Source organism: Clostridium bornimense (genome assembly GCF_000577895.1).
Taxonomy (GTDB): domain Bacteria; phylum Bacillota; class Clostridia; order Clostridiales; family Clostridiaceae; genus Clostridium_AN; species Clostridium_AN bornimense.
In genome coordinates this window covers 865,072-922,742 of record NZ_HG917868.1, presented here as the reverse complement: position 1 = coordinate 922,742, position 57,671 = coordinate 865,072, and the positions used below count along the sequence as shown (strand labels likewise).

General features: G+C 29.1%; 41 protein-coding genes (2 of these 41 only partly in view). 15 read left to right on the top strand and 26 right to left on the bottom strand.

Annotated elements, in window-relative coordinates:
- Positions 1-213, top strand: the end of a protein-coding gene (locus CM240_RS04085) for a hypothetical protein (RefSeq protein ID WP_044036743.1). 555 nt of this gene lie to the left of the window's left edge; 213 of the gene's 768 nt are visible here — the last part of the coding sequence; the start codon falls outside the window, past its left edge; the stop codon is at positions 211-213.
- A gap of 193 nt (positions 214-406) precedes the next feature.
- On the opposite strand, the gene CM240_RS04080 is transcribed toward CM240_RS04085, so the two are convergent.
- Positions 407-1,672, bottom strand: coding sequence for an MFS transporter (locus tag CM240_RS04080; protein ID WP_044036742.1), 1,266 nt, complete (start codon positions 1,670-1,672; stop codon positions 407-409).
- A gap of 219 nt (positions 1,673-1,891) precedes the next feature.
- Here CM240_RS04080 and CM240_RS04075 point away from each other — a divergent pair, with 219 nt between their 5' ends.
- Together CM240_RS04075 and CM240_RS04070 are read left to right on the top strand one after the other, a co-directional pair.
- Entirely contained in the window at positions 1,892-3,229 is a 1,338-nt protein-coding gene (locus CM240_RS04075) for a TldD/PmbA family protein (protein WP_044036741.1), read from the top strand.
- Between the two features lie 17 nt (positions 3,230-3,246).
- On the top strand, positions 3,247-4,461 hold the full coding sequence (locus CM240_RS04070) for a metallopeptidase TldD-related protein (RefSeq protein ID WP_044036739.1): 1,215 nt from the start codon (positions 3,247-3,249) through the stop codon (positions 4,459-4,461).
- A 235-nt stretch (positions 4,462-4,696) separates the two neighbouring features.
- On the opposite strand, the gene ndk is transcribed toward CM240_RS04070, so the two are convergent.
- Positions 4,697-5,098, bottom strand: coding sequence for a nucleoside-diphosphate kinase (gene ndk / locus CM240_RS04065; RefSeq protein ID WP_044036737.1), 402 nt, complete (start codon positions 5,096-5,098; stop codon positions 4,697-4,699).
- 142 nt (positions 5,099-5,240) lie between these two features.
- On the opposite strand from ndk, the gene rbr reads away from it, so the two are divergent.
- Positions 5,241-5,816 carry a rubrerythrin gene (gene rbr, locus CM240_RS04060; protein ID WP_044036735.1) on the top strand — a complete coding sequence of 192 codons (576 nt, stop codon included), beginning with the start codon at positions 5,241-5,243 and terminating at the stop codon, positions 5,814-5,816.
- A 54-nt stretch (positions 5,817-5,870) separates the two neighbouring features.
- On the opposite strand, the gene ftsH is transcribed toward rbr, so the two are convergent.
- Both ftsH and CM240_RS04050 read right to left on the bottom strand, forming a co-directional pair.
- Positions 5,871-7,694, bottom strand: a complete 1,824-nt coding sequence (ftsH, locus tag CM240_RS04055) for an ATP-dependent zinc metalloprotease FtsH (protein WP_044036727.1) — start codon at positions 7,692-7,694, stop codon at positions 5,871-5,873.
- Between the two features lie 100 nt (positions 7,695-7,794).
- On the bottom strand, positions 7,795-8,556 hold the full coding sequence (locus tag CM240_RS04050; RefSeq protein WP_044036725.1) for a hypothetical protein: 762 nt from the start codon (positions 8,554-8,556) through the stop codon (positions 7,795-7,797).
- Between the two features lie 250 nt (positions 8,557-8,806).
- On the opposite strand from CM240_RS04050, the gene CM240_RS04045 reads away from it, so the two are divergent.
- Positions 8,807-9,583: a GerMN domain-containing protein gene (locus tag CM240_RS04045; protein ID WP_044036723.1), complete on the top strand. Its 777-nt coding sequence runs from the start codon at positions 8,807-8,809 to the stop codon at positions 9,581-9,583.
- 199 nt (positions 9,584-9,782) lie between these two features.
- Here the strand turns inward: CM240_RS04045 and CM240_RS04040 are convergent, their stop codons facing one another.
- Together CM240_RS04040 and CM240_RS04035 are read right to left on the bottom strand one after the other, a co-directional pair.
- Positions 9,783-12,992: a DEAD/DEAH box helicase gene (locus CM240_RS04040; protein WP_044036722.1), complete on the bottom strand. Its 3,210-nt coding sequence runs from the start codon at positions 12,990-12,992 to the stop codon at positions 9,783-9,785.
- A gap of 97 nt (positions 12,993-13,089) precedes the next feature.
- Entirely contained in the window at positions 13,090-14,187 is a 1,098-nt protein-coding gene (locus CM240_RS04035) for a hypothetical protein (protein ID WP_044036705.1), read from the bottom strand.
- Positions 14,188-14,473: 286 nt separating this feature from the next.
- On the opposite strand from CM240_RS04035, the gene CM240_RS04030 reads away from it, so the two are divergent.
- Entirely contained in the window at positions 14,474-15,079 is a 606-nt protein-coding gene (locus CM240_RS04030) for a GerMN domain-containing protein (RefSeq protein ID WP_044036703.1), read from the top strand.
- Between the two features lie 150 nt (positions 15,080-15,229).
- On the opposite strand, the gene CM240_RS04025 is transcribed toward CM240_RS04030, so the two are convergent.
- Positions 15,230-15,427, bottom strand: coding sequence for a hypothetical protein (locus CM240_RS04025; RefSeq protein ID WP_044036701.1), 198 nt, complete (start codon positions 15,425-15,427; stop codon positions 15,230-15,232).
- Positions 15,428-15,447: 20 nt separating this feature from the next.
- The gene (locus tag CM240_RS04020) at positions 15,448-16,122 is read right to left on the bottom strand and encodes a tetratricopeptide repeat protein (RefSeq protein WP_044036691.1); all 675 of its coding nucleotides are present in this window, start codon (positions 16,120-16,122) and stop codon (positions 15,448-15,450) included.
- A gap of 322 nt (positions 16,123-16,444) precedes the next feature.
- On the opposite strand from CM240_RS04020, the gene CM240_RS04015 reads away from it, so the two are divergent.
- The gene (locus CM240_RS04015; RefSeq protein ID WP_044036690.1) at positions 16,445-17,641 is read left to right on the top strand and encodes a trans-sulfuration enzyme family protein; all 1,197 of its coding nucleotides are present in this window, start codon (positions 16,445-16,447) and stop codon (positions 17,639-17,641) included.
- Positions 17,642-17,821: 180 nt separating this feature from the next.
- Here CM240_RS04015 and srtB read toward each other — a convergent pair whose 3' ends face one another.
- Together srtB and CM240_RS04005 are read right to left on the bottom strand one after the other, a co-directional pair.
- Positions 17,822-18,556: a class B sortase gene (gene srtB / locus CM240_RS04010; protein WP_044036688.1), complete on the bottom strand. Its 735-nt coding sequence runs from the start codon at positions 18,554-18,556 to the stop codon at positions 17,822-17,824.
- A 168-nt stretch (positions 18,557-18,724) separates the two neighbouring features.
- Positions 18,725-20,122 carry a metallophosphoesterase family protein gene (locus CM240_RS04005; protein WP_044036676.1) on the bottom strand — a complete coding sequence of 466 codons (1,398 nt, stop codon included), beginning with the start codon at positions 20,120-20,122 and terminating at the stop codon, positions 18,725-18,727.
- Positions 20,123-20,235: 113 nt separating this feature from the next.
- Between CM240_RS04005 and CM240_RS04000 the strand changes: the two genes are divergently transcribed.
- Together CM240_RS04000 and nagA are read left to right on the top strand one after the other, a co-directional pair.
- On the top strand, positions 20,236-20,748 hold the full coding sequence (locus CM240_RS04000; protein WP_044036674.1) for a zinc ribbon domain-containing protein: 513 nt from the start codon (positions 20,236-20,238) through the stop codon (positions 20,746-20,748).
- A 66-nt stretch (positions 20,749-20,814) separates the two neighbouring features.
- On the top strand, positions 20,815-21,957 hold the full coding sequence (nagA, locus tag CM240_RS03995; RefSeq protein WP_044036672.1) for an N-acetylglucosamine-6-phosphate deacetylase: 1,143 nt from the start codon (positions 20,815-20,817) through the stop codon (positions 21,955-21,957).
- Positions 21,958-22,298: 341 nt separating this feature from the next.
- Here nagA and CM240_RS03990 read toward each other — a convergent pair whose 3' ends face one another.
- The 3 genes from CM240_RS03990 to CM240_RS03980 all read right to left on the bottom strand — a co-directional run bounded on the left by CM240_RS03990 (position 22,299) and on the right by CM240_RS03980 (position 26,862).
- Positions 22,299-23,258: a ribonuclease H family protein gene (locus tag CM240_RS03990; protein ID WP_044036670.1), complete on the bottom strand. Its 960-nt coding sequence runs from the start codon at positions 23,256-23,258 to the stop codon at positions 22,299-22,301.
- Positions 23,259-23,309: 51 nt separating this feature from the next.
- Positions 23,310-24,548 carry a sensor histidine kinase gene (locus tag CM240_RS16730; RefSeq protein WP_051483675.1) on the bottom strand — a complete coding sequence of 413 codons (1,239 nt, stop codon included), beginning with the start codon at positions 24,546-24,548 and terminating at the stop codon, positions 23,310-23,312.
- A 196-nt stretch (positions 24,549-24,744) separates the two neighbouring features.
- Positions 24,745-26,862 (bottom strand): methyl-accepting chemotaxis protein, encoded by a 2,118-nt coding sequence (locus tag CM240_RS03980; RefSeq protein ID WP_044036668.1) that lies wholly within the window; start codon positions 26,860-26,862, stop codon positions 24,745-24,747.
- 247 nt (positions 26,863-27,109) lie between these two features.
- Here CM240_RS03980 and CM240_RS03975 point away from each other — a divergent pair, with 247 nt between their 5' ends.
- The 3 genes from CM240_RS03975 (at position 27,110) to CM240_RS03965 (ending at position 29,103) form a co-directional block, all read left to right on the top strand.
- A complete protein-coding gene (locus CM240_RS03975) occupies positions 27,110-27,556 on the top strand; it encodes a YaiI/YqxD family protein (protein ID WP_044036666.1) in 447 nt (148 codons plus the stop codon).
- A 66-nt stretch (positions 27,557-27,622) separates the two neighbouring features.
- A complete protein-coding gene (gene ilvA, locus CM240_RS03970) occupies positions 27,623-28,822 on the top strand; it encodes a threonine ammonia-lyase (protein WP_044036664.1) in 1,200 nt (399 codons plus the stop codon).
- 26 nt (positions 28,823-28,848) lie between these two features.
- Entirely contained in the window at positions 28,849-29,103 is a 255-nt protein-coding gene (locus tag CM240_RS03965) for a GIY-YIG nuclease family protein (RefSeq protein ID WP_044036662.1), read from the top strand.
- Positions 29,104-29,213: 110 nt separating this feature from the next.
- Here CM240_RS03965 and CM240_RS03960 read toward each other — a convergent pair whose 3' ends face one another.
- From CM240_RS03960 to CM240_RS03930, 6 genes are all read right to left on the bottom strand, one after another.
- A complete protein-coding gene (locus CM240_RS03960; RefSeq protein ID WP_044036660.1) occupies positions 29,214-30,329 on the bottom strand; it encodes a ribose-phosphate pyrophosphokinase in 1,116 nt (371 codons plus the stop codon).
- Between the two features lie 188 nt (positions 30,330-30,517).
- Positions 30,518-31,588 (bottom strand): hypothetical protein, encoded by a 1,071-nt coding sequence (locus CM240_RS03955; RefSeq protein WP_044036658.1) that lies wholly within the window; start codon positions 31,586-31,588, stop codon positions 30,518-30,520.
- The gene (locus tag CM240_RS03950) at positions 31,581-32,279 is read right to left on the bottom strand and encodes a DUF1700 domain-containing protein (RefSeq protein ID WP_044036656.1); all 699 of its coding nucleotides are present in this window, start codon (positions 32,277-32,279) and stop codon (positions 31,581-31,583) included. The genes CM240_RS03955 and CM240_RS03950 overlap by 8 nt, the downstream gene beginning before the upstream one ends.
- Positions 32,272-32,604: a PadR family transcriptional regulator gene (locus tag CM240_RS03945; protein ID WP_044036655.1), complete on the bottom strand. Its 333-nt coding sequence runs from the start codon at positions 32,602-32,604 to the stop codon at positions 32,272-32,274. Before CM240_RS03945 ends, CM240_RS03950 begins: the two co-directional genes overlap by 8 nt.
- Positions 32,605-32,972: 368 nt before the next feature.
- On the bottom strand, positions 32,973-33,746 hold the full coding sequence (locus CM240_RS03940) for a response regulator (protein ID WP_044036653.1): 774 nt from the start codon (positions 33,744-33,746) through the stop codon (positions 32,973-32,975).
- Between the two features lie 254 nt (positions 33,747-34,000).
- Entirely contained in the window at positions 34,001-36,028 is a 2,028-nt protein-coding gene (locus CM240_RS03930; protein WP_044036649.1) for a sodium-translocating pyrophosphatase, read from the bottom strand.
- Between the two features lie 182 nt (positions 36,029-36,210).
- On the opposite strand from CM240_RS03930, the gene CM240_RS17200 reads away from it, so the two are divergent.
- Entirely contained in the window at positions 36,211-36,363 is a 153-nt protein-coding gene (locus CM240_RS17200; RefSeq protein ID WP_084485368.1) for an AgrD family cyclic lactone autoinducer peptide, read from the top strand.
- A gap of 82 nt (positions 36,364-36,445) precedes the next feature.
- A complete protein-coding gene (locus tag CM240_RS16725) occupies positions 36,446-37,057 on the top strand; it encodes an accessory gene regulator B family protein (protein WP_051483674.1) in 612 nt (203 codons plus the stop codon).
- A 37-nt stretch (positions 37,058-37,094) separates the two neighbouring features.
- Here CM240_RS16725 and recQ read toward each other — a convergent pair whose 3' ends face one another.
- The 7 genes from recQ to CM240_RS03890 all read right to left on the bottom strand — a co-directional run bounded on the left by recQ (position 37,095) and on the right by CM240_RS03890 (position 56,867).
- Positions 37,095-39,509, bottom strand: coding sequence for a DNA helicase RecQ (gene recQ, locus CM240_RS03920; protein WP_044036648.1), 2,415 nt, complete (start codon positions 39,507-39,509; stop codon positions 37,095-37,097).
- A 67-nt stretch (positions 39,510-39,576) separates the two neighbouring features.
- On the bottom strand, positions 39,577-40,230 hold the full coding sequence (locus tag CM240_RS03915; RefSeq protein ID WP_044036647.1) for an FMN-dependent NADH-azoreductase: 654 nt from the start codon (positions 40,228-40,230) through the stop codon (positions 39,577-39,579).
- Between the two features lie 155 nt (positions 40,231-40,385).
- Positions 40,386-44,633 (bottom strand): starch-binding protein, encoded by a 4,248-nt coding sequence (locus tag CM240_RS03910; RefSeq protein ID WP_051483673.1) that lies wholly within the window; start codon positions 44,631-44,633, stop codon positions 40,386-40,388.
- 234 nt (positions 44,634-44,867) lie between these two features.
- Entirely contained in the window at positions 44,868-45,281 is a 414-nt protein-coding gene (locus CM240_RS03905) for a hypothetical protein (RefSeq protein ID WP_044036645.1), read from the bottom strand.
- A 122-nt stretch (positions 45,282-45,403) separates the two neighbouring features.
- The gene (locus CM240_RS16720; protein ID WP_051483672.1) at positions 45,404-50,581 is read right to left on the bottom strand and encodes a starch-binding protein; all 5,178 of its coding nucleotides are present in this window, start codon (positions 50,579-50,581) and stop codon (positions 45,404-45,406) included.
- Between the two features lie 60 nt (positions 50,582-50,641).
- The gene (locus CM240_RS16715) at positions 50,642-55,168 is read right to left on the bottom strand and encodes an alpha-amylase family glycosyl hydrolase (RefSeq protein WP_051483671.1); all 4,527 of its coding nucleotides are present in this window, start codon (positions 55,166-55,168) and stop codon (positions 50,642-50,644) included.
- A 550-nt stretch (positions 55,169-55,718) separates the two neighbouring features.
- Positions 55,719-56,867 (bottom strand): pyridoxal phosphate-dependent aminotransferase, encoded by a 1,149-nt coding sequence (locus CM240_RS03890; protein WP_044036644.1) that lies wholly within the window; start codon positions 56,865-56,867, stop codon positions 55,719-55,721.
- Between the two features lie 98 nt (positions 56,868-56,965).
- Between CM240_RS03890 and dapD the strand changes: the two genes are divergently transcribed.
- Positions 56,966-57,671: the 5' portion of a 2,3,4,5-tetrahydropyridine-2,6-dicarboxylate N-acetyltransferase gene (dapD, locus tag CM240_RS03885; protein ID WP_044036642.1), read on the top strand. Its footprint extends 5 nt past the window's final position; the window shows 706 of its 711 coding nt (coding positions 1-706); it begins with the start codon at positions 56,966-56,968; the stop codon falls past the right edge of the window.

The window sequence follows — 57,671 nt, the reverse complement described above, 5'->3', positions numbered from 1 at the left end:
AATGAAATTAACTTTACAGTTTGCTCTATGGAACCTAAGGTTATTACCCCTGTGGATAATAGTGAAGGTAGCTTCTATGGATTTGTAGTTAAGTATCATTTTTCTCTTTCCGATGACAATAATTTTTCTCATGACTTTGGAACATCTTCAGATCCTATTGTTGGACTAGTTGGTAATAAAAATGACGTATTGTTAATTATTGAACCTTGGTAATATATTTCTAACACATTAAAAAGCTGTGATATATCACTCTATATCACAACTTTTTATACCATTACTATATATTATAAACTTTTTAAATATTAATTTTCTTTAATTAAAACTACTACAAGGAAATACCACTACTTAACTAGAACAGATGCCAATATGCATTTTTCCTATATACAACACCAAGACTTTTTAAAATTTATATATACTCTGCTTCTAAACTTCTCGCACTTTTCCCTTGAACTCTAAATAGTATAAATCCTAATGCAAACATTATTGCAATACCTACTACCCCGGCTTTAGAATTTCCAAAAATCTGTGTTGAAAGTCCCATTATCATTGTACCTACAAATGATGCTCCTTTACCAAAAACATCATATACACCAAAATATTCACTAGATTTTTCTTTTGGAATTATCTTAGCATAATATGAACGTGATAATGCTTGTATAGCTCCCTGGAAAACCCCAACAAAAGTTGCTAAGATCCAAAATTCAATAGCCGTATCTAATTGAAGGGCAAATAAAGCTATTAATAGGTAAGCTAGTATACATATAGATATTAAGTCTTTAACTTTAAATTTTTTAGATAACCTACCAAATAAAATAGCAAAAGGAAATGCTACAACTTGAGTTAATAATAATGCCATAAGCATACTATTATCAGTTATCCCTACATCTTTTCCATAAGATGTTGCCATCTCAATTATTGTATAAACTCCATCTATATAGAAGAAAAATGATATTAAAAAGATACATACTTTTCTATCATTTTTTATTTCTTTAAATATATTTGAAAGTCTACTTAAACTACTTAAAATAGAATTATTAGATCTTTCAACATAGTGAATTTGTTTATAATTTTTAATAAGTGGAATCGTAACTATAAGCCACCATAAACCATTTAATACAAAAGCTATTGCTGTTGCAATAAATGTACTAATACCTATTGCATCAGCCTTAAGAATTAATAAAAGACTTACTATAAAAGGTATGCAACTTCCTATATACCCCCAAGCATACCCTTTTGATGATACCTCATCCACTCTATCATCTGTAGTTACATCTACAAGCATTGAATCATAAAATATTAAACTCATAGAAAATACTATTTTACCTATTACAAATAGTGCTAAAAACATTATTACTGTAGTAGGTATTGATAGTGATGCACATATTAATACCCCTATTATCATTGAAAATGTAAAAAACGGCTTTTTGTACCCTTTATTATCTGCCATAGTTCCTAAGATTGGTCCCAACACTGCAACTATAATAGTAGATATTGAAATAGCATAACTATAATATGCTGTTGAGTTAGCTAACGATATGCCCTCAGCTGATGCCATATTTTTATAATATATCGGTATTATAGTTGACATAAGTAACACAAAAGCAGAATTACCAACATCATATAGAATCCAATACTTTTCTAATTTATTAAGTTTACTGCTACTCTTCTCCATAATAAACCTCCATACAGATCTTATATATTTAATTAAATATTAGTCTCCGCATGTTAATTCTATGGAAAGCTATTGTTAAAATATTGTTATCACTCTAAATTTCTCTGGCAACTCCAAATTATTATCTAAACTATCTTCATAATATTATAACTCTTAATCATATAAAGTGTAATTAATAGTATAATTTATATAATAACAGTAATAGGAGGTATTTATTTAATGTTTAAATTTCCAAAAGGTTTATATACAGATATTCGTATTGAAACTATCTATAGTACAAAAATAATATTAGACAACTTTAAGCTAAAACAAAATAATAGTAAAACTGAAATCGGTGCAATAATCAGATTATTTGATGGTGATCGTTGGTATTATAGCTCTACAACTGAAATAAATAATATCCAAAACGAAATAGATTCTTTAGCCAAAATGGCTAAAGTAAATGATGATATAGAAAATAATCCTATCGTGAAAAGACTTGAAGTCAATAAAGGTAATTATCTTAAATATAAAGATTCCGATATTTCTAAAATTAGTAACAAAAGCAAAATTGATGTCCTTAATTCTTATGTGCCACTATTAAAGAATTTTAAAGAGATCCAAGATTGCAAATTATATTATTTAGACAACCATACAGAAAAACATATTATATCTAGTAAAGGAACAGATGTAACTTTTGATTTTCAAACCTGTTCAATTTCTCCTAGATACATTTTAAACGTCAATAATGAACCTTTTAATGGTGGTAATGATATCTTATCTGTAACATTTGATAAACTTTCAAATAAAGAAGATTTCATAATAAATAATATAAAAAAAGATATAGATTATATTACTAATGCAGTGGCCGTTACCCCTGGAAAATATACTTGTATCTTATCCCCAGTAACTACTGGAGTATTTGCTCATGAAAGCTTTGGACATAAAAGTGAGTCTGATTTTATGGTTGGTGATGAAACTATGAAAAAAGAATGGGTTTTAGGTAAAAAAGTAGGTTCCGATATTCTAAACATTGTAGATACTGGATCTATAGAAGGTGCTGGATATACCCCTTTCGATGATGAAGGTACTAAGTGTAAAAAGAACTATATAATAAAAGATGGTATTTTAAATGGGCGTCTTCATAGCTCTAATACCGCTGCAATATTAGAAGAAAACTTAACTGGAAACGCTAGAGCTATGAATTTTCAATATGAACCTCTAGTTAGGATGACAACAACTTTTATAGATAAAGGTTCTGAAACAAAGGAATCTCTATTTAAAAATGTAAAAGAAGGTATTTTTATAGATACTATTCGTCATGGTTCTGGTATGACGACTTTCACAATAGCTCCTGCTAGAGCTTACATGATTCGTAATGGTAAAATTTCTGAACCCGTTAAAATTTCTGTTATCTCCGGTAACGTTATGTCTACTTTGAACAAAATTGATGGTATATCTGATAAAGTTGAACTTTTCTCATTTGCCCTTGGTGGTTGCGGTAAAATGGAACAATATCCATTAAAGGTCGGTATTGGTGGTCCATATATTCGTGTAAATGAAATAAATGTTCAATAATTAAGGAGGTAATATATATGATAAAAGAATTATATAAAGAAATAACTAATGAGATATCTTTAAGTATTTCACAAAGTAAAATAGATTCTATAATAAAAAAATCTATAACTAAAAATGGATGCAGAGTATATGAAAATGGATATATTGGTGTTGCTGGTTCTTTAGGAAATGTTACTAATGAAACTTGGGACGCTGCCAAAAGAAATCTTGATTTAAAAATTCCATATAACTTTGAAGTAGAAAAAAATAAAGTTAGAGAACGTGACTTAAGGGAATACAATCCTTCTGCTGAAACTTTTGTACAGGATATGGACGATTTATTATCAACATTAAGAAGTGAATATCCCGACTTTATTTTTAGCAATAAAATTAAATTCATAAAAACTGAAACATCATTAACTAATGACGTAGGATTAAACTATAAAAATTATGATAGTTGCGTAAACTTAGAAATAATTATTAAACATAAATCCTCTCTCAATATTTTTGATAGTGGACTTATAAATATTAGTCGTAAATTTGATAAAGAAACTTTTTTATGCGAAGTAAGAAAACAATTAGATGCCTTTACTATATTAGAAACTTTACCTACTGGAAAAGTCCCAGTTATACTTGACTTTAATGAAATAAGTAATAAGTTTATAGAATCACTAAATGGAGAAACATTAAGCAAAGGTGCATCTATATTTTCCGATAAAGCTAACAAAGAAATTTTCTCAAAAGATTTTACATTATCAATAGATCGTAGTAAAAATAATATTCTTATTCCTTTCTTTGATAAAGAAGGTACTACTATAGAAAATGACATCTGTCCTTTAATTAATAACGGTGTACTTGAAAAACCTTATACTGATAAAAAAACCTCAATACAATTTGATTTACCATTGACAGCAGCTGCTAATGGTAATTATGATGATGTTCCCTCTTTATCAGATATATCTTTAACTGCAAAACCAGGAAATAAAACTTTAAAAGAATTACTAAATGGTGATTTAGGAATATTGGTAGTTATTTTAAGTGGTGGTGACTACACTAATAATGGTGATTATGTTTCACCGGTGCAAATGTCCTACCTAACTGACGGAGAAAACCTTCTTGGCAGGTTACCTGAATTTAATATTTCTAATAACATATATTCTATGTTTGGTAATGACTTTATCGGTATCACTAAAGATAAACCTTGCTTTAACTCTAATCTATTAGTAACAAAAATGAATATAACTCCGCTTTAACAGTGAAGAGATAAAAGTGAATAGGGCACAGGTTAAAAGGCACAGGACACAAGTAAGGTGAAAATTCCTCTTTGCGAGGAATTTTATTATAATCCTGCGGATAGCAAAGTGTTTTCATATTTACTATAGATACAGAAATTCCGCAGGAATTTCCTCCACCCCCGTGCACTGATATGCTCTATCAAGCTCACTGAAAAAAGCTGCCACACTCTCGTGCAACAGCTCCTTTTTTTTATTATTTAAACCAAATACTAATTTCACGATCTGCATTTTCCATAGAATCAGATGCATGTACTGTATTTATTGTCCCATTTGTAGCATAAAGCTTTCTTATTGTTCCTTCTTCTGCATTATCAGGATTAGTTGCACCATTTAAAGTTCTAACCTTTTGTATTGCATTTTCACCTTCTAAAACTAATGCAATTACAGGTCCACTTATTATGCACTCAATTAAATTAGGAAAATATGGTCTTCCTACATGCTCTTCATAATGTTTTTCTGCTATTTCCCTAGTTGGTTTTACTAATCTCATATCTGCTATTTCTAATCCGTTTTCTTCATAAATAGATATTATCTTTCCAACTACCTTTTTTTCAATACCATCAGGCTTAATTAAAACTAAACTATGTTCTCTCATAAGCTGCCACCTCTCTTTAAGTATACATTTTAATAATATAATGAAAAAAGTAATTCTGTATATAGTTTTTGTTAAATATTTATCTTTACAAACATATTTTTTTTATTATTACTAAAACTATTAAAAAGGAGTGATATTATATATGAATTTTGATAAAAGTGAAACAAAGACTAACTTAATGAGAGCTTTTGCTGGTGAATCACAAGCTAGAACAAGATATTCTATTGCTGCTGAAACAGCTAAAAAAGAAAAATTGTACATAATAGAAGAAATTTTTAATTATACCGCTAAACAAGAATTAGCTCATGCCTCAAGATTTTTACAAGCATTAAAAGATTTTAAAGGTGAAGAATTAAAAATAGATGCAGCTTATCCTGTAAGTAAATTTGATACAACATTAGAAGAATTACAACATGCAAAAGAAGGTGAATTTCATGAACATGATGAAGTTTATAAATCTTTTGCTGAAACTGCAAAAAATGAAGGATTCGATGCCATATCTAAACTATTTAATGATATTGCCTCAATAGAAAAAATTCATGGTACTAGATTTGAAGAATATGAAAAAGATTTACGAGAAGGTACATTATTCAAAAAGAATACTTCTGTAACATGGATGTGTACTAACTGCGGATTTATTTTAGAAGGTACTGATGCACCTTTAGTTTGTCCTGTCTGTTTACATGAACAAGGATACTTTAAGGTACTACACCAATAAAAAAAGAACTGCTATATTTTATATTAGCAGTTCTTTTTTCTATTTATTCAACTTTTATGAATTTAATATATTCATAAACTCTTCACCAGTTATTGTTTCCTTTTCTAAAAGATATGTTGATAACTCATGAAGTTTTCCCATATTATCTTTTAAAATATTGATAGCTTTTTCATGAGCACTTTTAACCATAGCTATCACTTCTTCATCAATTTTTGTTGCTGTTTCGTTTGAACAAGCAAGTGATGTATCTCCACCAAGATATTGATTAGTTACTGTTTCTAAAGCTACCATATCGAAATGCTCACTCATACCATATCTAGATATCATAGCACGAGCAATTTTTGTTGCTTGCTCTATATCATTAGATGCACCACTAGTTACTGATCCAAATACTAATTCTTCAGCTGCACGTCCACCGGTAAAGGTTACTATCTTATTGAAAGCTTCATCTTTACTCATTAAAACATGCTCTCCTTCTTCTACTTGCATAGTGTATCCAAGAGCCCCAGAAGTTCTAGGAATAATAGTTATTTTATGGACTGGCGCTGAATCCGTTTGACTAGCAGCTACTAAAGCGTGCCCAATTTCGTGATATGCAATAATTTCTTTTTCTTTTTGTGAAATAACTGCACCTTTTCTTTGATATCCTGCTATAACTACTTCAACACTTTCTTCTAAATCTTCTTGAAGTACTATCTCTCTACCCATTCTAACTGCTCTTAATGCACCTTCATTAATAATATTCTCAAGTTCAGCTCCTGATGCCCCAGATGTAGCTCTAGCAATAGTATTAAAATCTACATTGTCAGAAATCTTAACACCTTTTGCATGAACTTTTAGTATATCTTCTCTTCCTTTTAAATCTGGAAGTTCTACTGGTATTCTACGGTCAAAACGACCTGGACGTAATAATGCTTTATCTAAAGAGTCTGGTCTATTAGTCGCTGCTAAAATAACAACACCTTTTTTTCCATCAAATCCATCCATCTCTGTTAAAAGCTGATTTAACGTCTGCTCTCTTTCATCATTACCACCGCTGATACCACCATTGTCTCTCTTTTTACCAATAGTATCAATCTCATCAATAAACACTATACATGGTGCTTTTTCATTAGCCTGTTTAAATAGGTCACGAACTTTTGCAGCTCCCATTCCTACAAACATCTCAACAAATTCTGACCCTGATATTGAGAAAAATGGTACTTGCGCTTCTCCTGCTACTGCTCTAGCAAGCAATGTTTTACCTGTTCCTGGAGGTCCTACAAGTAACGCTCCTTTAGGTAGCTTTGCTCCAATTTCAGAATATTTTTGAGGATTATGAAGGAAATCAACTATCTCAGTTAATGCTTCTTTTGCCTCATCTTGCCCAGCAACATCTTTAAAAGTCTTTCCTGTTTGTGCTTCTACATAAATTTTAGCATTTGCTTTTCCGAAGGTCATTGCATTTCCTCCGCCACCCATCTTTTTCATCAATGTCCTAGATAATAATTGTCCTAAAATAAAGAAAACTAAAATTGGAAATATCCAAGTCATAAAAAAGCTAAGCATAGGCGATGCCTGTTTCGGAATTTCAGCAGAAAACTTAACTCCCGCATCTTTCAAACGGTTTACTAAATCATCATCTGGCCATATACCAGTCTTATATAGTTTCTCATCACCCTTATTATCCTTAATCAAATAAACAATTTGATTATCACCCATAGCGACTTCGGAAATTTTCCCCTTTTCTAAATCTTCTAAAAAAGTATTATATCCAACTTCTTTTATTTCCCTTTGAGAAATAAAAGGAAAAACCAATGTATTTAATAAAATAACAATAACAAATGTCACAACATAATAATATATCCATGATTTTTTCGGTGCTTTCTTCTCTTTCATATAACCCCTCCTTTGTTTATTATATAATAAAGATTATATTAAATACCAATAGTTTATTCAAGGAGTAGTTAATATGAACTTCTTAATATTAAGTGAACTTCTACCATCTACTTTTCAATAATTCATGAACCTTATTTAAATCACTATGTAATAAATTAAAATTATATCTAATCTTATTTGTTGAATCATTTAAAATTGCAGCAAACTTTTGTGAATTAATAGAAGACTCTTTTATCACTTTTTCTAACTCTTCTATTTTATTTTGTAGCTCTTCTATTTTAGTAATTTCTATATTTTGCTTTTCCCTGTATAAACTGTATATATCATTTTCTAAATAATCCTCTAAAAGAAAATAAAACTCTTCCTTTCTTTTTATAATCATCAATTTCACTATCTCCAATAATAATTTAGCTCCCATAACAAACATTATTGGCCAAAATGATATTATTATCTTGGAAACTACTACATTCTTATATTCCATAGTAGTTATCATAATAGACAAAAATGTTCCTATTACCCCTAGTACTTCTATTAAAGAACCATATACTTTTATACTTTTTTCTGCATTAATTAATTCTCTATCTAAATTTTTATTTATAATTGCATTCAAATTTATTTTTGATATTCCCGACTCAGCAGCTCTAATAAAACTATCAACAATAGACTTCAATACTTTATCTTTAGTTTCTAATTGCTCATTACCTTCATAAGATTTTAACTGTTTAGAAAAAGCTTCATATATTTTCTTTATTTTCATACACTTAATAAGCGCTATAATTAGTACAACTAATATTAAATCTATGAAAATCATACCTATCCCTAATTCAGTAAAACTTTTTCCTATTTCCCCAATTATTTTCATAAAATCACCCCATTTTTTTATAAAAACATTTGTATTTGTATATACTTTGATTATATAACGCTTTTTTCTATTTATTTGTCATTTTTTATCATGTAAAAGGCTTTTTTTTACCGTATTAATCGACTTAAAGTCTAAAATGCATAAAACTCTTCTGCATAACTATAAAACACCGTTTTGTGTATTTTTAACATATAAGTATTCTATATACATTTTATCTCTATATTGTATACTTATATAGAGGAGTGATTTTATGAAAAAACTAACTATTATTTTATTATTAATCTGTTTAATATGTTCATTATCTAGTTGTGAAAAAGAATCATCAAAGAAAGCTACTGAAAATACAAGTAAAAATAAAACTATTAGTAATAACAATGCTGATATATCAGACAAATCTGCTAAAGAGAAAAATAATCAAAATAACACCACCAATGAAGAATCAATTCCAGAGCCAACCATCACTGAAGATAATTCAATTAATAACATTACTACTGTAACTGATGGCACTACTACAGTAGATAATGCCTCTACCGTTATTGATAACAATGTACCTACCTATGCTCAACCTATTCAGGAACCTGAACAACTACCTTCTGTAGAAAATACTAGTAACACTAAGAAAAAAGTAGTACGGATTTTCTCTTATAATTCCTTAAATGATAGTATATCTTATTTTGATAAAGAAGTTGAAGTTATTGACGGTGCTCTAACAAAGACATTAGTGGAAGCATTAAAAGATCCATCTATAGCTGCAATTCCAGCTGATGCATATGTAAGGTCTGCAAGCATAGATAGAAATAACGACATGATATCAATAAACTTTGGCGATAAATTTATCGATACAACAAAAGTAGGTTCAACTTCAGAATATTATGTTTTAACCGCTACAATAAATACATTCTGTTATAACTTTGGAGTATCAAAAGCACTAATAACGCAAAATGGTAATCCATATGAATCTGGCCATGTTTCTATGGCACCTGGACAAACTTTTTCTGCAAATTACTCTGAATGTTATAGCAAATAAAAAATTCTATAACCTTATGTTTCAATACTTTTGATATAATTCACCACTACTTAACTAGAACAGATTCTAATATGCACTTAACCATATATATTAATACTATGAATATATAAAGCAAGCTATATGAAAGTTGAACTTTCATATAGCTTGCTTTAATATTTTATTACACTGCATGTTCTAAATATAAAATAGTCTTTATACTTTATATATCAAACTCCAATATTTCAAGAAGACTTTTCTCATCTAGATCTTTTACGATATTGTCACTACTACTGCCTTCATCTATTACTTTCTCAATAAGTTTCTCTTTATCTTTTTGCAACTTAACTATTTTTTCTTCTATAGTTCCTCTTGAAACTAATTTTATAACTTCAACAACATTTTTTTGTCCTATCCTATGTGCTCTATCTGTAGCTTGATTTTCAACAGCAGGATTCCACCATGGATCAAAATGAACTACTATATCTGCAGATGTTAAATTTAATCCTGTTCCACCAGCTTTTAAACTAATAAGAAATACTGAATCATCTCCATTATTAAAATTTTCTACCAAAGTCATTCTTTTCTTGGCCGGTATAGATCCATCTAAATAACTAAAATCTATTTTTTCTCCTTCTAGCCTTCTAGCTATATTTGAAAGAATTGATGTAAATTGTGAAAATACTAATATCTTGTGGTTCTCTTCTATAGCATGTTGTAATAATTCCATTAAAGCTTCAATTTTTCCGCTACCCCCATCATAATCATTAATTGTAACTGATGGATCTAATGCTATTTGTCTAAGCTTCGTTATATAAGATAATATTTCAATTTTACTACTTTCAAACTCGCCATCTTGTACTTTTTTTTCTATAAGTTCTGTGGCATATTTACTATATACCCCATAAACCTTTTTTTGCTCTTCTTCTAATTCAACTTCTACTATCTTTTCGATTTTTTCTGGTAATTCCTTTACTACATCACATTTCTTTCTTCTTAATATAAATGGTTCTATAAGCTTATTTAATTCTTCTATTACTACTTTATCTTCTCTGAGTTTTTTATGATATCGAACACTAAATGTTTTTTCATCATATAAGTATCCTGGCATAATGAAATCAAAAATAGACCATAATTCCATAAGCGAATTCTCCATCGGTGTCCCAGTAAGAGCAAATTTTACTTTAGCTTTAATCTCTTTGACCATCTTTGAATTTTGTGAATGAGGATTTTTAATATATTGAGCCTCATCTAATATAAAATAATCAAAATCCATATCCTTATAATATTCAATATCACCTTTTAATAAATTATATGTTGTAATAATAATATCAAAATCATCGCTTTCATTTAATACTTCTCTTCGCGTATCTTTGTCACCATTATTTATAACTACTTTTAATGTTGGAGCAAATTTTTCAAATTCATTTTTCCAATTATATATAAGTGATGTTGGAGTAACTACAAGAGATTTCTTTCCTTTTCCTGCAGAAATAAATGTTATAGCTTGAATTGTTTTTCCAAGTCCCATCTCATCGCCTAAGATTCCACCAAAACCTAATTCCTCTATTGTTTTCATCCACTTAAATCCTATAACTTGATACTCTCTAAGTACTCCATTTATATTCTTTGGAATCTTAAACCTTTTCTCACCTATTGAATCTAGTTTTTTCTTTAATTTGCTTAACTCTGGCTTTCCTTTAATATATTTTATATTATTCTCTTCTAAATAATTGTTAAGAAATATGCCTTTATTTTTAGGAATAGATACTTCATTGCTTTCTATATCAAAAGGTGCAACTGCATCAATCAATTTTAAAAAGCGTCTCATCTCTATTTCTTCTATATCTAAAAATTCACCATTATCAAGCTTGTAATATTTAACATTATCTCTAAAAGCTCTTAATATATTCTTTGTTTCACTTTCAGGTATATCCCCTAATTTAAACTTCATCTCAAAATAATCATATTTTCCTGCTGCTATCTCACCACTTATAAATTTACTTCCTATTGATTTTATTCCCTTAAAATTTTCTGAATAATATACTTCTCCTATATCTTGAAGTATATTTATTTTATATTTGAAAAAATTAAATATATAATCATCACCATATATTATATGAAACTTATTTTTTATAGCTTCAAATCCTAATGTCCTTAAAGTACCTATTATCTTATCTTCGCTCTTTTTATCTCGATATATTATTTTTTCTTCAAATTCATCCAATATATTAAACTGATACCTTCCATAAGAAACCTTTAATGTTAAAGTTACTTCTTCATTTTCCCGATCAAAATAGAAATGAAATTTTACTGGTTCATCTACAATCTTATCTTGAACCTTTTTGCTTAAGATAAGATTCTTGGTGATTTTCTTTATACTAGGAATAAGTTCTTTAAGTACCTTTTCTTCATTTTCAATAGGAATAGTTACTACATCACATTTATTAAATATCTTTAAATAATTATTTATCCTATAACAAAAATCATATGGTGGTAACACTATAGTTGTTCCATATATAAATACATTGCCCTTATCATTTAATGGCATAGCCATACCACTTGGACATTTTAATACATATTTATCCCCTATAATCTTCATATCAAAATCTATCATTGGTATATCAAAATTAATCTCTCCATCAACAGGTCTATTAAAAAAACCTTCATTGAGATAGATTCTATGATTAGATATAACTTTAAAAAAGTCTCTTAGAAAATATTCCGGTATATATATGTATTTTCCTGAAATAATCTTTTCTTTACTATTCTTTTCTATTTTCTTTAACGTTTCTATAAATTCAATAAGAACCTTATCTTTTGTAGATAATACTTGCTTATTTAAGTCAAAGGAAAAATTTTCACTATATTTAATAGGAATCTTATTGTAAAATCCAATTAAAAATTGATTTATATCTCTTAAAACATAAAGCTTATTTGAAGATACCTTCTTAAGTCCAATTCTAAATTCTGCAGATATATTTCCATTCCATTTATCCTTATTTATATATACCTCTATTTTAATCTCAGGCTTTTCTTTTTCTTCTGGTAAAAGTAATGATAATATGTCTACATTATCCCCATCTTCAATCTCTTTATCTTCATCACCTAGTTCTTCTAATGCTTTATAAAATGTTCCTACTACATGCTTACAACTATAATTTTTTCTTAAACGACCATTATTTTTATAATCTGCACAAGTGCAATATGTATATAATATTTTTTTATTTCTTATATCTACCTCTATAGTAGTCTTATACTCATTAAATAAGTTTTCTGAAATTACATTTCCATCAATACATATAATATTTTCTTCTTCCACTATATCCATAGATTCCACTAGGTCATTTTCAAATACTCTTTTACCCTTTATATGATTTTCTCCAATAGTATCTCTATTAAACATCTGCAATAATGACGATTTTTTCATCATAATCTATCCCAACCTTAAACTTTATTAACTAAATACGATTTTACTACAAAAAAGAGCTGATGCACAATAAATCGATATTGTGCATCAGCTCTTCATATTATGCTATGATACTGTTTTTACTAATCAGCGAATATTCACTTCTATCACTTATAATTATATTTTTGTCATCATATACAGATAATAAACATCTATCTGAGTTTACGCGATACTGATGAATAAATTGATCACCTTCTAACTTATATACTATATTTTCTCCACAAAAGCTTTTTACAGCCCATATATTGCCATCAATATCCTTATCAAAATCTTCTGCTGCAAAATTATAATTTTTTTCTACTTCATATTTATTTCCTTTAATAGTATATTTTAATATCTTTCCATTTAAATAATTAACAACATATATGCTCTCAGATACGATTATAAAATTTTTATTTAACTCTATTTTATTCTTTGGCATTACATTTTTTAAATTAATGCTCCCTTTACTTATAATATTACCTTCTCTAATTCTTATTATTTCTTCCTCATACTCATTCTTACTTTCTATAATATTTAAAGTATTATCAACATCATAGCTTACATTTAAGATATCTTTTTCAGCTACATATGAAAAATCATCACAATAAACCCCAGTAATCTTATTTTCTTTTCTTATATTCTTATCAGTTAATTTAACAGTGAACCATATACAACACTTATCATCTCTAGAATATACTCTTTTTAATTTTGCACTTCTTATTCTATATATGCTATAACTCTCTGCAAACTTTATATTTATAGCATCAATAATAGCTTTTTTAATTTTTTCTTCATTAATTTCTTCTACATGATCTAACTTCTCTTCTTCAAAATTAAACACAAATTCTTCCACTGAATTTTCCATTAAATTTTCTTTATTTATACGTGAAAAATATAACTTATCATTAACTAATTGGAAATCAGCAAATTCATACCCACTTATTATTACTTTTGATTCATTTCCCTTTAATAATTCTAAAACTGTTTCAATTTTATTATCGAAATTGTATTTTTCTTTAATAATTATAGATTTTTTTCTAAATACTATAGTATCTTTTATTTTAACAGTTTCTTCATCTACTGTTGAACTACCTGCTATTTCTTTTATATTTTCTGATCTATTTATTTGTAATAAAGACATTAACTTTAATGATATTTTACCCTTATTTTTTTTCATATCTCTCACCCTCACTGGTTTTATCTTTCTTTATTTTAATTATGCCATTGCAAAATACCATTTTCTACACTTTTTCGTATCATCTGACTTTTGTGTCTTATTTCATCAATTTTGTCTTATTCTTAACATTATGATGCAAATATACTATTTTATGATAACAAGATTTACTTTATATCCTTTTTATGTTATAATTACAGTTTATTTAAACTTTTTTAAATTTGTTAGTTCTATATTGAAAAAACCCCTTATATAATATTACAAAGCATATTATATAAGGGGTTTTTTTATGAAAAGAAAAGCAATTTCTTTATTGTTACTAATTTCGATATCCATATCCTTATTAGGATGTGGAAATAAAACTACTAAAGATAATAAAACAAGCTCTAACATAGACCCTTTTGTTATTGAAACTTCTACTAAGGATAGTAAAACTGATAACACAAATTCATCTATAGAAGATTCTAATGATCCTAAGACAAAAACCCAAACTGTAAGATTATATACTTATAATTGTTTAGATGACAAAATGACTTATTATAATGAAACTCTTAAAGTTACAGATGGTGCATTAGTAAAAGCTATCGTTAATGCTCTTAAAACTGAAAAAAATAGTGATACCCTAACTCTTTCCTCTAAGGTTACTGTAAATAGTGCTAAATTAGAAAATGATACTTTGAGTGTAGATTTTGGTGATAATTTTATAAATACCATGAATTTAGGATCTACTAGTGAATTAATGCTTTTAAAATCTCTAGTTAATTCTCTAGGATATAATTTTGGTGTATCAAAAGTCTACATAACTGTAAATGGAGACAATTACTCCTCTGGACATATATATAAAGACGAAAGGGAAACTTTTTCTGTAAACTACGATAATTGTGTAGAATATTAAAAAATATGTATCTTCAATATTCACCACTACTTATCTAGAACAGGTGATTATACAGAAAAAATTGTATATGCTAGGTAGTTATAAATTTATGAAAAATAATGGGTTATTACACAATTTTTACTTACCTTGTGTAATAACCCATTCTATATTTTATAATCTTCTATTTTTTGCTCCATACATCATAGATATTTCTCTAACTTTACTTGATGCCTCAAGAATATCATATCCTTTTTTAATACTCTCATCCTCTTCGTTGTTATTTAAATATTTATTTAAAATTTCCATATCGAATGGAGTTGATAAATTGCTTGTTAAATTATTAATATATATAGTCCCATTATTAATCATATACTTTTCCTCCAATCTAATTAGACACTCATTTCTATTTTTTCTTCTAATCTATTAATATGCTTTATAGTTGATTTTACATTTATATCTCTATTAGCTACTAAAGAGATCATTTCATTTACAATTATATTTTCTTTATCATAAATTTCTCTTGAAAATAATAAACTAATAGCTTCTTCTTTCTTACCCATAGCTAACAATATTAAAACTTTTCTTATGTTAAATATGCCATAGTAACAATTACTTTTTTCTATAGAATTTATTATTTTCTTAGCCTCTTTATATTTTTCAATACTTACTAAATAAGTAATATAATCTAATTTTAAGCTTTCCATATTTCTAAATATATTACTTATCTTTAGTAACAAAGCCTCTGCTTCTTCAAATTTCCCTTCTTCCATCAAAGAATTAAATTTATAATGATACCCAATATATTCAGAATTATTATATTTTAAAAGTTCTGATATAACCTCATTTACTTTATTAGTTTTATTTGTATTTCTATATATATGATAGAGTCTCTCTTTTGCTTCTAAATGAAATTTATCTATGCTTAATACTTTTTTATACATATGTATAGCAAAATCATAATTCATTTGTCTTTCATAAGATATTCCTTTTTCAAAATAATCTTTTTTTATATTGAACTCTTTTTTTGCTATAAAATAATTGTATTGTAAGCATAAATCCTTCATGGTTGTCCCCTACCTTTGTTAATATATTCTTTACACTTTAATTATCTCACTTTATTATGTAAATTTCCATATTTCTTCCTATACATTGTCTTTTTAATCGTATTTGAAATTTCTTTATATTTTTTTCTTTTATGATGGATTTTTTAACTTTTATGAATTCTATTTGACACTTCTTGTCTTCTATTGTATAATGATCGTTTTTTATTTACCTATGTATTTTTTTATATAAACTGTTTACTTTTTACACTGATTAGTATATTATATTATTATCACATATTCATATCGAAATAGTAGGAATAAATATTAAAGGGGGCTTTATGTTATGTCAAAGAATAAATTTGGATTAGAATACGGATTTCAAACTCGAGCTGTTCATAGTGGAAATGATATTGATGAAGGGAGTGGTGCTATTAAACGTCCTATAATTATGGCAAATAGTTATGCACTACCTTATGATCCAACAGATATAAATTGGAGTAGTACCGATAAAGCTCTCTATACAAGAAATAGTGGAGCAAATCAATTATATCTTCAAGAAAAATTAACGACTTTAGAAGGCTGCGAAGATTCTGTAGTTTTAGCTTCCGGAGTCTCAGCTCTTTCATCTGTATTTTTTACTTTTCTTAAATCAAAAGACCACGTAGTATGCTCAAAAATAACCTATCTTGCTGTATATAGATTACTGACAGAATATCTTCCTGATAAATATGGAATAGAATGTACTTTTGTAGATTCATCAAATTTAGAAGAACTAAAAGCTGCTATACGACCAAACACTAAATTAATTCATATAGAAACTCCAGGAAACCCTATTATAAACATTAGTGACATTGAAGAAATCGCTAAAATTGCTCACAATAATAATGCTTTATTATCTGTGGATAACACATTTGCTTCTTTATACAATCAACGTCCAACTTCATTAGGTGCAGATTTATCTATTGAAAGTCTCACAAAATATATAAACGGTCATGGAGATGCTATGGGTGGAGCCGTTCTAGGAAAAAAAGATCTAATTGATAAAATTAGAAAAGAAGCAATGGTTAACCTAGGTGGAACCATAAGTCCTTTCAATGCTTGGCTTATAATGAGAGGAGCTGTAACTTTACCATTAAGAATGAAACAACACAACAATAATGCTTTAAAAGTAGCTAAGTATCTAGAATCTTTACCTTTTGTTACTTTCGTGTCATATCCTGGACTTAAAAGTCACCCTGGACATGAAATAGCAAAAAAGCAAATGAAGAATGGTTTTTCTGGTGTTCTCTCTTTCGGAATAGATGCTGATTATGATACTCATAATGCTTTTATTAGTCATCTCAAAGTAATAACTTCTGCAGTATCTCTTGGTCATGACGAAAGCCTAATAGTATTCTTTGGACCAGATGATGAGCGTCAATATCTATATCCTGATGAATTTTCTAATGGATTTTTTAGATTTAGTGTTGGAATAGAGGATATTGAAGATATAATCAATGACTTAAAACAAGCCTTTGAAAAGGTAGGATTGAGCTATTAAAATTATAGAAAAATGCGGTGACATTAAAGTTTAATATCACCGCACTTATTTTATAATTAAAATTGGCATTGTAATGACTAAGTAATATGAAAATGTCAATTTTAGTTGCTATCTGCAAGATTATAATATTTTCCCCACAGGTGGAAAATTAACCTTCACTATTCACTGTCTTATTTAACTCTATTCATTTACTAATGTAGCTACTACAATAGTTCTCGCTCCGTCATATTCATAACTACATGTATATAGTGTTACTATATTTTGATAATCAGTATTGTTAACTTCTTTTTTAAACATAGATTTTTCTTTTAATTCTTCAATATACTCATCATATTCCGTTGAAGAATTAAATTTGTTTTTCAATTCATGGCTACTTTCATCCTCTACAAAAACTGAAAAAACTTCATATGTATATTCCATATTATTTTCTATAATTTTCATCTTTCCTTTTTTAAATTCATCAGATTCTTTATATTTTGTTATTTTATTAAACATACTACCATTTTTCATATTATGTCCATAAATTATTAAGTTCTTATCATTTTCTACATCATTTCTATAATCAAGAAAAATAGTTCCTGATGAACTCTTATTTTTATAAAAATCATTGTGTAAATAAAAATCATTGTCCTCGCCTTGTACAACAGGATATTCTATGGCGAATTCTGGAATGCTTATCCACAATTTATAATCCGAGTTTATTTCTTTTAATTTTTTATAGTTATCTTCATTTTCATCATTTACAACATTTTCTTCATCTTCACTATTTTCTGCTGCTGGTTTAAATTCTTCTACCTTAGAATAAGTTCTATCAGCTTTATAATATTGCCATCCTTTAACCCCTATCTCTGTAGCACTAAATGAAATTATCCCCAGTAGAATAATATTTATAATAAATCTTATTGCCTCTCTCATATTCCTCCCCTATTGAATACATATTTATAATCTGATTATACTTCATATCATAAGAATATATCAATATTAATGTATTAATTATCCTCCAATAAAAACCATAATAGTACTATTTTCATTATAGTTTAACATCTATTGAAATTATACACTAATTTACCACCTTTCACATCACTATTGTTTTATTATCTTAAACTCATCAATAACAGTACGATTATCATTAATAGTTTTAATATCTAAAGTATTATCTTTAACTTCAACACTAGTAACCATAGTTTCTTGTACTTCTGCCCTGAATGCTAAATAACTTGGCACCTCTTTAGACAATTCATAATACTTACTCCCAGTTGATGAAGCTGCAGTAATATATACTATTCCATTGGGATTATAAAGTTCTGTATCTTCCTTACTATATCTAATATCCTTTTCTCCACCCCTTAATATATAACTTCTACAATAAGTATGATCGTGACCATTAAGTACTAAGTCTATATTATTTTCTTCTAGTACTGGAACTATATTATCTCTAAATTTTACAACATCATCTTCTTCACTATGAGGTCCTGATCCATATATATCATAATGAAAAGTTACTATTCTCCACTTCAAATCTTTATTCTTTTCCACAGTTTTATTGATAAATTCTTTATGTTCCTCTGTGTTACTGTTATTACTGTTAAGAATAATAAATAATGCATTTTTATAAGTAAAATAATAATCTCCTCCAGCCTCTGTTTTTCCTAATGATGATTCATTTGGGTTATTAAAATGAAATGAATAGTTTCCGCTAGGAGAATCATGATTTCCAATAGCTGTAGCAATGGGCAACCATCTTAATATTTTTGTACTTAAGAAACCAGCATACTCCACCTCATTTTTATTATAATACTTACTAGGATTATTCTTGCTTCGTGATTGAATTTGATCTCCTGATGTAACTATAAAATTAGGACGTGGTATCGCTGATGTCATAAATGAAAAATTTAAGGATCTATCCCAATTAAAACCATCTCTTTTTGCAATATCAAATTTAGTTTCTCCATCTACATTCCATACATTTTTAGAAGCTCCTATTTGAGGATCGCCAGCAAATAAAAATGAAAATCCTTCTTTATCTATTGTTGATATCTTCAAAGGATCACTCCACTTATCATCTATAGTATAGCTATAGTAATATTCTTTTTTTGAGTTTAAATTCTTTACTGTAACTTTATTGGATAAATATCCTTTTGTAGCCTTCTCAGATTTAACATCTATTTTCTTTGAATTTATCATATCTTCACTTTCACTTACTTTAAATTCTGGCTTTTTTTCATCTTTCTTAGAATACCATGCAAAATTTATTTCTGTTTCATCTTTCCCTGGTGTTAATACGATTTCTGTAGGTTCACCATTTGTTTTTTCCCAACTTTTACTCCACTCTTCCCACTTATTTGTTTCTGTTACAAAAATATCATTCCCATCAAGCCACTGATACTTTCTTCTGTCAAAAGGTTCCCTTTTCACAATACATCCATTAAAAATTATTAGAACCAATAATAAAGGACATAAAACTTTCAATACTTTTTTCACAAAAACACCTCCTTATTATAATATAATACACAGTTATTAACATTTTAAGTATCATTTTCTATCATTATCCACATATACTATTATTATTTGTTAATAAATTGAGGTGATTAACGATGAGCGAACCTTCTATTATTGATAAATCAGAAGATTTAAATAATAAAATAAGATTAATAAAAAAGGAAATTTCTTTATATGAAAAAGAAATTTCTTTATTACAAATAAAAAAAAGATTCTTTCCTCCTAGTAAACACTTTTATAAATTCTTAGAGATTGTAAATTGGATTATAACTATAGTATCTATCATCTATTGGTTGAAATTCACTCCATCTTTACCTATACCTCTAGGAAATTATTTAAGATTATTAATAATCAGTAGTCCGTTCTTATTTTTAGCAATGCTTTTTAGAGACTGCTATAATTGTTGTATAAATAATGAAAATTATCTTTCATTATTACAAATTAAACTATTAGAACTTAATGATTTATTAGAAAAAATAAAAAAGGATCAAGTTGAATTATTATTTTCCAAAGAATCTATTAATGAAGATTTTAAAGAATGTCCAATCTGTTCAGAATTTGTACGAGCTAAAGCTAAGATATGTCGATATTGTGGTCATAAATTCTAACTTATTGATTAGATTATTATTTTTATATACAATGAATATATATTTTTCTCATAAAGGGTGTTTTTAATGCGTGGAATAATTAATGGAAAAATTATATTAGAAAATACTATATTAGAAAATCATATTTTACTCTTTGATAAAAAAATTATAGATATACTTCCTATAAACGCTGTATCTAATTTAAATGATATTGAAATAATAAATGCTAATGGAGAATTTGTCTCTCCTGGATTTATTGATATCCATATCCATGGTACTAATAATTACGATACTATGGATGGAACCTCTGAAGCTTTAAATGTAATAAGTAAAACTATATGTAAAAATGGTGTAACTTCTTTTTTACCTGCTACTATGACTATGGATAAGGAATCAATATATAAAGCATTAGATAATATAAGAAATTCTATGACTTCCTTTTTACCTGGAAGTGAAATTCTCGGTGCTCACTTAGAGGGCCCTTTTATAAATGAAAAATTTAAAGGTGCTCAACAATCAAAACACATAATCAAACCTTCTATTGATTTTATAGAAAATTATATAGATATAATAAAAATTATAACTTTAGCCCCTGAAATTGATAATGGTAAAGATTTTATAAAACATGTAATAAATAATTATAATATAAAAATATCTATAGGACATTCTGCTGCATCTTATGAGGAAACTATGGAAGGAATAAATCTCGGGATCACTGGATGCACACATACTTTTAATGCCATGCCTCCAATGCTAAACAGAAATCCCTCTATCTTAGGTGCAGCTTTTAATAGCGATATTTATTGTGAACTAATAGCAGATACAATACATGTTTCTCCATATATGTTTTCTGTATTATTAAAAATTAAAGGTGCTGATAAAATAATATTAATAACGGATAGTATGAGAGCAGCTTCTTCTACTAATGAAATTTCTGAACTTGGTGGTCAAACAGTATATTTAAAAGATAATTCTGCAAGATTAGAAGATGGTACCTTAGCTGGAAGTATATTGACTTTGAATACCGCAGTAAAAAACTTTTTAAATAATACCTCAATATCTATCAATGATGTTATTAAAATGGTAACAATAAATCCAGCTAAATATCTAGACTTACATGATAGAGGAAATCTTAAAAAAGGTAGTTTTGCAAATATCACTATATTTAATAAAGACATTGACATACTACATACAATAGTTAAAGGAAAATCTGTATTCTATAAAAAATGAGATTGTCAAATTAACAGACGAAAATTTGTGAGCGATAGTTCCTTTTATTATGGCACAGGTAAGGTGAAAATTCCTATTTATGAGGAATTTTATTATAGTCCTACGGACAGCTAGTGTATTTTATTGGAGAGATACAGTTTTACCACTACTTAACTAGAACAGGTACTAATATAAACTTAACTCTCTCTATATAATCCTATGCAAATATATATTCAAAGCTTCATTAAAGTGCAACTTTCATGATCTTTCTGTAACGACTTTTATATCAATTTCAACCTAAGCAAGAAACATAATCTGATTTAAAAAGCTGCCACACCCTTCGCGCGACAGCTCCATTAATATTACATTTCTCTTCTTATATTTTCTATTTCTCTTATTGAAACTTTAGTATAGTTTTCAATCATTTCTATTGGAAGTTCTGAATTTAACATATTTATGATTATTGCTTTTCTTTCTTCCATTCTTCCTAATAATCTTTCAGTGCTTATCTCCTCTTCCATCTCTATATTATCAACATTAGTAGCATTTTCTCCACTATTTGTTTCGTTAATAACTATAAGATTTTTAACTCCTCTAGGCGCAATAGTTGATATTTGTTTTTTAACCGTATCATCGTATACTCTTAGTACATTTCTACTAAGCCAACTTTCCACTACCTTTTCTGACGGAATTCCCAATTCTTCTTTACACTTTTCATCCACTAACTCATTGAAAAAATCTCCAGTATGACTATCTACCTTAACAAATACAACTTTTATTCCTGCTGCCATTAAAGCTTGCATCTTATTATAATATTCTATAGAAGATTTATCTTTTCTCTCCCATAATCCAGTAGCATGATTTGCTATTCCTATGTAGTCATGGAATATCACTACTTGACTTTTACCAAGAGTCAATGCATATTCTACTCCTCTTATAGCTCCTTCTAATTCCCCTGCAATCTGTCTTATGTTAGCTTCCTCATTACTTTTACTGTATCCTGATTCTATATGTAAAACTACGTCATTTTCTACGGCGACCATTCCATAGGAATACTCTTCTGTAGATACATTGTAACTACCATCCACATAAATATGTAATCCATCTTTAGGATAATCATTTTCCTTTTTATTTAAAACATCTCCGCTATCACTAATAAATCTTTTTGCATCTTCAATATTTTCAAAACTTTTATATTTTGCTCCTTTAACTCCTGTAACATATCTTTGACACTCTGCCCAAGTATTAACTATTACATTAACTATTTTTTTATTATTTTCTTTATCGAAACCTTCCTTTATAGCATATACCTTTTTTGCCATATTCTATTTCTCCTATCTTAACTTATAACTATATTATTACCATATCTATAATTATAAATCAGAAAGCTCTATTTTCACACTGCTTTTTCCATCAGCTATAATACCTTTGCTGTACACAGTATCATCTTCACTTTCCACAATAGTTTTAGGAAAAGTAACTGTAAACTTACTTCCTTCCCCTTCAACACTTTCTACCTCTATTTTACCTTTATGTAATTCTACTAAGGACTTTACCATGTACAGTCCAATGCCACTTCCCTCTACATCTCTTATAAAAGATTTATTTATCTGCATAAATCTTTGGAAAATATATTTTATCTTCTCTTGCGCAATGCCTATACCAGTATCTATAACTTCTATAACTACATTATCATTTCTAACTAATAAGTTTACAAAAATCTCACCATTCTCTTTATTATATTTAATTGCATTTGAAATTAAGTTTAAGATAATTTTTTCATATTTATCAATATCTAAAGCCACCTTTAACTCTTCTACTTCTGTATCAAATATAATCTTTATCTTATAATTGTTTGCATATGATATACAGGAATCCACTAAATCTTCAGTAACTTGAACTATATCATAATTGGAATAATTCATCTCTGCACTTCCTGTATCTATTTTTGTAGATTCAATAAGATTATCCACTAATCTCAATAATCTATAAGAATTTCGTTTTATTATTTTAATAGTTTCAGACATAACCGTATCTGCTGTACCTTTATTCTGATGAACTTCTAACAATTGTGCTGTGCTCAATAACACATTAATAGGCGTCTTAAATTCATGAGATAAATTCCCAAAAAACTCATTTTTCAATCTTTCTCTTTCAGTATTTTCATAACTTAAAAATCTCTCTGTTATATCAGTAATTACAATAACTAACTTACCTTCTATATTTTTTATCATTCTAACTTCTACATTTCTTATATTCCCATCTTTATTAGTAAGCTCAAGTTCTTGGTATTCAGATTTGTTTCTTAATTGTCCATAATTTAATGAATTATCAAAAACAGTATTCAGTTTTTCGATACTCATATCTTTTACAGAATTAACTTCAAAAAAATCTAATCCATATTGATTTATATATACTATTTTTTCGTTTTCTAATATTAATATTGCTTCAGGTAATACCTTAATTAATTCTTTATATTCATTTTCTGCTTCCAATAATTTTTGTTCTGTATCTTTCATCTTCTTTAGACTTTTAATAACATGTATTACCACTATTAAAACTATTAAAACTATCAAAATTTCAATTGTATGAATTAATACTTTATGTAACATATCCTCATTATCCTTACCTATATTAGATATTTTCTTATTATATTAAGTCCCTTATTTCTATAAAATATTTACACCAATAATTATATCATCTTTTTACTATTCCATCAAAAAATAACAATATTTTTGTTTGTTTTTTACATCTATCGCTTATATTCAATTTAAAGAAGCTACATCTTACATAATGCAGCTCCTATCATTAATTTTTAAATCGTGATATTTCACTTAAAAGTTTTTCAGTACAAACTTTTGTTTTTTTAGAATTTTTCATAACACTATCTGATAGGTTAACAATTTCCTCCACTTTATCGGTAATCACCAAAGTTCCTTCAGCACCTTCTGTCGCTGCTACAGTTATCTCATCTATAGCTTGTACCATACCTTCGATATTACCTAGTAATTCACATGATACATTCTTTACACCATTAAGTAAGTTATTAAATAAATCTGCATCATCATTATAATTAATACCAGTAGATAAAAGTTTTTGGTAGTCAGGAATAACTTGATTATCAATAAAATTTATTACCTCTAATGAACTCTTCTTTAACCCTTCCACTGATTCTATAACAATATTAGTTATACCTTGAATCTCTTTTACATTATTTCTTGAAATATCAGCTAACTCTTTAATTTCATTAGCTACTACACCAAATCCTTTACCTGCCTCTCCAGCACGTGACGCTTCTATTGCGGCATTTAAAGATAATAAATTAGTTTGTTCCGCTATTTCTAATATTCCTTTAGTTAAAACATTTATTTTCTCAACAGATTTTGATTTTTCTAAAGCTATTTGTAAATTAGTACTAAGCTTTCTTCTTACTTCTTTTGCATTTTTTTCTAATTCGATAGCATCTGCTTTAAGATTAGATGCTTTATCAGCAATTGTAATTGATGATTTTACACCATTTTCAGCTTCTTTAACAACATCATTGATATCTCTCTTCATTTCCATTGAAGATGCATTTACTTCTTCTGTAGAAGCTGCTGTTTCTTCCATTCCAGCTGCTATTTCTTCTGTTGTTAATGATACATCCTCAATCTTTTCTTTTAAAGTTTCTATTTGAACATCAGTGTTTTCAATAGACTCTGCTACTATATTACACTCATTTTGAATATTATTAACAATGTTTCTAAGCGTTTCTTGCATAACATTCATACTTCTCATCATATTTCCAATCTCATCATTAGATTTTAGCATAGCTACATCTATTTCCTTTGTTAAGTCTCCATTAGATAAAGTATTTAAATGATTTTCTGCATATTTTATTCTCTTAACTACTTTATTAATAATAAATATAATAAAAAGTATAGTTATTATTAAGAAAATTATAGCCTTTATATAAACGGACACAATTTCTTTTTTTACATTTTCTATAATATTATCTTTAGGAATAGTCGAACATAACTTCCAACCTAGCTTTTCTCCATCTATTTTAATATCCGAAGTTATTTCTAGCACTTTTCCGTCTATGGAATCTGAATCTAAATATTCATTTATATCTTTTTCATTATTTGTAGCTTGCGTAACTGTTACCCATGGTTCACCTAACTCTCTAGCGTCTTTCATTATTGATTCTGGACTTTCAGTATTAGCAACAAAAATACCTTCTTCTGATAAAAGCTGAGCTGTACCTCCAATAGGATTCATAGTTTCAATCAACTCTTGGAAAATATTAATTTCTATATCTAAAGATACTACTCCTAAAACAATATTATCATTACTTAATATTGGTACTGATAATGTTACTAAGTTAACCTCGTTTCCATCAATAGAATATTGTTTTGGATCTGAAATATAAGTTTTTCTACTTATTCTTGGATTAGTATACCATTCACTATCTGGTTTCGATGACTTAGATTGTAAAACCTTATATCCATCACCATTTCTTATAACATAGCTTTGTAACTCCCCATTAGATCCTGCACCTTCTTTTCCTACATATGCAGCATCATCACCATCAAAATTATTAGCCTCAAATGTAACTGCCACTCCATATAAATTAGAATAATTTTCTAATAATTGCTTCTGAATTTCTATTATTGAGTTTCTATCCTTTTTACCTGATCTCATCTCTTGTTCTATAAAGCTTTTTAAAGTTTTACTTATATTTTCTAGACTCTTTATTTCCGTTCCAATTTGATCACTATATACTGAAATCATATCCTTAGCAGTAGTCTCCGCCTTACTGATACTATCATTATATTGTCCCATCAAAACCGATGTAAAAATAGTTGCGTAACTTATTATTAATATAATAGAAACAGCTAAACTGATTTTTAAACTTAACATTAATTTGAACTTCCGCTTTTTCATAACATCCCCCACACTTATTTCAAAAATAAAAAAATAATTTTCGAATCCTCCCCATATTATGTAAAATAAACGTATTTTATATTTTTATTTTACATTTTTATGTAATAAAATTCAAATTCCCTTATATTTATATAGTAACACTTTATGTAAATGTTGTCACATATTAATTTTATATAAAAAATTTTTTGTTATATTCTCTAATTAAAGTTTATAATAATATTAATATAATCTTGAAAGGGGGATTTTAGTGAAAGTATTAGTAGATGCAGATGCATGTCCTGTAAAAAATATAATAATAGAATTATGTTCTACTAAAAATATTCCTGTAATTCTTTTTGTAGATACAAGTCACATAATATCTTCTCCACAATGCCAAGTTATAACTGTTGATAAAGGACGTGATTCTGTAGATATAGCACTGATGAATAAAACATTAAAAAATGACATTGTTGTAACTCAAGATTATGGTGTTGCAGCCATGGCATTAGGACGTGGTGCCCATGCCATTAATGAAAAAGGATTGATTTATACTAATGAAAATATTGATATGCTACTTTTTCAAAGACACATGGGGCAAAAAGCTAGGAGGGCTGGAAAAAGAGTATCGGTAACAAAAAAGAGAACTCTAGAAGATGATATTAAATTTAAAAATAGTTTTTTGAAACTAATAGATAAATATTTTAATTTTGTATAACTATCCAATAACAGTAATATAGTGATATAATATAACTAAATTTTATTTTTTTTGGGGGGCTGAAAAATGCATTTAGATAAAATAAAGATGGCACGTGAAAATATTAAGGATATTATTGAAAAAACTCCTTTAATGCACAGTAACGTTTTTTCTAAAGAATGTGGAAATGATGTATATATGAAATGTGAAAATTTACAAATCACTGGAGCATACAAATTACGTGGAGCTTTAAATAAAATTACAACTCTTACAGATGAACAAAAAAGTAAAGGAGTTGTATGCTCTTCAGCAGGAAATCACGCTCAAGGAGTTGCTTATGCTTCTAACTTATTCGGTATTAAATCCAAGATAGTTATGCCTAAAACTACTCCTTTAATAAAAGTGAAGTCTACAAAAGACTTTGGTGGAAATGTAGTTCTTCATGGAAATGTATATGATGATGCATATAATGAAGCAAGGAGAATTGAAAAGGAAGATGGATCTGTATTTATACATCCTTTTAATGACTTAGATGTAATGTATGGACAAGGGACTATTGCTTTAGAAATCTTTGAAGACCTTGCAGATGTTGATATTATAGTATGTCCTATCGGTGGTGGTGGACTAATAAGCGGGATTTCTCTTGCCGCAAAAGAATTAAATCCTAACATTAAAATTATTGGTGTACAAGCTGAAGGTGCTAATGCTATGTACCAATCTTTTAATTCTGGTGAACTTAAAACATTAGACACTGTTAATACTATTGCTGATGGTATTGCAGTAAAAATTCCTGGAGACAAAACTTTTGAAATTATAAAAGATTATGTTGATGAAATTATAACTGTTTCTGATGCAGAAATTGCTGATAGCTTTATTGTTCTTACTGAAAAACATAAACTTTTAGCTGAAGCTTCTGGTGCAGCTTCTCTAGCTGCATTAAAGAAATTAAAAGTTAAAGGTAAAAAAGTAGTTTCTGTAATAAGTGGTGGAAATATAGATATGGTTACTATATCTTCTCTTATCAATAGTGGTCTTGTTTCTAGAGGAAGACTATTCTGCTTTAGCGTTGAATTACCTGATAATCCTGGACAATTACTTGCAATCTCTAATTTACTAACAAAAGCAAATGCTAATGTTATTCAGTTAGAGCACAATCAATTTAAAGCAATTGATAGACTTAAAAATGTTGTCCTAGAAGTAACTGTAGAAACTAATGGATTCCAACATATCGATACAATTAAGTCCCTTCTTACTGAAGGCGGATATTCATTTAAACAAATATACTAATTATATTTTTAACTAAGGATGATTTTATGTGTTATGTATATATATTGCAATGTTCTGATGATACTTTGTATACTGGCTGGACAAATAATTTAGAAAAAAGAATCGCTACTCATAATAGTGGTAAAGGTGCTAAATATACCAGAAATAGGTTACCAGTAAAATTAGCTTATTACGAAACCTTTGATGATAAATCATCAGCACTTAAACGTGAGTATGCTATAAAAAAATTACCAAGACATAAGAAATTAGATTTAGTTCAAACTATGAATATTTCATTTTAAAAGAACTCCTTCTGGCAAATAAATTAGTTATCGCCAAGAAGGAGTTCTTTTTACTTAACATTATCAATAAGTATATCTAATTCTTTTTAAAATTAACCTTATTTTGAAAGTTATTCTCTTTCATTTAAAAGTTTAGTAATTACTCTTGTTGCATCTAAATAAGGAGCTATACTTGTATTTTTATTTAACTTATCTAATATTACAGAGATAAGTTCTGACATATCAACTTCTTTAAACCACGGTGCATTTTTAACTGAATCTGAAATATATGTTAAATTAGTTGAATATACTCTACTTATTAACCCTTCTTCATAAAATCTTTCGATTTTTTCAGTTCCTTCTGTGAAAAATGCAAACGTAGCAGCTACATATACATTTCTTGCTTTTCTCTTTTTAAGTTCTTGAGCTATATCGAAAACAGATTCTCCAGATGCGATCATATCATCAACAATAAGAACATCTCTTCCTTCAACATCTCTTCCCATATACTCATGTTTAACTATAGGATTTTTACCATTTACTATAGTAGAGTGATCTCTTCTCTTATAGAATAGACCTACATCTACTCCAAGTACACTTGAATAATAAATAGCTCTATCCATTGCTCCAGTATCTGGACTAATAACTAACATGCTATCTTTATTGATATCAAGATCTTTTTCTTCTCTTATTATTGTTTTAACTATATCATATGTTGGATATAAATTTTCAAAAGATAATAGTGGTATAGCATTTTGTACATTTGGATCATGAACGTCAAAAGTAAGAATTTCTTGAACTCCTAATCTTTCTAATTCTTGAAGTGCAATAGCGCAATCTAAAGACTCTCTTCCCTTACGTCTATGTTGTCTTGATGCATATAATAAAGGCATAATAACTGTTATTCTTTTAGCTTTTCCTCTTATTGCAGATACTACCCTCTTTATATCCTGAAAATGTTCATCTGGTCCCATGTGATTTTCAAAACCAAACATTTTATATGTACAACTATAGTTTCCAACATCGCAAATAATATATATATCTTTTCCTCTTACAGTTTCAGAAAGTTTTACTTTTCCTTCACCATTAGAAAATCTAATTTCATCTGAAGAAATTAAGAAAGTCTCATCATGATCTAATCTTTTTCTTAAATGAGCATCTATCTTCTTTCCAAGTTCTTTTGAACTCTTAAGTGCTATAATCCCAAGATCAATACTATTTGTTAAGTGTCCATCACACTTAGTCATCAATAATCACTCCTTAATATGTATATGTATTATTTCGCCCTATAAAAAAACTTTTAGGCTTTCGTTTTTTCGTCTGTGAATATTATAACTCATTTATTCACAAAATTATATAAATAATTTCTAAGTAAAAAAAAGAAAATCTCTATTTACAAATTTAACATCGGTAATTTAGAGATTTTCACAATTGTTTATTCTATATCTAATTCTAAACTTGACTTTGATACATTTTCAATTTCTCCATAGTCACAAGATTTTATTATAACTTCAACGTTCCCCTTTTCTCCATTAGATAATTCCCCCTTAAATACTCCATTTTCAACTCTTCCATTAACATTTATAAGCTGTAAATTATCTGATTTAGAAGTTATATCACCATAAACACTATATTCACTAAAAGGCATATCAAAATATAATTCTCTATCAACATCTAAAATCATCTTATTTGCTAATGGAATGTAGGAATTAATTTCAAGATAACCTGCTATAATATTTATTTCTTCTGGTAACTTATCGATTTTTGCATATTCTAAGGATTTACCTTCAGAATCTATATCTACATAATTTCCTACGATATTTATTTTTTCTGCATTTATAAATTCTCTTACATCCAATTCTACATGATTACTACTATTAATATTTATATTTTTACATTGATTAAATTCTGGCAGGGATATCTCTCCAAATGAAATATTATAATTTAAATTATCTCCTAATACCTCTTCATCTCTCACCGTTAATGAAGTATATCCATTTCTATCTATATCAATATTAACTCTACTTGGTACATAGACCTCAATATAGTTACTATCTATACTTCTTCCATTTGCCAAAGCTGATATTGCTTCGTCATAAAAATTTTTTAGTAATCCATCTTTCACTCTGTCGAAATTAAAACTATCTCTTTTCCTATTTGTGTCTACTATAATTGTCTTACTGCTTTCATCATATTGATAAGTCACATCTATATCATCAAAAAAACCTTTATACTTTCTAATTGAAAAAGTATTATCTGTAGATTTTTTTATTACTATGTTTAATGATTGAGAAATCTCATTTTTTGAAACAATTTTAAGATTTTCTATTACTTTCTCCTCTTCTCCTATAGCAATATAATTTTCGGAAGACATTTTTTCATTTCTAGCATTACTTACATCTAACAATACATCTCTCGTCATATATATTCCACTAGGTATGACTCCTATTATTCCAACTGATATAAGAATAATTCCAACAATTACTGCAACCTTAGATTTACTCATCTTCTTTCACCCCACCATTAATTTCATAATTATTCTTAGCTCTTACATACATCAACTTCGTTTTAATCCACCCTATATATTTTCTAATAAATAGGATCATAAAAGAAACAATCTTTATATATAGAGTCCATCCGATTATTAGTATGCCAGTATATATAAGACCTCCAAAGAATATCGTTACTGCTATAGATGTTTTTACAGAAAATGTAGTTACAGCTGCCATATATACTAATACATTAACGATAGTTGCTACTATAGCTCCTATTCCCATTGTCATAAGTGTAACAATAATTGTGCCTACTGGAATTGCTAATATTAATGTAATAAACAATATTATTAACTTAACAGCAAAAGAAGATATCTCACCTTTTACAATAGCATCAGAATTTAAAAATTCCTTTGACTTGTTTCTAGCTTTATTAAATAATCTAAAAACATTCTTTTTTATAGTATCTACATTTTCCTTAGCATAATTTTCTTCTCCAAAGCTTCCCTTCATTTCTCTTATAAGCTCAGTTGCAACTTGCTTTGGTGATCCTAATCCCTTTGCCACCTCTTCTTCGCTTTTACCTTCTAATTTACCATTTATAAAAAACTCCTCATAATCTCTTAATATATCATCTATTTCTAAAGCACTAAAATGTCCTTTTAAATAATCTTTTAATATATCTAAAAATTCTTCTTTATTCATACATTTTCTCCTTCCTATATACCTCTAAAATAGAATTAACATCATCAACAAATTTGTCCCACTCATCAACTAAAGTCTTTAACTTTTCTTTTCCTTCTGCTGTTATTTTGTAATACTTTCTATCTGGTCCCTCTTCTGACTTTACAATATAAGTTTCAAAATTTGATTCAGCAGTAAGTCTTCTAAGGAGTGGATATATTGTACTTTCTTTAATATCCATTACTTTTGATATCGCTTCTACTACTTCATATCCATACATGTCTTTATGATTTATCATTGTTAAAACACATATCTCTATTACACCTTTTCTTAATTGTGTACTCACTGTTGTACCTCCTTCAACAACTACTACGTAATACATAGTAGATTGATACTATGTATTACATAATAGTTTATATATAAAGAATATCATACTATTGTGTAATACACAATACCCCTCTTTGAATTCACATTTCACAAAACGCAATTCACAATTAATATTAATTTTCCCCTGAGAGGAAAATATTATAGTACTGCGAACAGCAACAAAAATTGTGACATCCTTCACCACTACTTACCTATAACAGATACTAATATGCACTTTAACTATAATTGATAATTGTGAATCGTAAATTGTAAATTAAAAAGAACTATCGCTGACGAATTTTCATTCTTATTGCGATAGTCCTCTTTATTTGTGAATTATCAATTCATTTATTCTTCTGCAGATTTTAATTTCTTATTCAAAGTATAAAATCTTATATATGATTTAAGTTTTGCAATAAACAAATCTTCTTCTAACGGTTTAACTATAATATCATTAGCTCCAGAATCTAAAATTTCTGCTTGTACCTTCGGATTATGTAATCCTGTTACTGCTATTATAGTAGAATCTATATTATCTCTTCTTAACTTTCTTATTACGTCTTTACCAAATTCATCTTTTAATACTATATCTATTAAATAAATATCATACTTCTTATTTTTCTTTATCAATTCAGTACCAGTTTTAAAATAATCTATATTTTTAAGATTATATTTGCATAATATATCTTTAGCAAAAAGCATTTCAAGATGGCTATCCTCTACTACTGCAATTCGTGCCTCTTGTAAATCTTTCGCATATTGATCTTCTGCAAATGCCATATCTACATATTTTATAAATTCCTCTTTAAACTCTTCTTTAAATATATATTCTCTTATTCCTAAGTCTATTAATTTCTTTCTTTCCTCTCCCATAGAATCTCCTGTAACTACAAAAATAGGTTTCTCTGGATACTTTTCTTTAACTGTACCTACAAAATCTTCTACAGTACATCCCTCAGCGTATAAAGATGTAACTATAAGATCAACATCAAATTCATCTATTAATCCAATTGCATCATTAAAATTATTAGTATATATATATTGATAGTTATTTGATTCTAATATTTCTTTAGCTGCTTTACAAAAAAATTCACTTTGCTCAATATGTAACACTGTATACATGTTTATTCCCCCTAAAATGTGATAATTTTTATCTCCCTAAATAAATTTTATCACATTTTTCAACATTTTTCTTCTTTTAATTAAATAAAATAGAAAAAAAAACAGAAGTTTATCCTTAATAATAAGGTATAGGTTAGAAGGCACAGGGCACAAGTAAGGTATCCATGTCATATACCTATGCCTCGCTTTTACTCTATCAAACTTTATAAAAAAAGCTGCCACACTCTTCATGCAACAGCTCCATATTTATTTTATTACTTAAAAAATAAATCTACTAAAATACCTCCATGAGATGATATTAACGTTGCAAAAACCACTGAAACTATAGTCATAAGCTTAATTAGTATATTCATTGATGGCCCTGATGTATCTTTAAACGGATCTCCTACTGTATCCCCCACTACTGCAGCTTTATGGCTCTCGCTTCCACTTCCTCCATAAATTCCACCTTCAATAGCTTTTTTAGCATTATCCCAAGCTCCCCCTGCATTTGACATCATAATAGCATTTAAAACTCCTGATACTAATGCTCCTGTTATCATACCTGCTAGTGCCTCTTTTCCAAAAAACATACCTATGAATACTGGTATAACTACAGCTAATATCCCTGGCACAATCATTTCCTTTAAAGAAGCTTCTGTGGATATATCTATACATCTTTTATAATCTGGTTTAGATTTTCCCTCGAGTATCTGTTTATTCTCCTTAAATTGTCTTCTCACTTCTTCTACCATTTTATTAGCAGCACGCCCTACCGCTTGCATTGTCAATGCTCCAAAAAGATACGGTATCATAGCACCTACTAATATTCCTGTTAATGTAAGAGGATCTAATAAATCTATACTTTTTAATTGAACTACTTGTGCATAAGAGGCTAAAAGTGCTAAAGCTGTCAATGCTGCTGATCCTATAGCAAATCCTTTTCCTATAGCCGCTGTTGTATTACCTACTGAATCTAATTTATCAGTTACTTCTCTTACTTCTTTAGGTAAAGATGCCATCTCAGCTATTCCCCCTGCATTATCCGCTACTGGCCCATAAGCATCTACAGCTACTGTAATTCCTGTAGTAGCTAACATTCCCACTGCTGATAATGCTATACCATATAAACCTTGTGAACTATCAGAATTTCCTCCACAAACATAATATGAAATAAGGATTCCTATAGATATTAATATTATAGGAATTACTGTTGATTTCATTCCTACTGCCAACCCAGAAATTATATTAGTTCCCGGACCAGATTGAGATTCTCTTGCAATCTCTTTAACACTTTTATGCTCTGCGGAAGTATACACCTCTGTTATCTTTCCTATCAATATTCCTATAATTATTCCGGCAAGAACTGGTACAAAAAATTTAAGACTCCCAAAGATTACAGTAGAAAATATAGCTGTAGAAACTATCATTAATATACCAGCTATATATGTTCCTGTATTCAAAATCTTTTGAGGGTTATTACCCTTTATAGTTCTGATGATTACTACACCTATTATAGATGATAGTATTCCAAATGCAGCAACTATCATTGGAAATATACTGGTTTCATTGCCTGATGATACATTAACAAATGCACCTAAAGTTATTGCAGAAATTATAGACCCTACATATGATTCAAATAAATCTGCTCCCATTCCTGCAACATCTCCAACATTATCTCCAACATTATCAGCTATAACGGCAGGATTTCTAGGATCATCTTCTGGAATTCCAACTTCTACTTTCCCTACTAAATCAGCACCAACATCAGCGGCTTTAGTATATATTCCTCCTCCTACACGAGCAAATAAGGCTATAGATGATGCACCTAAACCAAATCCAGTAATATACTCTGTATCTAAATTAAATATTATCATCAATGCTGCTAATCCAATAATTCCAAATCCTACTACAGCCATGCCCATTACTGATCCACCAGAAAATGCAATAGTTAAGGCTTCTTTTATTCCTTTTCTAGCAGCTTCAGTTGTTCTTACATTAGCTTTCACTGCTACTCTCATTCCACAAAATCCCGCCATAATTGAAAAAAATGCTCCTAAAACAAAAGCTACTGCCGTTTTATAATGTATTGCTATAGCTATAATTATTGCTACTACCAATACAAATATCAAAATAAATTTATATTCTCTAAATAGAAATGTCATAGCTCCATCTTCAATATTCTTTGAAATTTCTTTCATTTTTTCACTTCCGACATTCTTTTTTATAATATCGAAATAAAGCAATAAAGCAAATCCAAGAGCAATACCACCTATCAATATAGATAAAATTAAATAACTCATAACTACACCTCCTATTTATAAATATACGATATGTAATCATAAAATATAATTATTTGTTATTTTTATAAAATTGTTATATTTTTTTAATAATTTATTGCATTTTTTTGAATATATGGTAATATATATATAAGGATATTTTTTACATATTATCCTAATTTTAAATATACTTAGGAGGTATTGTTATGAACATGAATAAAAATACTGTAAAAAAAGACATTGCTAAAGGAGTATCTAAAATTTCTAACAAGGTGGCTGAACAATCTGGTTTCGGTTGCTTCTGGGTTTTCTTTTACGAACCAAAGAATTTCAATAACAAAAAACTAGTTCGTAAGTAATTTTATTTAAGTATATTTATGTAGAGAATAAAATTATACATAATTCTCTACATAAATTTATTTTTCAAGAAAGGAAACTAATATGATTACATATGAAAAGATTGCTGATAAAATATCATCTAAGATAATTGATACATTAGATGATGGATCTATGGATACTGAAAAATTATCTTATGGTATTTTAGTATTTTTTATAAATATTACAAAATTAATTATTTTATTAATAGGAGCCTACTTCTTTGATGTTATGTTAGAATTTTTTATAATAATTTTCTCATTTGCAATTATGAGACTAAGCAACTTTGGACTTCATCTTAAAGGATCCCTATTCTGTACTGTAGTCTCATTTATATCATTTATAGGATCTGCATTAATATGTAAATTTCTTCATTTTGATATTTACATGATCATTATCTCCTATATAGTTTTAATTCTCTTAACATATATGTATGCCCCTGCCGATACTGAAAGTAACCCTTTATGTAATACAAAACAAAGAAAAAAATTTAAATTTCAAAGTATATGTAAATTATTGATTTTTTTCTTTATATCTCTTTTGTTTAATAATTATATGTTTGTATCATGTATAATTTTTGGTAACCTTATTTCTACAATTACTATACTACCAATAACTTATGATTTATTTAAATTATCGAAAAATAATTATGAACTTTACGAAGAGTATGAACCATAAAAAATGCTATTGCAAAGATAATTGCAATAGCATTTTTTTATATATAGTTATTTTTTATTATTACTGCTCTTATAGATTCATATTTAATATAATCCGGTAACTTCTTTTTCAATTCACTTATCTTATTAGATGACGTACTTTTTAATTCATTGATGATTAACCTCTCTTCATCTTCTGTATATAAATTACTTATATCTTCTTTTAATGGATTTTCACCATACTCTTTAATATAATCAGTAATGTACCCTAAAATTGTAGAAATTGATACTTCTATTTCCTCGGAAATATCTTTTAAATATATTCCTTCTTTCACCATATCTATAGATTTCTCTTCATTATTTCTACCATCACCGTCTATAATAACTTTTCTATGCTTCTTTTCAATCCAATTTCTCTTAATATTTTTTTCTTCAACATAAGATTTAACTGCTTCTACAAAAAATTCTCCATATTCTTTAACCTTTTTAGGTCCTACTCCAGAAATATCTTTAAATTCATCAACGGTTATTGGGTATCTTCCGCTAATTTCTTTCAAACTTTGTATACTGATTATACTTCTATCTAAAGTATTTTCTTTTAAAGCAAAGCTTTTTCTAACTTCTAATAATCTATTTAATAATTCTTTATCAGTACTAACCTCAATTATCTCATCATCTTCATTATTTACTATAATATTTATATTATTATCTTCTACATATCTCTTTATAACTTCTGAAAATCTCTCACCATATTTATCATATTTCTTTTCACCTATACCAGATATAGCAAGGAATTCTTCTTTAGTTCTTGGATATACGCTGCTCATTTCTCTAAGAGTAATATCTCCAAATATAATATATGGAGGTACTCCCTCTTCTCTAGCTATTTCTAATCTTAATTCTTTAAGTATCATCACTAATTCATTATCTTCAATAATCTTCTTATCAACAACGTATTCCTTAAATCTTACTTCCTCTTTTCCTTTTAATACAAGGATAGACTTATCGTTTAATCTTACTACAGGATAATCCCCTTCTATAAGATCTATAAATCCATGAGATACTAATGTATTTATAAATTCTTTTAGTTTTTCTCCAGTATAATCTTTCATAATTCCATAAGTAGATAACTTATCAAATCCTAAATCTAATACTCTTTTATTCTTAGAACCTCTAAGAACATCTACAATCATCTTGGTTCCAAAGCCTCTTTTCATCCTATATATACAAGATAATACTTTTTGAGCATCAATAGTTTTATCAACAATTTCTCCTTCGCTTAAACAATTACTACAATTACCGCATTCCTTATTGTATTCTTCACCAAAATAATTCAATATTCCTTTTCTATAACAATCATTGCTATAAATAAGGTCTATCATCTGTTGCAACTTCTTATATTGAATTACTTTTCTTTCTTCATTTTCTATTCCTACATCAATAAGATACTTTTGTGTATGTATATCTGATGGAGAGAATAACAATATACATTGACTCTTTTCACCATCTCTTCCTGCTCTACCAATCTCTTGATAATATCCTTCAATATTTTTAGGAATGCTATAATGTATTACATATCTTATATTAGGCTTGTCAATTCCCATACCAAAAGCGTTAGTAGCAATCATTAAGCTTACTCTATCATATATAAAATCTTCTTGATTACTCCGTCTTTCTTCATCACCTAATCCTGCATGATATCTTCCTACAGAATATCCTTTATTTTGTAACATTTCATATAAATTATCTACTTCTTTTCTTGTAGATGCATATATTATTCCACATTGGTTTCTATTTTTCTCTATATATTTTAATATGTATTCTTTTTTGTTACCACCTTTTATTATGTCTATACTTAAATTTTCTCGATCAAAACCTGTTATAAAAATCTTCGGACTATTAAGTTTCAGTAAATTTACTATATCTTGTCGTACTTCTTCAGATGCGGTAGCAGTAAAAGCTGTTATTATAGGTCTCTTATAAAGCCTATCTATAAAACTCCCAATTCTCCTATAACTTGACCTAAAATCATGTCCCCATTGCGATACACAATGTGCCTCATCAATTGCTATTTGCGAGATATCTTTCTCTGCAATTATTGCAAAAAATTCATATGATTCTAACCTTTCTGGTGCTATATATATTATTTTATATTTATCTTCTCTTATTCCTTCAATTATTTCATTAAATTCTCTAGAAGACAATGATGAATTTATATATGCCGCTTCAATTCCAATTTCCTTAATAGTATCTACTTGATCTTTCATAAGAGAAATAAGTGGAGAAATCACTATTGTTAATCCATTAAGAATAAGTGCTGGAACTTGATAACAAATAGATTTTCCTCCCCCAGTAGGCATAATTGCTAATACATCTTTCCCTTGTAAAATTGAATCTATTACTTCCTCTTGCCCTTTTCTAAATTCTCTATACCCATAATACTTTTCTAATATCTCAAATTTATTCAAAGTTATCCTCCTAAATACAATATCTTATTATAATTCTACCATAATTAATATTGCTTATTCAGGATAAGTTAATTTAATCTGCTCTCCAAATATCATATATAGAATCATCTATTTTTTCTAATGCTCTATCTATAGCCTCTTGTTTTTCTTCTTCAGTAGTTCCTGTACCATCTACTAGTAATTCTTTAAATCTTTTTATTCCCATTGCTTTTACTGTACTTTCTACATAATGAATACCTTTATTTAATATCATTCCTAATCCCCAAGGAATTTTCGCTCCTGATGATTGTATATAAAGCATTCCTCTTACTTTATCATCTAGTAATCCATCCATTTTATCTTCAGATATCTGTATTGTTTTTCCATCTTGAATAATACAATCTAAATATTCCTTTAGAGGCGCTGGAAAAGATAAACTCCACATTGGTGCCGCAATAACATATACATCAGCTTCTTTAAACTCATCACAAAGCCTAACTATCTTATGTACTTCTTCTTGATCTTCTTTACTTAATTTATTAAAAGCTTCTTCTGATACAAGGCAACTTCTTTTTTCAAAATACTTATATTCTAATCTTGGTATATGTTCCTTATATAAATCTAATTCTTTTACTTCAAATTCTGGATATCTATTTACAAATTCGTTTATAAATGCTCTAGCTACAGTCTTACTTGCTGATAATTCCTCCGGTTTGGAATTTACTGATATGTATAATAATTTTTTCATATTTATCACCTCATTAATATTATCTTAAATTGTAGATAAAATATGTATTAATCTACATGAAAATGCAACTTTCATTATCCCTCTATAAAACAACATTCAAAAAAGACTATTGCATATCATCCCTTTTATGCAATAGTCCTCTTTTATACTTCTATTTAGTTTATATAATCACTAGGAGTAGTAGATACTAGTTGACCATCAACATACCACATTTCTCCTGAAGCATCATATCCTGCTGCTCCTGATGTTGGTGTTTGCATTGATCCTGAGCTAAATATTACTTTTGCATTAGATAAACCTTCAATTTTATAAGTATACCAACCTTCATTATCACCGTCTTCTGCTACCATTGCTGTTCCTGGCCATTTACCAACATATTCGATTACACCATCACTGTCTTCTGTATAAATATAAATATATGGGTTTGTCCAACCATCTTTTTTGAAGTGAACTTCTATAAAATCTTCTACTGGTTCTGTCTTTGTATAAGAATATGTTTTTGTTACTGATTCTTCTCCATTTTCTGCTGTTAATACTAATGTTGTTACTGTTCCAACTTCTACACCTTCACCTATAACTATAGTATCACCATCTTTGTATTCTATAGCCTCACCACCATCTATAGAATATTTTGCATTTTCAGCATTTTTACAAGATAATTCTACTTCTAATCCTTCTTCTGTTTCTGCTGCATATTCTCCACTTTCTACATTTGTAGAAACTTTTAATTCATCATCTTCTATATAATCCTCTGGACACTCTGAAGTTAATGCTCCATCAACATACCACATTTCTCCTGTTAATTGGAATCCTGATTCTCCTGAACCTGGTGTTTGTACTGATCCATAGTTAAATATAACCTTAGCGGAGTCTACGCCATCAACTTCATAACTATACCAGCCCTCATTATCTCCAGTTTCTGCTACCATTGCTGTTCCAGGCCAATCTCCTGCTAATTTTACTGCTGAATCTCCATCTCCTGTATATATATATACATTAGGATTTGTCCATCCATCCTTCTTAAAATGAACCTTTAATATTTTTTCTACTGGAATAGATTTTGTATAAGTATATGTTTGTGTTACTGTTTTGTCACCATTAATTGCAACTAATGTAACTGTTGTTACAGCACCATCAGCATCTTCTTTTCCTATTGTTATTTTTTCACCATCAGTAAATTCTACTGCTTCTCCTCCATTAATACTATAAGTTGATTTTTCAGCATTAGCTACTGATAATTCTAATTCTAAGCCTTCTGATTGTTCTGCCTCATAAGTGCAACTTTCTTTATCTGATGATACTGTTGGAGTTTTATATTCTCCTTCAAGATAATAATCATCTGGACATGTACTTGTTAAAGCTCCATCAACGTACCATACTTCATTACTTGCATCAAAACCAGATTGTCCTGATCCTGGAATTTGATTAGATCCTGAATTGAAGATTACCTTCGCTGAAGCTAATCCTTCCAAGGTATAACTGTACCAACCTTCATTGTCTTCAGTTTCTGCTACCATTGCTGTTCCTGGCCAAACTCCTGTTAATTGTACTGCTGAATCTCCATCTCCTGTGTACATATAAATATTAGGATTTGTCCATCCTGAATTCTTAAAGTGAACTTTAACAAATTCAGTTACGGGCTCTTGTTTTGTATAAGTTAATGTTTTTGTAACTGTTTCCTTTCCATTTACTGCTGTTAATACTACTACTGTTTCTTCCCCAAACTCTGCTCCTTCTCCGATAATTATCTTATCTCCATCTGTATATTCTACTTCTTCTTCTCCATTAATACTATAAGTTGCTTTTTCTGCATTCTTAGCAGAAAGCTCTACTTCCAATCCATCTTCTACTGCTGCTTTATAATCTCCTCCATCTGGACTTGCTTTTACTGATAATGTATCGTCATCTTCCTTATAATAATCATCTGGACATACACTAGTTAATGATCCATTTACATACCACATCTCATATGATGCATCGAATCCTTCTTCTCCAGAACCAGGTATTTGCATTGATCCAGAATTAAATATAACATTTACTCCTAATTCACCTTGAAGTTCATAGCTATACCATCCTTCATTATCTCCTGTTTCTGCTGTCATAGCTGTACCTGGCCATGCACCTGTAAGTTGAGTTACTGTAGTCTCATCATTTTTATAAATATAAACATTAGGATTTGTCCATCCATCATTCTTAAAGTGAACTTTAACAAACTTTTCCTTTGGATCTCTCTTATTATAAGTATAAGACTTTTCTACTGATCCATCATCATTAGAAGCTTTTATTGTAATAGTTGTTTTAGTACCAAAGTCTTCTCCTTCTCCGATAACAATTTTATCTCCATTCTTATAACTTACTTCTTCTCCACCATTAATGCTATAAGTTGCTGTATCGACATTACCCACAGTAAGTTTTACTTCTAAACCTTCTGAAACTTCTTTGTAATAATCTCCACCTGCTGGACTTGCACTAACTGCTGGTTTCTTACTGTTTGATTCTATTAAGATTACTCCATTAGTTCCAGCTGTAAATGTCACTTTTCCATCAGTAACAACTGCTTTATTTCCTGTATAGAAATCTGTTAATGTATCTCCATCATCAAACACAGATGATACATCTACAGTAGTACTTCCACTAGCTCCTATAACACAGATAACGTTATCAACAACACCATCTTCACCTTGATATGTTCTACTAAAAGTATATGGTGAATCACTTATTTTTTTATGTTGTCCTGCTCCAATTGATAAATGCTTATTTCTAAATTGTCCAAGTTTTTGCCAATGTGATAATACTTCTTGATCAATTGAATCCCAGTTCATATCTGAACGAGTAGGTTGGTCAGTATATCCATTTGCACAGAAATCTGTCCATTGTTTTTGTCTATTTGTTTCATCTCCATAGAAAATTTGAGCAGCACCTGGAGTTAATAATAATGCATTTCCTGCTCCTATCATATCACTCCTACCACCTAGATCAGTATCATGTGAAGAGATATAACTTAATACATTGAAACTTGAATCACTATTTATTTTACTTGAATAACTACTAAAAACGTTTTCTAAGGTAGACGTAGTATATCCACTCTTAGGAAAAGTAAAGTTAATCATTGAATCAAATCCATTACTATAATAGTAATCTTTACCTACACCATGTCCCCAATCTTCACCTGTCATCCAGAATTCTTCATCCCAATTTGCTCCTGGCTTATCTGGATTATTTTCTCTCCATTCTTTTAAAGCAACTTTTGCTTGGGTTTTTAACTCATTCCATGATGATACTGGAATATGCTTAGCTGTATCACATCTAAAACCATCTATTCCATATTCTCTAACCCAATCAGTTAACCATTGTACTACATAATTTTGTGGTGTCTTTGGCAATCCACTTTTTTCGAAAAATGCATTTTGCTTTGCAATTTCTTCGTCATATCTACCTTCTTTTTTCCATTTATTCACTAAGAAATTTGGTGTAGATATCTCTGTAGTAGATTCCATTTTTATATCTGGAAGTCCATAAAGACATCTAGTTTGGTCATCTCCAGACTTACTTCCAGTATACCCATCAAAAGGATATGCGATTCTTACAAAATCTCCACCATACCAATTAGTTGCCCATGATGAATCATTTTGATATATATTTGCTTCTTCCCAATCTCCACCTTTTAAATTGCTTAAGTCTCCATAGTAATAATCTTTCCAATTTGATACTGTTTTACCAAATCCATACTCATTAGTATCATAAGCAGTTATATATCCTAAATGATTCATAACTACATCCATAACAACACGAATACCTTTACTATGTGCTGTATCAACAAATTCTTCCATATCTTCTGCTGTCCCCATATTTGCGTCTACATTAGTATAATCTAATGCCCAATATCCATGATATGCATAGTATGGAAATCCATATCCATCTTGTGCATTATTAGTATTACCAAAAGTAAATCCATGTATTTGTTCATAAGGTGCTGTAATCCATATTGCATTTACACCTAAGTCAGTAAAATAGCCCTCATTCAACTTTTCAGTTAAACCTTTTAAATCTCCTCCATGAAATGTCCCCATGTTTTCTTCATATCCTGATTGAACACTTCCATCTTGGTTTAATGATCTTCCATATGAATGATCATTACTAGAATCTCCATTATTAAATCTATCTGTTAATGTAAAATATACTGTAGCATTATCCCAACTAAATGCTGCATCTTCTGCTGACGTTTCTGGTTCAGCATAAGTTAAATTTCCATCTTCATCAATATTTACTTGTAGTATATTTTCACTTGATACTGATTCTGTACTACTAACATTATTGCTTTCTGCACCTATAGCAGTACTACCAAACATACTAGAAATTAATAATACTGATGTAATAACGCTTGTTAATTTCTTAAACTTCATCCCGTTTCCCCTCTCAATATTAATTAAACGATTACAGTTACTGCGCAGAACTATAACTATTTCAAATTAATTATATTCCTATAAAAAATTCTATTCAATATATATAATGTAATTTAATCCATTTTACATCATTTTTGTAATTTAAGTTTATATATTCTTTAATTTTATGTATATTTTTACACAAAAATTAAAGAATCCATATTTTATTTATAAATATAGACTCTCTATTTATCCTTATTCTGTTATTTTATGCCAATTATCTTTATATTTCCTTATTTCATCAAAATATAAAATTATATTTCCTTTAGCTTTCTTAATTTTTTCATTACTTTCGTATTTTATCTGAACAATATCTTCTGTTCTTAATATATAAAAATCCGGGGAATTCTCATTTCTAAAATCAACTAAAACATATACTGTATTATTATTTGCTTTTTCTTGAAATCCTCGTATTATATACTTTGTACTTTGAGACCACACTATTTTTGCATGTACTATATTATCATCATTTTTTATTATTTCAACTTGCTGAATTCCAGAGTTAATATATTTTACCTTTGCTTCTTTTACTTCATCCTTCAAAACTCTTTCACAGGTAGATGCAAATGTTATCTTAGACATTAAATTAAACCAATTTTCTCTACTCATAAAATAACCCTTTATAATTTAAAGTACTCCGCTTATATTATATGATATACCCTTTTTTTATGTACCTTTTAATTTAAAAGGAACCAGACATATTTCATCTGGTTCCCTAGGTTCCCTATATTCTATATTATATCTCCATTAATTATGTCAAAACCATCAATACTTATAATATTTCCTGTTGCTGAACTATTAGCACTTCCTGTATACTCTATTGTTATTGTGTGTGTTCCTGATGATAAGTTCTTATCTGAATATACATATGTCCTTGGTACAAAATTATTACTATACATGTCTACATTATATACTTTCCCATCTATTGTTACTTTTGCTATTCCTCTATTAGATTTTTTTGATGCTATTATGCTTATTCCTGTTCCTGTAAACTTAAATGTTGCTTTTGATCCTTTTATATTTGTTCCTAGCGCTTTTCCTTTGCTATAGTCTTTATACTCTAATATATTCCACTTGCCGCTATAACTTATCTTTTCATTATCTTCTTCTATTCTCTTTGTTATTGGCTTTGTTTCAGTCTCTACAATATCTCCATCTATTATATCCACTCCATCAAAGCCCATTGTTGCATTTGCATCACTTGTCATTGATAACCCTGTATACTCTATGGTTATTGTATGCTTTCCTGATGATAATCCCTTCTTCTGGAACATATATACTCTTGGTTGTGATGTGCTACTATACATATCTACTGTATATACTGTTCCATCTATTGTTACTTTTGCTATTCCTCTTGTATTATCCTTTGGTCCTATTAAGCTTATTGATGTTCCTGTAAATGTAAATTCTGCCTTTGCTCCACTTTGGCTTGTTGTCTTTATAGTACTTCCACTGTATTTATCTCCACTTACTGTCTTCCAACTTCCTGTATACTTGATATTTGTATTTGTTTCTTCTACTCTTACAGTTTTTCCTTTTACAACATAATTCATTTTTCCATAAATAACATTACCTTTTGAATCCTTCACATCAACCCATATTTTATAATTTCCTGATGATTTTGGTGTCCATGTTACTGTATTTGATGTTCCATATTCTCTTAACGTACTCCATCCACTATTACTTTCATATATAGAAAATCTATATTCCTTTGCATTATCAGCCTTTGCAGTTATTTTTATTGATGTTCCACTTACTTGTGGTGAAGCCTTGTCTGTTGTTATAACTACTTCTTCATTATTCTCTTCTACTGTACATGATGCAGTATCTGAATCACTATTGCCATCACTATCTTTAACATAAACAAGTAATTCATATTCTCCTGCTGCTGCTGGTGTCCATGTTGCTGTCTTAGAAGTTGAATAATCTTTTATTACTGTCTCTTTATTATCTTTTTTTGCTACAAATTTGTATTGTATTGTTCCATTTCCACCAGATGCACTTGCTGATAAGTTTACTGTTTCTCCTACCTTTACAGATTTAGAACTTACTGTGAAACTATCTATTGATATCTTATCTCCAATAACTTTATTTATCTTATAGTCATTTATAGTTGAATTAGCCACATCTCCATTAGAATCTGTGATAGTTACTTTAATATCATAAGTTCCTTCTTTAGTTGCTGTCCATACACATTTATTATCCTCAGAATCAACAGTTGTTCCATCCACAGTAAATTTATATTTATATGGAGCTTTACCACCAATAGCTTTAGCCGTAAATGTAGTTGATTTTCCTAATGTTTGTGAATCACTTGGATTTGCTAATAGCGAAGCTTCTAATTCGTCATTATCACCTGAAGATTCTATTTCATAATCTACTTCTCTTGTAACTGTCTTACCGTCAGCATCTTTAATAGTTATTTTCATAACATAATCTCCAACTTCTGTTGGGGTCCACTTACAAGTTGACTTACTTGAAAAGTCTTGTAGTACTTCTCCATTAATCTCAAACTTATAAGTATATGGTGAGGTTCCCCCTTGTGCACTGGAGCTTAAATTAAGTGTAGTTCCTTCAACTTGTGGAGAACATCTATCTGCTCCAAAAGTATATACTGCTAAATCTTTTGGTTCAGGTGGAGTAACACCACCTGCTTTTCCTATACGTGCTAGTGGTACAGTAATAATATCACTATCTGATTTTTCCGCAGATGTTGATGAATCTGCTTCATAAGCTTTAGTAGCTACATCTAACATTGACTTATCATGAGGAAGAGATCCTATACCTGATTCACCGAAGGTAGAAATATGCATAACACCTATACCTTTGTTTTCAATATGATCCTTAGTAATCCCTAATGAACTTAACGGAATAACCATTTCATACATAGTATCTTGTTTCTTATCATGATTTGTACTTAAAAAATTTGTCCAATTAGAAGACTCAGAATATACATCATCTGGTGTATATCCTTCATATCCATTTGCCTTGATACCTGTCATAGTTGAACCTAAGAATCCATCACCATATTTAAATGATACTCCTGCCTCCTTAAAACCTACTGCTGTATTATAATTAAATAATCCATCAGAATCAGTTTTAAATATTGCTGGTTGACCTACTCCTGGTTTACTTGAGAAACACATAACTGTATCTACGTTGGTTTTATAATTTACTTTTATTCCCCATAAATTTGGATTTTTAGTAACTGCTCCAGTCTTTGCATCAGTTGATTTAGATGATCCATCTCCATATGATCCAATTCCTAAATCAAAAGCAAGCATTTGAGGTATATCTCCATTGTATGGTTTACCATTATCACTTATTGGATAACCTTGAGCTGGATCTATAACATCAGTTACATTTGTATATTGCCACATTAAGTAAAGGTTGTCATTATCCCAAGCGCTATATAATGCATAATCATCATATACTGGTCCTTCATGAGTTCCTCTAAATGATCTTGGATCATCGTTAGCTACACCTTGTGCAATAATCATATCTTCAGACCAATCACTAAAATCTCCATCAATTTTTATTGTCTTATTTTTACCAACTCCTGTTGTATTAGTTCCATATTTACCACCGATAGCTCCCTCAACACTACCTCCACTAGTACTACTACTACTACCAGTTGATGGTGCATTTTTAGTGTAAGTATAGGTTTTCTTAACTATATCTTTACCATCAGTTGCTTCTAAATCAACGGTAATTTCAGAATTTTCTACTTTTCCTTGTCCTATCTTTATTTTATCTCCGTCTTTAAATGACTTTTTCTTACCACCATCAACAGAATATGTTGCAGATGTGGCATTCTTTAATCCTAATGTTATTTCATAGGTATTTGTAGTAAACGTTGCTTTATCTGGTGTTGCTGTAACAGCAAGTTCATCAACAGGTGGCTCTGATTCATCTGTTTGCCATTTTCCATCTTTGTAAATCATTGATGTATCTGAAATATCAAATCCTGGTGTTCCTACTCCCTGAGGAAGCTGATTACTACCACCATCATTAAATATGACTTTAGCACTACTCCATCCCTCAGGGATTTCTATAGTATATTTATCATTTCCCATATCTGTCATCTTTGTTCCTGGCCATTTTGCTACTTCTTTAGTTGGAGTTACACTTTCATCATAAATGTATGCATATACATTACTCCATCCACTAGGTTTAATAATAGATGCTGTTACCTTTTCACCTTGTTTTATTTTTTTATAAGTATAAGTCTCGCTCTTAGAAGTTTTACCATCTGTAACTGTTAAAGTAACTTTTACTGTACTTCCTGCTGATGTATTTTTCCCAATTGTTATTACCTTTCCATTAGTAAATGAACCTTGATCTACACCATCTATTGCATAAGTACCAGAAGTTGCATTTTTATATCCTAATGTTAAAGATAATGTATCTGTAAAAGTAGTTCCTGATGCTGGAGTAATTGTTGGTGTAGGAGTTGTTACAGGATCAGATATTTCTCCTATAACTGCAATCTTTCCAGAAGCTAATTTACCAGTAAGTATTCCATTAGAAACAGTAAAAGTTCCACCATCAGAAGCTATACTTTTATACGTACCATTTTTTAAATTTGTTTCTGTATTAATATCTGCTGTTCCATCTAGATTTACTATAACTGCACCTTTCGTTCCACGTTCTATTACCATAGTAGTATTACTTAATGTTCTAAGATACTCTTTTTCACCAATCATGGCATTATGGAATTTATTCACTGCTACTACATCAGGATCTTCCCACATATCATTACCAGCATTCCCCATTGAACCTGGTAATGGATTTGAAGCAGTTGAATTTGCTGGTCTATTAAAATATAGTGGTGTTCCTGAATCACGAGCAGCAACTATTGCCCATCCCATTTTATTGTACCAATCACTCATTTTAGTTGTATGTTGTCCTAATCCAGCATAATCATCATGAGTTTCTGTATAAGTAACTATTTTCTTGCTATCAACACCATTTGTATTATAATTACTTGAAGATGCTTGTCCAATATTTTTTGCTGTATCTTGTTTATCATTATACCCAATAGCAGCTCTTACATTTTGAGAATAAGCTTCACTATTTACATTAATATAATTAGAATATGCACTAGTTCTTGAATTACCACCATTTGTATCTAGTATTTCACCATATATAAATAATTGATCTTTATTCTTTAAATTACTAAGAATTGTTGGCCAAAAATCACTTTTATCTGGATCATCAGGTAATTCTATATGCTTAGCTGCATCAAATCTAAATCCATCAGCACCACAATCTATTGCATCATTTAGAAATGTAATTATATCATTTTGCAATGTTTTGTTGGAAGTATTTAAGTCCGGTAAATCCATACAATCATGAGTTATACTATACCTACTTCCATAATCTATTCCATGTGGATTGTCATATTCATGCCAAAATTCTCTAGCTTCATACTTATCTTCTATAGCTGTAGAAAATTTGTATTTATTTTCACCTGTATTTGCCATGTGATTACAAACAACATCTACTATGATTTTTATTCCATATTTTTCTTCAGCTTCTTTACACATAGCTTTAAACTCATCTCTAGTACCTAATTGTGCATTTCCAATTTTGAAATTAGTTGGTTGATATAATACCCACCAATGGTCTGTGCCCATAGAATTTTCTTTTGTTCCTTGAATTGGAGATGTTTGTATAGATTTATATCCTGCCTCTGCAATCTTTGGTAAATTTTCTTTTATTGTATTAAAACTCCAGTTCCATGCATGAAGTATTAATCCTCCTTTTGTTTCACTAGGTAAATTATAATCATTTGTAGCAGCTTGTACTTTAATTTCTTGACTTATTTTTATATCAGCACAAATCAAACTAGCTGTTAAAATAACTGTAGTTACTATACTGGTCAACCGTTTTGATAACTTCCCCATTTTATTTCCCCCTTATAATTTTGTATATAGGAGAGCCATTGCTCTCCTATGATATTATTTTTATAATATGTCTCCATCAATTATGTCAAAACCATCAATACTTATAGTATTTCCTGTTGCTGAACTATTGGCACTTCCTGTATACTCTATTGTTATTGTATGTGTTCCTGATGATAAGTTCTTATCTGAATATACATATGTCCTTGGTATAAAATTATTACTATACATGTCTACACTATATACTTTTCCATCTATTGTTACCTTCGCTATTCCTCTATTGGCTTTCTTTGCTGCTATTATACTTATTCCTGTTCCTGTAAACTTAAATGTTGCTTTTGATCCTTTTGTATTTGTTCCTAGCGCTTTTCCTTTGCTATAGTCTTTATACTCTAATATATTCCACTTACCACTATAACTTATCTTTTCATTATCTTCTTCTATTCTCTTTGTTGTTGGTTTTGTTTCAGCTTTTACAATATCCCCTTCTATTATATCTACTGAATCTATTACTATTGCTGCTCCTGTTGATCCACTACTTGTTAAACCTGTATATTCTATTTTTATTGTATGTGTTCCTACTGGTAAACTATTTACTTCATATACTACATTTTTTGCCTTATAATTTGCTGTGTACATTGATACCAACTTATATTCTCCATCTATTGTTATCTTTGCAAGTCCTTTATCCTTATTAGTTGGTGCTAATATTCTTATACCTGTACCTGTAAACTTAAATGTTGCACTACCGTTTCCATTCAATGCTTTGCAACTTCCGCCACTATGTGCTGCATTATTTGATGTTTTCCATTCTCCTATATAAGTTATATTACTGTTATTTTCCTCTATTCTTTTACCTGGAAGTTCGCATATATCTCCATCTACTATATCTACTCCATCAAATCCCATTGTTGCATTTGCATCACTTGTCATTGATAACCCTGTATACTCTATGGTTATTGTATGCTTTCCTGATGATAATCCCTTCTTTTGGAACATATATACTCTTGGTTGTGATGTGCTACTATACATATCCACTGTATATACTGTTCCATCTATTGTTACTTTTGCTATTCCTCTTGTATTATCCTTTGGTCCTATTAAGCTTATTGATGTTCCTGTAAATGTAAATTCTGCCTTTGCTCCACTTTGGCTTGTTGTCTTTATAGTACTTCCACTGTATTTATCTCCACTTACTGTCTTCCAACTTCCTGTATACTTGATATTTGTATTTGTTTCTTCTACTCTTACAGTTTTTCCTTTTACAACATAATTCCTTTCTCCAGAAGTAACATTACCTTTTGAATCCTTCACATCAACCCATATTATATAATTTCCTGATGATTTTGGTGTCCATGTTACTGTATTTGATGTTCCATATTCTCTTAACGTACTCCATCCACTATTACTTTCATATATAGAAAATCTATATTCCTTTGCATTATCAGCCTTTGCAGTTATTTTTATTGATGTTCCACTTACTTGTGGTGAAGCCTTATCTGTTGTTATAACCACTTCTTCATTATTCTCTTCTACTGTACATGATGCAGTATCTGAATCACTATTTCCATCACTATCTTTAACATAAACAAGTAATTCATATTCTCCTGCTGCTGCTGGTGTCCATGTTGCTGTCTTAGTAGTTGAATAATCGCTTATTACTGTCTCTTTATTATCTTTTTTTGTTACAAATTTATATTGTATTGTTCCAGTTCCACCAGATGCACTTGCTGATAAGTTTACTGTTTCTCCTACCTTCACAGTCTTAGAACTTACTGTAAAATCATCTACTTTTAGTTTATTATCTTCACCTTCTATTACATACTCCATAGATTTACTTGATGCAGTTTTTCCCTCAGCATCAGTTACAGTTACTTGTACTGTATAGGTCCCCTTTGATGGTTTCCAATTGCAAACATTTTCATCAGAATCTAAAGTTTCTCCATTTGCTTTAAACTTATAGGTATATGGTTCTGTACCATTCTTAGCTGTAGCTGTCAATTTAATTGTTTCTCCTTCATTAACTGGTGATGTTTTATTTGCACTTAATGCTACTTCTAACTCAGCTTCATCGTTTACATAATCTGATGGACATACTGAAGTTAATCCACTTCCTGTATACCACATTTCATATGATGCCTCATACCCAGGCTGTTGTTGTCCTGGCTCTTGAGTTCCTCCACCATTTATATTGAATATTACCCTTGCATTTGTTTCTCCTTGAATCCTGTAAGTATACCAACTTGAATTTGGTGCTGACTCTTTTTCCATTGCAACACCTGGCCATTTCCCTGTAAGTTGAACAGCCGTAGCTCCATCGCCTTGATACATATAAATACTTGGATTATCCCAACCTGTTTTCTTAAAATGAACTTCTATAAACTTATCATCTGGATTTTTCTTTATATAGGTAAATGTTTTCGCTGCCTCACCCTCATCATTAGATGCAAATAATTCAACTGTAGTTTTTGAACCAAATTCTTCACCTTTACCTATGGTAATTTTATCTCCATTTTTATAGCTTACCTTTTTTCCACCATTGATAGAATATTCTCCAGAATCTGCATTACCTACTGTAAGTTTTATTTCTAATCCTTCTGAAACCTTCTTATAATAATCTCCACCAGCTGGACTTGCATTTACTGCTGGCTTTTTACTATTTGATTCTAATAATATTACTCCATTAGTTCCAGCTGTAAATGTTACTTTTCCTCCAGAAACTACAGCTGTATTACCAGTATAATAATCTGTTATTGTATCTCCATCACCAAATACAGATGATACATCTACAGTGGTACTTCCACTAGCTCCTATAACACAGATAACGTTATCAACAACACCATCTTCACCTTGATATGTTCTACTAAAAGTATATGGTGAATCACTTATTTTTTTATGTTGTCCTGCTCCAATTGATAAATGCTTATTTCTAAATTGTCCAAGTTTTTGCCAATGTGATAATACTTTTTGGTCAAGTGAATCCCAGTTCATATCTGAACGAGTAGGTTGGTCAGTATATCCATTTGCACAAAAATCTGTCCATTGTTTTTGTCTATTCGTCTCATCTCCATAAAAGATTTGAGCAGCCCCTGGAGTTAATAATAATGCATTTCCTGCCCCAATCATGTCACTCCTACCACCTAAATCAGTATCATGAGAAGAAATATAACTTAATACATTAAAACTTGGATCATTATTTATCTTATTTGCATAATCACTAAAAGTACTCTCTAAAGTAGATGTAGTAAATCCGCTCTTTGGGAATGTAAAGTTAATAATTGAATCAAATCCATTACTAAAATAATGATCTTTGCCTACTCCATGACCCCAATCTTCACCTGTCATCCAAAAATCTTCATCCCAATTTGCACCAGGTTTATCTGAATTATTTTCTCTCCATTCCTTTAATGCTACATTAGCTTGAGTTTTTAATTCCTTCCATGATGATACTGGAATATGCTTAGCTGTATCACATCTAAAACCATCTATTCCATATTCTCTAACCCAATCAGATAACCATTGTACTACATAATTTTGTGGAGTCTTAGGTAGTCCACTTTTTTGGAAAAATGTATTTTGTTTTTGCATTTCTTCATCATATCTACCTTCTTTTTTCCACTTATTCACTAAAAATGGTGGTGTCGATACAGTAGTACTAGATTCCATTTTTATATCCGGAAGTCCATAAAGACATCTTGTTTGATCATCTCCAGATTTACTTCCAGTATACCCATCAAAAGGATATGCAATTCTTACAAAATCTCCACCATACCAATTTGATGCCCATTTAGAATCATTTTGATATATATTTGCTTCTTCCCAATCTCCACCTTTTAAATTCTTTAAATCTCCATAATAATAGTCTTTCCAATTAGAAACTGTTTTACCAAATCCATATTCATTAGTGTCATAAGCAGTTATATATCCTAAATGATTCATAACTACATCCATAACAACACGAATACCTTTACTATGTGCTGTGTCAACAAATTCTTCCATCTCTTCTGCTGTACCCATATTTGCATCCATATTAGTAAAGTCTAGAGCCCAATACCCATGGTAACCATAATACGGGAATCCATATCCATCTTGTGCATTATTAGTATTACCAAAAGTAAATCCATGCATTTGTTCATATGGTGCTGTAATCCATATCGCATTTACACCTAATTCAGTAAAATATCCTTCATTTAATTTTTTAGTTAATCCTTTTAAATCCCCTCCATGGAACGTTCCTGGATTCTCTTTATATCCTGATTGTACACTACCATCTTGGTTTAATGACCTACCATATGAATGATCATTACTAGTATCTCCATTGTTAAACCTATCTGTTAATACAAAATAAACAGTAGCATTATCCCAACTAAATTGAGTATTTTCGTCATTAGTGACCTTTGGTTCTGCATAAGTTAATGAGCCATTGTCATCAATATTGACCTTTAACACATTACTATCACTTTGTTGTGAAATTGATTCTGTAGTATTATTAGAAACTTCATTTGGTGATGCTGTAGCAAAATTATTGCCAAACATACTTGCAAACAAAAGTGTTGATGTAATAATACTAGTTAACTTTTTTAGTTTCATATCTTTCCTCCTTATTATAATTTTATAAACGTTTACACTCACCTCCTATCTACTTTTAAAATAAGCAAATTAATACCTAATTTACTTATTCTAATTATATTCTTCTAAATTTACTTCTTCAATATTTTACCTGTATTTTTTTATTTTTTATTGTATTATATTAAAATCCCATTAATATTTTGTATATTTTTTTATTTTTTATCATTATATTGAATTTATATAATATTTTTAATGTTTTAATTTAAATTTTGAACTTTATATGTTCTCATACTTGTACTTATAAATTCTTCGCCATTTTTATATAAAAAAAACAGATTCATAACCAATTGAATCTGTTTTACATTTTTATTAAATTACATTGTATACATACACATTTCTATTTATTCTAATTTTTAGAAATTATATCTCCATTTGTTATCTACAATTTTCTACTTCGATTATCTACTGTTAATCATAATTGATGCTCTCAAATATCAAAAGATATTTCCTTTTTGTATAATATATGCAAAATAAAACTTTGTGAATAAATAATCCACAAAGTTTTATTTTATTACTTATTTAAATGTTTCAAGAATTTTTCCAACTTATCCATTCCATCTTTTAATTGATCCATTGAATATGCATAAGATATTCTAACAAATCCTTCTCCCCCACTAGAAAATGCATCTCCTGGGACAATAGCTACTTTATACTGATTTAAGAACTCCTCACAAAAATCTTGTGATGACATTCCATACTTCCTAATTGATGGAAATACATAAAAAGCACCTCCAGGAATATATGTTTCCATTCCCATATCTTTTAATCTTTCTATAATATAATCTCTTCTTTTTCTAAATTCTCCAACATACTTTTTACTTTCTTGTAGTGCCTCATCAAAACCTTCTGCTACTGCATATTGAGTTACCGAATGAGCACAAGATACATTATATTGATGATATTTAATTATTCCCTTTATATATTTAGGAGAAGCACATACATATCCTAACCTAAGCCCTGTCATAGAAAACAACTTAGAAAAGCCACTTACATAAATTGTTTTTTCTTTTAATTCTTCAAATTGAGCTAAAGAGTTATATTCTTCTTCATAAACTATTCCCGAATAAATTTCGTCTGTTATTATAAAAATTTCTTTATCTTTTAATAACTCATATAACTCTACACAATTATTTTTACTTAATGTTGCCCCTGTTGGATTACTCGGATATGAAATTACTATAGCTTTAGGCTTTTCTTCTTCTATAAGTTTTCTTAACTTTTCTACATCAATGGAAAAGTCTTCTTTTAACTTATAAAGCACTTCCTCGCCTCCATATAATTTTGTTAATGCACTATATGCAGGATATCCTGGTGAAGGAATAAGCACTTTATCTTCTGGATTAATTATTGCACCAAAAACAGATGCTAGTCCTTCACTTCCGCCTACCGTTACACAAATTTCTTCCTCATCATAATGAATCTTAAACTCGTCTAAATAAGATGATATTTTTTTTCTTAATGATAACAAACCTTCATTACTTGTATAATGAGTAATATTTTTATCTAATGCCTCACCCATATATTTTTTAATTGAACTAGGAACATCAAAGTCTGGTTCACCTAGTGTCAATGATAATGCACCATCTACTTTTCTAACTTTGTTATAAAATTGTCTTATTCCTGATATTTCTATAGAGTTTACTCTGTCACTTAAATTCATGTTAAAACACCCCTTTGGTTCATTTACCCCTTTTAATTACTTCTATTATAAATTATAATTATAAAATGTGAAAGTTTTTATAAAGAGGAGGGCTAAGTATGGATTATGATTTAACTAATCCCTATGAAATTGCTAAATACATAAAAGACGCAAAAAAATCAACACCAATTCAAGTATACTTAAATGGTTCAATTGATGAACTTGATCTTGGTGAAATTGAAAACTATGGTTCAGATCCTTTTCACATTCTTTTCGGAGAATCATGTGATATAATGAACTTCTTAGTTGAAAATGCAGACAAGATTAAGAATTTTAGAATAGAACAAGATAGAAGAAATTCTGCTATTCCTCTATTAAATATGGTAGATATTGATGCTAGAATTGAGCCAGGAGCTCTAATAAGAGATAGAGTTAAAATTGATAAAAATGCCGTTATAATGATGGGTGCAGTTATCAATATTGGAGCCGAAATTGGTGAAGGTTCAATGGTAGATATGAATGCCGTTGTTGGTGCAAGAGGTACTCTTGGTAAAAGAGTTCACTTAGGTGCTGGTGCCGTTGTCGCTGGTGTCTTAGAACCACCTTCAAAAGATCCTTGTATAATTGAAGATGATGTATTAATAGGTGCTAACTCTGTTATTCTTGAGGGAGTTAGAATTGGTGCTGGTGCTGTCGTTGCCGCTGGTTCAGTTGTAACACAAGATGTACCTGCAGGAGTTGTCGTAGCTGGTTCACCAGCTAGAATCATCAAAAATGTTGATGATAAAACAAAAGATAAAACTCAAATCATGGAAGACTTAAGAA

Excerpts from the sequence above, each read along its gene's own strand:
- rbr (WP_044036735.1), top strand. The coding sequence starts at position 5,241 with ATGAATTTTGATAAAAGTGAAACAAAGACTAACTTAATGAGAGCTTTT.
- CM240_RS03965 (WP_044036662.1), top strand. The coding sequence starts at position 28,849 with ATGTGTTATGTATATATATTGCAATGTTCTGATGATACTTTGTATACT.
- CM240_RS16725 (WP_051483674.1), top strand. The coding sequence starts at position 36,446 with ATGATTACATATGAAAAGATTGCTGATAAAATATCATCTAAGATAATT.
- CM240_RS04080 (WP_044036742.1), bottom strand. The coding sequence starts at position 1,672 with ATGGAGAAGAGTAGCAGTAAACTTAATAAATTAGAAAAGTATTGGATT.
- ftsH (WP_044036727.1), bottom strand. The coding sequence starts at position 7,694 with ATGAAAGAGAAGAAAGCACCGAAAAAATCATGGATATATTATTATGTT.
- CM240_RS04050 (WP_044036725.1), bottom strand. The coding sequence starts at position 8,556 with ATGAAAATAATTGGGGAAATAGGAAAAAGTTTTACTGAATTAGGGATA.
- CM240_RS03915 (WP_044036647.1), bottom strand. The coding sequence starts at position 40,230 with ATGAAAAAATTATTATACATATCAGTAAATTCCAAACCGGAGGAATTA.
- CM240_RS03990 (WP_044036670.1), bottom strand. The coding sequence starts at position 23,258 with ATGGCAAAAAAGGTATATGCTATAAAGGAAGGTTTCGATAAAGAAAAT.
- CM240_RS17200 (WP_084485368.1), top strand. The coding sequence starts at position 36,211 with ATGAACATGAATAAAAATACTGTAAAAAAAGACATTGCTAAAGGAGTA.
- CM240_RS04040 (WP_044036722.1), bottom strand. The coding sequence starts at position 12,992 with ATGATGAAAAAATCGTCATTATTGCAGATGTTTAATAGAGATACTATT.
- ilvA (WP_044036664.1), top strand. The coding sequence starts at position 27,623 with ATGCATTTAGATAAAATAAAGATGGCACGTGAAAATATTAAGGATATT.
- CM240_RS03910 (WP_051483673.1), bottom strand. The coding sequence starts at position 44,633 with ATGAAGTTTAAGAAATTAACAAGCGTTATTACATCAGTATTATTAATT.
- CM240_RS03950 (WP_044036656.1), bottom strand. The coding sequence starts at position 32,279 with ATGAATAAAGAAGAATTTTTAGATATATTAAAAGATTATTTAAAAGGA.
- CM240_RS03960 (WP_044036660.1), bottom strand. The coding sequence starts at position 30,329 with ATGACTAAGTGTGATGGACACTTAACAAATAGTATTGATCTTGGGATT.
- CM240_RS03905 (WP_044036645.1), bottom strand. The coding sequence starts at position 45,281 with ATGAGTAGAGAAAATTGGTTTAATTTAATGTCTAAGATAACATTTGCA.
- CM240_RS04015 (WP_044036690.1), top strand. The coding sequence starts at position 16,445 with ATGTCAAAGAATAAATTTGGATTAGAATACGGATTTCAAACTCGAGCT.
- CM240_RS04075 (WP_044036741.1), top strand. The coding sequence starts at position 1,892 with ATGTTTAAATTTCCAAAAGGTTTATATACAGATATTCGTATTGAAACT.
- CM240_RS04045 (WP_044036723.1), top strand. The coding sequence starts at position 8,807 with ATGAAAAAACTAACTATTATTTTATTATTAATCTGTTTAATATGTTCA.
- CM240_RS04020 (WP_044036691.1), bottom strand. The coding sequence starts at position 16,122 with ATGAAGGATTTATGCTTACAATACAATTATTTTATAGCAAAAAAAGAG.
- CM240_RS16730 (WP_051483675.1), bottom strand. The coding sequence starts at position 24,548 with ATGTTACATAAAGTATTAATTCATACAATTGAAATTTTGATAGTTTTA.
- srtB (WP_044036688.1), bottom strand. The coding sequence starts at position 18,556 with ATGAGAGAGGCAATAAGATTTATTATAAATATTATTCTACTGGGGATA.
- CM240_RS03890 (WP_044036644.1), bottom strand. The coding sequence starts at position 56,867 with ATGAATTTAAGTGACAGAGTAAACTCTATAGAAATATCAGGAATAAGA.
- ndk (WP_044036737.1), bottom strand. The coding sequence starts at position 5,098 with ATGAGAGAACATAGTTTAGTTTTAATTAAGCCTGATGGTATTGAAAAA.
- nagA (WP_044036672.1), top strand. The coding sequence starts at position 20,815 with ATGCGTGGAATAATTAATGGAAAAATTATATTAGAAAATACTATATTA.
- CM240_RS16720 (WP_051483672.1), bottom strand. The coding sequence starts at position 50,581 with ATGGGGAAGTTATCAAAACGGTTGACCAGTATAGTAACTACAGTTATT.
- CM240_RS04070 (WP_044036739.1), top strand. The coding sequence starts at position 3,247 with ATGATAAAAGAATTATATAAAGAAATAACTAATGAGATATCTTTAAGT.
- CM240_RS04000 (WP_044036674.1), top strand. The coding sequence starts at position 20,236 with ATGAGCGAACCTTCTATTATTGATAAATCAGAAGATTTAAATAATAAA.
- CM240_RS03955 (WP_044036658.1), bottom strand. The coding sequence starts at position 31,588 with ATGAGTAAATCTAAGGTTGCAGTAATTGTTGGAATTATTCTTATATCA.
- CM240_RS16715 (WP_051483671.1), bottom strand. The coding sequence starts at position 55,168 with ATGAAACTAAAAAAGTTAACTAGTATTATTACATCAACACTTTTGTTT.
- CM240_RS04030 (WP_044036703.1), top strand. The coding sequence starts at position 14,474 with ATGAAAAGAAAAGCAATTTCTTTATTGTTACTAATTTCGATATCCATA.
- CM240_RS04025 (WP_044036701.1), bottom strand. The coding sequence starts at position 15,427 with ATGATTAATAATGGGACTATATATATTAATAATTTAACAAGCAATTTA.
- CM240_RS04035 (WP_044036705.1), bottom strand. The coding sequence starts at position 14,187 with ATGAAAAAAAATAAGGGTAAAATATCATTAAAGTTAATGTCTTTATTA.
- CM240_RS03940 (WP_044036653.1), bottom strand. The coding sequence starts at position 33,746 with ATGTATACAGTGTTACATATTGAGCAAAGTGAATTTTTTTGTAAAGCA.
- CM240_RS03930 (WP_044036649.1), bottom strand. The coding sequence starts at position 36,028 with ATGAGTTATTTAATTTTATCTATATTGATAGGTGGTATTGCTCTTGGA.
- CM240_RS03980 (WP_044036668.1), bottom strand. The coding sequence starts at position 26,862 with ATGAAAAAGCGGAAGTTCAAATTAATGTTAAGTTTAAAAATCAGTTTA.